We start from the raw sequence: 57,671 nt of genomic DNA, 5'->3' as shown, positions 1-57,671 counted from the left end.
GTTTACGTATTTTCAATGACTGAAATTTTAATTCCCTTCGCACTCAATAAAAATGGCGAGCAAGTGTCCGTCGACGAAGTTGAAAACGGACTTGGTTGTGAGTGCATCTGTATTTCTTGTAAATCAAGAATGGTTGCCAAAAATAACGGTTCTGAAAAGCAATCTCACTTTGCGCACTATCGGGCTGGGAAAGCTGATTTAAAATGCGACATTACCTTTGCAAATTCAGTGTTTTGGATGTCAGAAAGCATCATCACGACATCGCTCACAAACATAAAACTACTCACCCCAAATTTATTGTCTGAATACGATAATAAAACTGAAGTGACTTCCGCGGGAATTAGAGAGCTTGATGTTAAGACTGTCGATTTTTTTCCAAAAAACAACGGTTCATCTTGGACATTTGTTGTGGAAGTCATTGCCAATAATCTTCGTCGCCCACTAGCTATTACGCTTAGTTTTGATAAAGGCGATGGTTGTCATGGTGCAATTTCTTACAAAGGTAAATTTCTGTCGAACTTAGTCATTAATCTTTCAGAATTACATAAGATTTGGCGATTGAAAAAGGCTGGTTTTAGAGAATCATTGCATTATGAATTGTTTGAAAATCCAAATAACCGACGATGGGCATTCCATGAGCGCACAGCAAAAGTTCTGAAACAATTGGATGAACAGCGCTTATCTGGGATTAGCGCGATTAGACAAAACAGCCATTCTCAAAACACTATGTTTAGTGCAAAAGAACAAGCAAGTCTGGATCAGTTATACAGAGAATTAGAGCGAGAGCGATGAAGTGTCATTTTATAAAACATTTTTATCGCTGTCTTTGCTGTCTACAATGTGTCTACATGGCATTAATGTACTGGTGATAAGTCATTGATTTAATTTATTTATGTTTGTAATTGATAAATAATAAATTGTTAGGTATCTTCAGGAATATTTATGACAGTTGAAGAACAAATCGAGGATGACGAATACCGTTCTCCACAAGAAATAGCCAGGCGCGCAATCGTCCTTACAGCCCTCATAAAGGTAGTTTTTGGTGAGGACCAGAATCGCGTTTTTGACTGGTTAAAATCCGAAAATTTATGGGAAGAACTTTCACCTTATGAACTAGATTTCACAAAAAATACTAAAGATGAAAGAGCTTGCATAAACATATCCTGGCGATCTGAAGCTTTAGTTTCTTTGCTCTGGAGTATCAACAAAATAGTGGCACTGCCCGCTTTGAATGAACAAGTCGATTTCGTGCACATGTCAAAAGCAATACCCTGCTTTATGAAATCCACTTCCGATTTCATTCAGAAATGTCAATTAAGAAATGAATGTGAGATCGAGGATGAATATGAAAAAGTATTCGATGCGCACTGGAAGGTCAGGGATGCTCGTTTACATAAAAAAGCTAAACCAAAAGATATAGACTCTGGCATAGTTATGGAGAGGCACCATGGCTTTAATTATGTAATTGGCTATTGCGGGTTACCTTGGGATGAAATCACCACCGATACCTAACAAGCCAAAGCACTTTGTGCTGGCTAAAATGCGCCAGCATGGACTCGCTACACGTTGTTTCGCTCGCCCGTGTTTGGGACGTTAGCTTTACGGAGTAATTCGACCTGCATCGTATATGGAAACTAGAAAAAGGCAGCCCATTGCTTAGGGTGTTTGTGTGGCAAAATTTACCACAGAGGCAACTTAGAACATTGATTCACAGGTTTGCTACCAAAGAAGCTGCAAAGTTAAAGCAAGGCAGCCCTGAGTTTTATGTTTGGCGTGTGCGCAGACTCAAATCCGTTGCAGTTTTCGAGAAACGATTTGGCGGCGTACCGGCTATTTTCAAAATGCGTAAAATGACCGTTTTAAAGTCATATTACATAAATAACGGTGTTTACTTGTGGCCAACATCAACATTAATTACCACAAACTAAACAAAGCTAACAAACCGCGTCATTCGGGGCCTGCGGCCCCTGCGACGCTCACGAGTTCGGGGCGTTAATGTCGGCTCATCGTCAAAGCCCTTTTAACTTCCAGAACCTGCAGTAAAAAAAGCCCGTGCCATTTCAGCATCTTAATGCCCTTAGCAAACCAAACACCGGGAGCTGCGGAGTGAGCATTCAAGAGTGAGCGCGGGAGGCGCGAACGGGCGAACGCAGTAGTTGCCGGTGGTTGGTTACAATAGAAAATTGTGCAAAGCACAAAGCACAAAGCACAAAGCACAAAGCACAAAGCACAAAGCAGAATGCGGGTTACTGCCTCGATTTTTACTAGCACCAAAAACAAAAAAGATAAGCGCCTTGCGGCGCTTATCTTTTTTAAACTCACTTAAAAACAAAGCTGTTTAAAAGAGGGGCTGTTTAAAAGCAGCTTCTTTTTAAGAACGCTGCTAATTAAAAACGCAGCTATGCCAGCTTAAAACAACTGCTCAAGAATATCGTCGTCCACCCGGTTGGCCAGCGTTACCTGCAATTTAGGCGTGCGGGCCATTTCGCGTTTGATGGCAAAATCGGCTTCGTTATTGCGCGCCCAGCTGCGACGGGCGATGCCGTTGTTGACGTCAAAAAACAACATCGACTTTAAACGACGATCTGCCTCGCTTGAGCCGTCCAGCAACATGCCAAAACCGCCGTTCATCACCTCACCCCAGCCCACGCCGCCGCCGTTGTGGATCGACACCCAGGTGGCGCCGCGGAAGCTGTCGCCAATTACGTTGTGAATGGCCATATCGGCGGTAAAACGGCTGCCGTCATAAATGTTGGAGGTTTCACGGAACGGCGAGTCGGTGCCGCTGACATCGTGATGATCACGGCCTAATACCACTGGGCCAATGTCACCGCGTTTAATGGCTGCGTTAAAAGCAGCGGCAATTTCAGCACGGCCTTCTGCGTCGGCGTATAAAATCCGCGCTTGGGAACCGACCACCAGCTTGTTTTGTTTGGCATCCAGAATCCAGCTGATATTGTCTTGCATCTGCTGCTGAATTTCTTCCGGCGCTGCTAACATCAAACGCTTTAACACTTCAGCGGCAATAGCATCGGTTTTATCTAAATCTTCAGCTTTGCCGGACGCACAAACCCAGCGGAAAGGGCCAAAACCATAGTCAAAACACATAGGGCCTAAAATATCCTGCACATAAGACGGATATTTAAAGTCGATGCCGTTGGCGGCCATTACATCACCACCGGCGCGTGAGGCTTCCAGCAAAAACGCATTGCCGTAGTCAAAGAAATAAGTGCCTTTGGCCGTGTGTTTATTCACGATAGCGGCGTGGCGTTTTAAGGTGTCCTGCACCTTGGTTTTAAACAGCTCAGGCTCTTCACGGATTAACCTGTTGGCTTCGTCATAGGTAATACCCACAGGGTAATAACCGCCCGACCATGGGTTATGTAATGAGGTTTGGTCTGAACCTAAATGCACAAAAATATCTTCAGCGTCAAAGGCTTCCCATACATCCACCACGTTGCCGATATAAGCAATAGACACCACTTCGGCATTGGCCTGGGCTTGTTTTACCCGGCTAATTAAGGCTGGCATATTGTCAACAAGCTCATCCACCCAGCCTTGTTGATGGCGTTTAGTGGCGGCTTTTGGGTTTACTTCAGCACAGACGGTAATGCACTGCGCAATATTGCCGGCTTTTGGCTGAGCGCCGCTCATACCACCCAGGCCTGCCGTTAAGAAAATTTTGCCGTTTGGTGTGTCGCCTTTTTGCAGCACTTTACGAAAGGCATTCATCACTGTGATGGTGGTGCCATGCACTATGCCCTGCGGGCCAATGTACATAAAAGAGCCGGCTGTCATCTGGCCGTATTGGGTGACGCCGAGGGCATTAAACCGCTCCCAGTCATCAGGTTTGGAATAATTCGGGATCATCATACCGTTGGTGACGACCACTCTTGGCGCTTCCACGGAAGATGGGAATAAACCCATAGGATGGCCTGAGTACATATGCAAAGTCTGGTCTTCTGCCATCTCGCTTAAGTACTTCATGGTTAAGCGGTATTGCGCCCAGTTTTGGAATACTGCGCCATTGCCACCATAAGTAATCAGCTCTTCCGGATGCTGCGCCACTGCCGGGTCGAGGTTATTGTCAATCATCAACATAATGGCGGCAGCTTGCTGGCATTTGGCCGGATAATCGCTGATAGCACGGGCTTTAATTTCATAGTCCGGCTTAAAGCGGTACATATAAATACGGCCAAAGTCATTCAGTTCTTTGGCAAATTCCACTGCCAGTTCGCCATGCCAGGCTTTGGGGAAATAACGCAGCGCATTACGCACTGCCAGCTGTTTTTCCGCTTTGGTTAAAATGTCTTTGCGTTTAGGCGCGCGGTTGGCACCGGCCGGGTAGGCTTTGGCTGCTGGCAATTCTGCCGGAATACCTTGTTTAATCTGATCCTGAAAAGTCATCTGTTGCACTCCTTATTCATTCACCGCAAAGTCGACCTTCAAGGCCTGAGTTTTCACCAGTTTGATCATGGCGTCGATATCCGGTTTTAACAGCCGGTCTTCTTCCAGCTTGGCCACTTTGGCGCGGATAATGGCGTGGTTTTCTTCAATGAGATCTGAGCAGGTATTAGGGCGGCGGAATTCCAGCGCCTGGGCTGCGTACATCAGCTCAATAGCCAGGATTTTTTCCAGATTGCCTAAAATCTGATTCAGTTTACGACCGGAAATGCTGCCCATAGACACGTGATCTTCCTGACCCATAGAAGTAGGCACGCTGTCAGCAGATGGCGGGAAACATAAAGATTTGTTTTCTGTGACCAGTGCAGCTGTGGTGTATTGTGGGATCATCAAACCCGAATTTAACCCACCGGATTTGGTCAGCAACCGTGGCAAACCGTGTAAACCTTCCAGCATTAAATAACAACGACGGTCAGAGATATTGCCAAGTTCAGCAGCGGCAATGGAAGTGTAATCCAGCACCATGGCCAGCGGCTGACCGTGGAAACCACCACCGGACAGCGCTTCTTCGCTGCTAATCACAATAGGGTTGTCGGTGACTGAGTTCATTTCAATTTCAACCAGCTCTTTGAGGTGGTTAAAAGCGTTGCGTGACGCGCCATGTACCTGCGGAATACAACGTAAAGAATAAGGGTCCTGCACCCGGGCACAGCCGGTGTGAGAGGCCATATTTTGTGAGTTTTTAAATAAACGGCGCATGCGCGCTGCGACTTCGATATTGCCGGCAAAAGGGCGGATTTCGTGTAATTCAGGGCGAAACGGTGAGCCGCTGCCTTGCATACCTTCAATACTCATGGCACCTGCTACATCGGCTAAATTCAGCAGATATTGCATTTTGGTCAGTGCAGTAATGCCGTGTGACAAAATAAACTGGGTGCCGTTAATCAGGCCCAAACCTTCTTTGGCCTGTAATTCCAGCGGCTCTAAGCCATGTTGTTGTAAAGCTTCAATGGCAGCTACGCTGCTATTACCAGCCCAGAATTCACCTTCACCAATCAGTGGCAGGAATAAATGCGACAAAGGTGCTAAGTCGCCTGAAGCACCGACAGAACCTTGCTCCGGCACCACTGGGATCAGATCCAGTTCAACAAACTTCAGCATGCGCTCTATCACTTCCAGCCGCACACCAGAATAACCCTGGCTCAGTGCATGTACTTTGGTGATCAACATCAGTTTGGAAATCGCTTTGGCAATAGGCTCGCCTACACCAACTGCGTGGGTGATCAGCAGGTTTTTTTGCAACAACGCAGTTTCAGCCGGAGAAATCTGGGTGTCACATAAAGGGCCAAAACCGGTATTAATGCCATAAATGGCTTTGCTGGATGCTGCCATTACATCAACACGGCTGCGGCTTAGGTTAATTTTGGCGATAGCTTCGGCGCAAAGTTCTGCTTTGATGCTGCCTTCGGCAATGCCGTTGACTGTGGCTAAGTCCAGATGATCAATACCGTATTTAAATGTCATGGTTTATTCCTTAAATCTCTCGTGGTGCTGCGGCCTGAAAGGCGCTTGATACCCAAATGCTAGCTTGTGTCAGATGTTTTATAAATACATAATAATCGTATCTTATTCCGGTTTTATCGAACTAAAAGGGGCGGCAGATGCAGGTGCATGACGTTGATTTACGGTTATTGCGTATTTTTGTCACTATTGTGGAGTCCGGTGGTTTGTCGGCCGCCGAATCCAGGCTGAATATTGGCCGTTCTACCATCAGCACCCATTTATCTGATTTGGAAATCCGTTTAGGCGTAACCCTTTGTAAACGTGGCCGCAGTGGTTTTGAGCTGACCGACGCTGGCCGTATTACTTATCAGGCATCTTTAGAGTTGCTGCAACAATGTGAAACCTTTGCCAGCACAGTGGCAGGTTCTAAACACAATTTGTCGGGCCGGGTCACCATCGCCATTATTGATACTCTGGTCAGCGACCCCCGTTGTGGGGTGGCGCAGGCTATAGCGACGCTGAAAGATAAAAGTAATAACCTGCAGTTTGATATGCATGTCTGTGAAGCGCGGGAAGTAGAAACCTCAGTGGCCAATGGCCGCTCTTTAGTGGGCATAGGGGTCAGCCGGCATCATATCCGCGGCTTGGATTACGAACCGCTGCATCTGGAAACCAACTATTTGTATTGTGCCAAAGGCCATCCGCTTTTTGGTTGTGATGCCAAGCATATCAATAGCTTATTGGCGCAGGCGGAAGTGATTACCAGTAACTATATGCGGGATAAAGAAATCCGTAATGACGGCCTGAATTACCAGAACAGCGCCAGCGCTTATCATGACGAAGGTATTGCGCATTTAATTTTATCCGGCAAATTTATTGGTTATTTGCCAGAGCATTACGCCAGTTATTGGGTGGAAAAAGGCTTGTTTCAGGCCATTCGGCCGGACAAATTTAATTACCAAATTCCGGTGGTGTTGATCACCTCAAAAAGTAACGCCGCTTCACCATTGGCGCAGGCCACTATTAAAGCCATTAAAGATTGTCACAGGCGTTAAATCTGTTGCCAGACAAAAAAAACAAGGCGCTGCGGCGCCTTGTTTATCTTCGTAATCAGCTTTTCCACTCAAGTCATGTCGGGGAATCGCTTTGAGTGATTAGAAAAAGCTTTTCTTAAACTCAATACCGACCATACGAGGTTCGTTCACAAAACCGGTCAGGTTGGCAAAGTCGACTGCACCTTTGACATTATCTTCGTCGGTAATATTGCGGCCGTATAACGCCACTTCGTAGTTACCGTCGTAGTTCTGGTAGCCAATACGCAAGCCTGCTTCCATATTGTCGTCGGTTTTAAATTCAACAGCGTCATACAGGAACAGGTTGGTTTCACCCTGGAAAGCCACATCTGTGTAGAAGTAGATTTCGCCTGTGCTTACCGGAATATCATAACGGGCGTTTAACGTCAGGATAGTTTCAGGCGCTTGCGGGAATGGGTTGCCATTGACATAAGCCAGAGTTTTGCCAGGCACCTGAATGGTTTGATCCAGTGGCGTACACATGCCAGAACCACAGACACCTACTAATAAGTTCGGGTCTTTTAACTCAGTTTTGTTGTAGCTAAAACCACCACCTAAGGTCAGGTTGCTCAGTGCACGCCAGTCGGCGTCAATTTCAAAACCATAACCTGTGCCTTCTTCAGCATTCACCAGCGAGTTGCCGTTGTTGTTACCACCAATGGCCGACAGCTGCATTTCGTCGATGTTGTAATAGAACACAGCACCGTTTAAGCGCAGCGTGTTACCCAGTAAGTCTGACTTAGCACCAAGCTCAATAGAGTTGATGGTTTCAGATTCTGCTGTGGTTGGATCTTCTTCAAAAGCCACGTTACGGCCCTGAATGGACTGAGCGCGGAAACCGTTGGCAAAGCGGGCAAACAATGACGTCTGGTCGGTTAAACGGTAGTTGGTCGCCAGTTCCCAGCTGACCTGGCCATCGCTTAAGTCAATTGGGGCGTAGTTCTGAATTTGCGCTACACCAATCACCAAAGCAAAACCATTGACGTTTTGTTCGCCAACATCAAATGATTTTTTGTCGTGAGTGTAACGAATACCACCTGTCACATCCCAACGGTCGTTCAGGTTGTAAGTGCTTTGACCAAATACCGCCCAGCTTTGGTTGTCATGGTATACCGAAGTTTGACCAAAAAAACCGTCGATACTGGTCACGCCAAAAGATGAGTCGAAGTAAAAAGCACCCACCTGCCATTCCAGCGCTTCGCTGGTGTCGCTGGCTAAACGGAATTCCTGAGTGAATTGTTTTAAATCTTTGAGCTGATCTTCAGTCACTGCATTACCAACTGCAGAAGGACCCGGACCTGCTTCAGTACCACCGTCAATATCACCACGGCCATTACCGTCGGCTTGTTCGTGGGCGGTAATAGAAGTAAAGGTCATGTTGTTCAGGTCAAAATCCAGTTTTAATGAGGCACCTGAGTTGTCATATTTCTGGAAGTTGTTGCCGCCATCATAAGCCACGTTGTCGCGGTCATAATTGGCATTCAGCTCATTGCTGCCTTTGGTAAAAACGTTACGGCGGAAAATAGACGAAGTACCGTCCAGTTTACGACCGTGCACGTTTAATAAAGCGCTGACATCGCCTTTTTCGTATAAAAATTGCAGACGACCGGCAGTTTCATCAAAACCACCCATCACGTCTTTTTCATTGGTAAAAGTATTGTTGATATAGTGGTCGCGGTGTTGCGACAACACAGAGACCCGGGCTGACAATTCGTCGGTCAGGCCTGAGCCGACTGCGGCTTCGACATTACGGGTGCCGTAGTTACCTAACGAAAATTTGGTATAAGCATCAAAGTCCTGGCGTGGTTTGGCTGTGCTGAACTTTACAATACCAGCTGTAGTGTTGCGGCCGAATAACGTGCCTTGTGGGCCACGCACCACTTCCACCTGTTCAATATCAAACAGCGGGAAGCTTTTTAAAATAACGTTTTCTAATACCACGTCATCCATAATCACCGACACCGGCTGAGAAGCCGCCAGGTCAAAGTCGGTATTGCCTAAACCACGGATATAAAAACGCGGTGCAGCACGGCCGTTGGACGATTCGGCATATAAACCAGGTACTTTTACGCCCAGTGCCTGAATGTCATCACCGGCAGAAAAAATAGCGTCAAATTTTTCGCCCGATAAAGTGGCAACAGAAATAGGCACTTCCTGGGTACTTTGCACACGTTTTTGTGCTGTAACCATAATACGTTCAAGTTGCTGATCGTCCTGTTTGGCTTTGTCTTTTTCCTGGGCCAGAGCTGCAGGAGAAAGACCAACAGTGGCAGCGATTAAGGCGGCCTGGATCTGCACGGCTAACAGAGATTGTTTGCTTTTCATCAGTGGATACCCTTAGTTTGAGCCTGATTGGGGTGGAGCGTCTTTGCGCTTTCACGTTATGACCTGAGCGATAACAGTATGTTGGAGCAACTGCTTAGGTGTAGCAGTTTTCACGCTGCCCGCCAGCTCAGCTGTATTGGCGTGACCACAATTCAGCTGGATTTAACAGCGCTAATATACCATTGAATTGCTTTAACTGCTTGTTATTGACGGAGTTAGCTGCATTTGGCTGCAAATTAGGGATAAATGTCAGAAAAACGCTAACCGGAAGGAAGTTTGAGTTTAATCTGTTGTTGTGGTTGAAGTTGTTGTGCCAAAAACAGCGGTCAACCTGGCGTCAGGTTAACCGGTCAGCGGTTATTTTGGTTGCCAAAGCTCAAACCTGTTGCCCTCGGGGTCAAAGGCCCAGCCAAAATCGCCATAATCGCCGGATTCCCGCTGTTCATCCACCCGCACGCCTGCGGCTTGCAGCTGTGCCAGCATGGCGTTTAAATCGTCCACCCGGTAATTCAGCATCATTTGTTGTTCCGGCCGGCCAAAATAGTCACTGCTGGCGGCAAAAGTAGACCAGACAGTTTCGTCCTGGCTTTGGGCAATAAAACTGCCATAAGGACTGCCTGGAGACAGCGGCACGCCCAGATGCTGCTGATACCACAATGCCAGTGCCATGGGGTCTTGCGCTTTGAGGAAAACACCACCTATACCTGTCACTTTTTGCATTTTATTGCCTCTTTTAATGTTGATGCCGGGCTCAGTTGTAGCATGCTTAACCTGAAACCCCAAAGTGCGGAAGTTCAGCTTCTGACATTCCACAGATGTGAATTGCCACTTCCGGTGGTAAAAACTCGGCCAGCTATTTATCTGCCAAACAGAATGCAGTAACTTGTTTTACCGAAATTCTGTGATTTGCCGGAGATGTTGTAGTGAAAGGATTGTCGAGGGGTGTATTAGCGCTGTTATGTCTTGCATTTAACCTGCAAGCCACTGCTTGCCAACTCCGCTTTGCAGCTGAAACCGATTTTCCGCCCCATCTGATTAAAAACGATGAGCAGCACTGGCATGGGCAAACTGTGGAACTGCTACAGGCATTAGCGGTTAAAGTGGGCTGTAACATTGATTATCGCTCAAGTCCCTGGCTGCGTTCGTTGATGCAATTAAAAAGTGGTGAACTGGATGTGATCAGTCACCTGTACCTTAACGCTGAGCGTGAAAAAGATTATTATTTTATCGGCCCACATCATCTGGAAGCAATTTGGTTGATTGGCAAAGCAGCCGATTTTAAAGAGGTGACCACCTTAACCGATACCATAAACCTCAAGCCCGCCCCCCGTATTGCGGTATTAAACGGTGCTTATTATGGTGAGGATTTTGCGGCGGTTCAGCGCAAGCCGGGCTTTGCGGCGTTGTTGGTACCTATCAGCAGTATTCAGGATAAATTAGCCCTGCTGAATGCCGGCCGGGTAGACGCCATCCTGGAAGACCGCTCTGTGCTGCACTATTGGCAAAGCCATCAACAAAAAAGTGCCGGTTTATACCAGCCCATAGTACAGATCTACCAGGCACCGGTTTATTTTGGCTTTAGCAAAAAAAGCATCAGTGCAGCCCAGTTTGCCAAACTGCAACAAGCCTGGCTGGCTATGGAAAAAGACCAGACAGTGCGCAATATTCAGCAACGTTATCAACCACAACTGTAATGACAAATACACCGGCAGCCAGATTGGGTCCAACAGCTTGGGTTGCTACAAGCAGTACAGATAGGTCTTAGCCCTGGTTCTGAATCAGAGTTGCCGCACTGAGGGGGCAGCCTTGTATCATGCCGCAGCCCTTGTCACAGTGCTTATTGCGTTTGCAGATCCTGCAACGGACTTAGCAACTGACTGATACTGCTGACTTCAGTGTGATGCATAATCAAACGGCAGCCCAGTGTAATGGCTTGCTGCTGCGCCTGTTGTCTGGCAGTGGCGTTGGCAATTTGTTTAAATTCGGCGGCTGGAAAAGCGCCAATCACACGGCGAATAAGCTCTGCACCGGCAAAACCCACACTATAACGCAGCACCTGTAACACAAATTGTTGTTGATAAGCGCTGTTGCCCCAGAGCGGATCGCGGCAGTGCTGCTGGCATAAGGTGATAAAAATTTTCGAAAAATGTGACCAGCAGTTTTTAATCTGGTTGTGAAGGTAATTTTGTTGGTCGCGGGCACGGCCAACATCCTCTATCACCCCTGGCGCAGCGCAGTATTGCAACATCAGGCTGCCAAATAAAATACCTAAATCAAAACCTACAGGGCCATAACAGGCAAATTCGGCATCTATTACTTTGAGTTCGTCACCACAAACAAAAATACTGCTGCAGCCCAAATCGCCATGTTGTAACGCCTGCGGACTGCTGCGATAAGCGGCTCTTAAACTTGCCACCTGCGTATGCAGCTGTTCGTCCTGCCATAGCTGGCGGGCCATCTGTTGCAAATGGGGTTGATGCTGATTACGTTCGTGGTTGATATAAGGGTCGCTTAATAACAAATCTTCGATGATCTGCTGCGCTTCCGGGTTACTGAATTTATGCCTGGCTGCGGTTTTACCGGCAATATTGCTGGCAAAGTCGCTGCTGGAAAAGCTGTTGTGTGCCAGTAAAGTGGCCAGCTGTTCACCCAACTGCTGAAACTGCCGGCCACTGGCCAGAGTTTTACTCAACAGTTCATATTCGGCTAAATCTTCCAGCAACATCGCAGCCTGACTGGTGTCGTAATGCAACACTTCCACCACATGTGCAGGCGCAGCTTTGCCAAGCTGAATTAAGGCTTCGGCTTCAATACGCAGCCGGTCCAGGCTTAACGGCCATTGTTCACTTAAACCCCGCGCTACCGGCAACGCCTGTTTCACCACCAGACTGGTGCCAAACTGGTTTTTCACCCTAAACACCTGGTTCATATGGTTTTCACCAAAACTGACGCTGGTCAGTTTGCTGTGAACACCAAATAACTCGCTGTGATCATTGGCAAAAATGGCGGCATCTTCAGGGGTAAAACGGTGGTATTGCGACATAACTCTGACCTTAAAACTGAGATAAAACATCATCGCAAAGCCTGAGGTTCTCAGCAATGGCTTTATGCACGCCAGATGCTGAGTGAAAACAGACGGATAGTTGCCGGTTTTTTGCACCTTGAAGTTCAGGCGGGCCGGACTTTGTTATTTTGCGCTGAAAAGACGTTTTCTATGCTGCAAGCCAATAGCAGCAAGCGGTGAAATCGGTGACAATAACGGCGTTTTCAGCCAGCAGCGCGGAGTAAAAGATGTACGCCAGCAATTTTAACCTTGATTTATACCTTCAACGCATTGGCTACCAGCAGCCAGTGCGCCCGGATATCCAGACTGTCACAGCTTTGATGAAACAGCAGCTGCGTACAGTCGCTTTTGAAAACCTCGATGTGCAGGCGAAAAAAATAGTGTCCTTAGTGCCTGAAGATATCGTTGAAAAAATAGTAGGGGCTAGCGGCGAAGCTCGCCGTGGGGGTTATTGTTATGAAGTGAATGGCCTTTTTGCCATGGCCATCACAGCACTGGGGCTGGAGTATCAGTTTGTATTTTGCCGGCCAATGTTTTACCCGATGCGCCGGCCTAAAACCCATATGGCGTTATTGGTGAAAGTGGAAGGGCAACAGCTGCTGTGTGATTTAGGTTTTGGCAGTTATGGTTTGCGCGCGCCTATTGCACTGTGTGACATAAATTTGCCGCAGCCGCAGGATTTTGATTTGTTCCGCTTAATTAGCCCGGAGCCAGGCCAATATGTGTTGCAGGCACAATTGGAAAATAATTGGGTCAACCAATACGGTTTTGATTTATATGCCGCCGATTGGCTGGATTTTATGCCGGCGAATTTTTTAAATTCGACTCATCCCGACACTATTTTTGTGCAAAAACTGCTGGTGATTTTACAAACAGCACAAGGCCGCAAGATGTTGGTTGGCAATGAATTTAAACAAACAGTCCGTGGTGTTACCGAGGTTGAGTTGATAGCAGCCGACGCCGTTGCAGCTTTACTTGAGCGCGAATTTGGCCTGGTTGCCGGCTAATACCAGATTGCTGGTTAAAGCCAGATTGCCGGTATTAAGCTGAAGTAAGTCACTATCTGGTGTTTACTTCGGCCAAAACCGGAAAATAAACGCCGGATGGCATCGTCGCTTGAGTCATTTTTGTTTTATGCTGGCAAAAACAATGATTAATCAGTGCTTTTTATTTGGTTGTTGCTGAATAAAACGCTGACCATGCCGGGCCAACCGGCTTTTCCAGAAGGAACATCCAGTGTTAAAACCATCCCTGATTGCCCTGACACTTACCGCTGTGCTGGCCGGTTGCAGCAGCACTTCCAATAGCATGGCTGGCAGCAGCGCAACAGCAGCTGTTGCCAAAGACCCAGCCGCCCGTGCCCAGCAGCTGGCGCAACAAATGTTGATAGTGGACACCCATATCGACGTGCCTTACCGCTTACAGGAAAAATGGGAAGATGTCAGTGTGGCAGCGCCAGGTGGCGACTTTGATTACCCACGCGCCAAAGCCGGTGGTTTAAACGCACCTTTTATGTCGGTGTATATTCCGTCCAGTTATGAAAAATCCGGTGGTGGTTATTTGTTGGCCAACCAGCTGATTGACGGTATGGAAGCTTTGGTTGGCCGGGCGCCGGACAAATTTGCTATGGCTTATAAAGCGGACGATTTAGCCGAACATTTTAAAGCCGGCAAAATTTCACTGGCGCTGGGTATGGAAAACGGCACGCCGATAGACGGCAAACTGGAAAACTTACAGCATTTTTATCAGCGTGGTATTCGTTACATTACTTTGACCCATTCGGAAAGTAACCATATTTCCGACTCCAGCTACGACATGCGCCGCAAATGGAAAGGTTTAAGTCCTTTTGGTGAAAAAGTGGTGGCTGAGATGAACCGTCTCGGCATGATGATTGATATTTCGCATGTGTCGGATGACGCTTTTTATAAAGTGATTCAGCTGACTAAAGCGCCGGTCATCGCATCGCATTCGTCACTTCGCAGTTTTGTGCCTGGTTTTGAACGGAATATGGACGATGCCATGATTAAAGCCCTGGCAAAAAACGGCGGTGTGATTCAGATTAACTTTGGTTCTTCTTTTGTGGTGTCGCAGGCCAATCAGTGGGGTTTACAGTTCAGAGCTGCGCTGGCCGCTGCGCCTAAAGGCACAGATGAAAAAACTTTCCGTGCTGAGTATCTGAAACAACATCCATATCCTTTTGCCAATGTCGACACTGTGCTTGATCACATCGATTACGTCACCAAACTGGTGGGTGTGGATTATGTCGGTATAGGTTCAGATTTTGATGGTGTTGGTGATTCTCTGCCCGATGGTTTAAAAGATGTATCTATGTACCCGAACCTGATTGCAGGTTTAATTCGCCGGGGTTATAACGAAGCCGATATTGAAAAAATTCTGTCTGGTAATTTATTAAGAGTTTGGCGTCAGGTAGAAGCTCAGGCTGCTCTGCAACAAGCAGGCTGAGATTGGTTTTTTAAAAAAAGCGCCTGATCGGCCGATCAGGCGCTTTTTTTATTGTGCTTTTTATTGTGTTTTAGCACAAAGCTGCGCTGTCTGGCGGCTGCCCATTTGCACTACTGTTGTGGTATTGCCGGGCCATTATGCCGGGCTGTTGGCCGCTGCAATCACCTTGTCATGGCTGCAAATTGGCTGAGCTGCTTTTCTGCCACTAAGCTCTGTAACAGAAGGGTGGCAGCGGAGTGTTATATGATGATCAGGCAGCTGTTGTTGTTATTGTTGCTATGTAGTTTGCCACTGGCAGCGGATAACATCAGATTAATGACCAAAAGCTGGCCTGGTTTTACCAATGAAGATGGCAGTGGTGGTTATTTTGAATTAGTACAGCTGGCGCTTTCGCCCAAACCCGGTGAACTGCAGCTGGAGTTCAGCAATTTTAACCGCGCTCTGGTGCTGGTGGAAAAACAACAAGCCGATTTGGTGTTGGCCGTCACCAAAGAAGATGGCAATAAATTGTTGTTGTCGGCTGAACCTATCGACTTTGATACCATTACCGCTGTTTACAGCCAACGCCTGCAGTTACAAGGCCCTTTGCAGCTGTCTGCTTTATCCGAGCTGCGGCTGGCCTGGGACCTGGCCTACAACTATGGTGCAGTGTTAGGGCTGAGCACCGAAGGTTTTGAAGTGCATTCTGTGCAGCAAGGCCTTGAACTGGTTGCCAAAGGTCGGATTGATGTGTATCTGGCGGAGCAGGCCGATCTGCTCGAGGGCGGAGGGCCGCTGTTAAAAAGTCATAAACTGCTGCAGCAAGAAATATTGCAGGTGCCTGTTTATGTAGGGTTTTCCCGCTCAGTGCGCGGTACTATGCTAAAAAAACGCTGGGATAAAGGTATAGCAGCTTTAAAACAATCCGGCGCTTTACAGCAGTTGTATCTGCGTTACCCTGGTATGCGTCATACCGGGCCCTGACCATTTTGTTTTTATTGTGAGTTATCCGGAGTCATAGTTGTTATTAGCCATAGACCATGTTGCCATTATTTGCAGCGACTACCAAAAATCCAAAACCTTTTATAGTCAGACGCTTGGGCTTAAAATTCTGGCCGAACATTACCGCGCCGAACGGCAGTCCTGGAAGCTGGATCTGGCTTTAGCTGATGGCAGTCAGCTGGAGTTGTTTTCTTTTCCCGATGCCCCGGCAAGACCCAGCAAACCTGAAGCGCAGGGGCTTCGGCACTTAAGTTTTGTGGTGGCTGATGTGGCGCAAAGCAAAAGCTGGCTGGAAGCCAAAGGTGTTGAGGTGGAGCCTATTCGTATTGACCCTTACACCGGTAAACAATTTACCTTTTTTGCCGATCCGGATGGGCAGCCGCTGGAGATTTATCAGCGTCGTTAAGTGTGCCGGATTTTGTGTTTATCGGGCAATCAAACCATGTAGCGGGCGCTTTGCTGACGGCAATGTTAAAGCCCTGTGTTGTTAAGGCGCAGAGGTCTGCGTTTGGTTGTGGCGGCCAGCCAGCTGTTGTGAGGAGCTGGTTAACGGCAAAGCAGCCTGTGCTTTATACTGAAAAGCCTGAAAATCATACCCCAGCAGTTCAGCCACTGTGCTTGCTACCTGATGTTGCCACCAGGGGGTTGCCGTGCTTTTGACACCTTGTGGTGTTATGGCCGGACCCAGGGCTGCCAACCAGATTTCGTCTGAACCCTCTACAGCAGCAGAAGCTGTCAGTTTTTGCAGATAACCGGCCATAGCCCGCACGCTGCCATGATGTGACCAGCTGTCGGCGTGACGGCCGCGGCCGTGATCTGTGGTAATTAATAACGTGGTTTGGTTGCGGTAAAAGGGGTCGTCTTGCAGTTGTTGCCAAAGCTCGGCAATAAACTGGTCGGTACGCTGAGCCGCCCATAAATACTGGTCGTATTGGCGGTCGTGGGCAAAGTCGTCGGTTTCACCAAAAGCCACGTACAGCAGTGTTGGTTTTTTTCGTTTCAGGTATTCCAGCGAAAACTGCTGGGTAAACACATCCAACCGCACTGAAGGCCAGGGGCTGGGTGTCTGGCGTTGTAGTTTGTTCAGAAGGTGCAGCTCTGGGGTCAGTTCGCCGCTGGCACTGGCAAAACCGGCATTCACCGGCAGCTGGCTGCGCGGTACGTTCAGAATATAAGGCAACATATCCCAGGAGCCAAAAGCCGCTACTTTACCTTGTAAATCAGCTTGTTGATTTAGCCATTCCAACACTGTGACATTGGGGTTATAACGTTTGCTGTTGTTGTTGATGCCTGGATCTGCCACACCACTGAGCATTTCGTTATAACCAGGGTAAGACACTCTGGCTTTATTACTGACATTCATCAAGGATCCCTGATGGCGGTCGCCCACCAATAAACCTTGTTTTTTAATCACCTGATGAAAAAACGGCATCAGCTTTTCGGCTTTGTGACCTTTAAGCAAAGGTGCAAGCAGTTTGGGGTCGCGCACATAACGGCTGTCATTGGCCAGTTGTGCGTCGGCGCCATAAAACAATTCCTGCCAGCGCAAACCATCAATACTGACCAGTACTACTTTGGGGCTGAAGTGCTCTGGTTCTGCCGCCGCCATCAACTGGGGGCTGAACAAAGACAACAGGCAGCCGGAAGCATATAAAAGTCGTTGGCATAACAACGATGGTCGCAATACCAGTTGTGATACAAAGGCTTGCCGCACTTGGCTAAGCCGCCATTTTGCTGCTCGGGTGAAAGGCGCCAGGCAGAACAGGTTCATCAGTTATCCCCGCTAGATGCAAAATTTCACCAGCGTAGTGTTGCTGTGGGGCATGACAATTTGGTGCGATTTTTATAACCAAATGATGAACTTTAAGAAAAGTTGGCAGGGCAAAGGCGGGAAAATTTGGGTTAAGGTGCTGTTTTTGGCAGCCAGCGATTTCAGCTTTCAGCACACATTTAAGCACTGTTTCGCCACTTTAGCTTTATTGCTCCTTACCAATGACCAACTGATAAGACTCGCCATACAAAGATTGATAATCGATGACAATTTTCATTCTGCTGAACATCGCCACTCGTTCAGACTCGGTTTTAAAACAAGCTTTTCTAAAGGTGCTATAGACCATCTGCCGATCTGCAACTTTATAAAAGCGACCGATGTTGCCGCGTATATAACAATCAGGGTCTTCTCCTAATGCCAGCAGGAAATCTTCCCGGCTGGCATAAGATGTACCATCCACAAAATACTGTAAGCCTTTGACCTGAGCAGGGCCCATCCCATTGTTGTTGATAAACAGCTCCCAGCTCCCATCATCCTTGCTGTTTATCTCAGTTTCCAGATAAGGTCTTAACGACAACCTGTTGTGCTCTTGCATACTATTGCCCTGCCAGATGGACGTCGCCAGTGCACAAAGTGCCACCAACATGGAACACAAAGCAGTGTGTTTTTCCCAGTTGATGATTCTGATAGGTTTGATCATCAACTATTACTCATTACGTAATGCTTTAATGGGATCGGTCAGTAATACCCGGCGTAACGGAATAAAACTGCACAACAATGCGGCCACTGCTAATAATGCCGACAAGCCGCACACCAATCCCCAATTTGCCAGAAACATCAACTGCGGCATGGTGCGGCTAATTCCGGCAAGAAAGAAAAAACAACAAAAACCCAGCAGTAATGCTGCGCCTATTGGTTGTGCCAATTGAACGAGGTTAGCGTGCAGCAATTGCCTCAGGCTGGCACCCATCGCCATTTCTACCCCAAGTTGATAACGACGCGCCTGCACCAGGTAGCTCACTATCCCGGCAATACCGGCTAATACTGTTAATAAACTCATCAACGCCAATGTGGCCGATAACGCAGCGGCGAGCCGGTGTGCCAACGAAAAACGCGCAAAAGCAGTCTCTACTCTGGTGAGCTCTAATAACCCAAGCCGCGGATCTTGTTGCTGTAGCAGTTCTGCAATCAAGCTATCCTGCAACACTGCATCTGGGCTCAGTTTCAGCAGATAGCTATAGTCATTGCTGCCGCTGTTATCCGCTGGATAAAAAACCTCATCCACTTCAAAACCTGGATCTCCCGGGAAGTTGGTATTGCCGACGACCCCGATGATCTGACGCTGGGTACTGTCACCATTCAGCGCAATGCTTTGTCCTGTGGCAGCTTTACCACTCAAACGAGCAATACGATCGGCCAAACGCTGGTTGACGATGACCGGATAATGCTCCAAACCAACTTGTTCAGGTTGAAAATCCTGCCCGCTGACTTCCAGGCCGTAAAACTGAAAATAACCTGGCAATGTGCCGATCTGTCGTGCCGTCGAGATGACCTCACCCTGGGCATTATTAATTGCATCCTGCTTCCGGACTCTGGGAGCTCTTGGTTCCGACACAGCTGTAACGGCGCGGACCTGAGGTATATCGGCCAGACTTTGTAAAATGGCCTTGTGGTTATTCTGCCGCTGCTCGCGACTTTCCAAATCGGCGTAGTTGACAGTCAGCGACCAGAGATCCGTACTATTGATACCCGTAGAGCGGTTTGCTTCGGTCCATGCAATCACAAACACATGAGCTGTTGCCAACAGCACCAACAAGGATAAAAATAACTGCACCCCAATCAAACTATGCGCAACCCCCTGTCGTAATTGTTTGCCGGCACCTTTACCGCTGCTTTGCAAACCCGACATCAGCTGTTGTTCCCTTACACCACTCAACTCAATCCAGCTAAATAGCGTCGCTATCGCCAGCAACACAACCAGCGTGAGCAACAGCATCAAACCATCGATACGCAGCGCACTCATGCGTGGCAACTGAGCAGAGGCAACCTGTGCAATAGTGCTGAATCCCAGCCAGGTCAGCGTCAACGCCAGTAAACCGGCGCCAAACAACAGCATCACATTGTGTTGAAACACTTGAAAAAACATTTGTTTTTTGCTGGCGCCAAAGGCATAACACACCGCCAGTGGTTGCAAGCGTTTGACCGCTCGTGCCAACTGCATACTTGATAAATTCACCAACGCAATTAGGGTGAGCAGTGAGACTCCAGCCAGCAACATCAGTACCAACCGGCCCGAATCGCCGCGGATCTGCTGATGTAGCGGCACGACCTTGCCATAATACTCAAACATGTGCTGTAAATCGGGATGGCGCTGCGCCGAGGCTTGTTTCAGAATTTGGTAGGCTTCAGCGCTGACTTCCTGTTGCGTGACTCCCGGTTTTAAGCGGCCTAAGGCGTAAAAACCTGCGGAGTAACCATCAAAACCACGGATATCAACGTATTCATCCATATCCAGTGGCAACCAGATCGCCTGGTGTGCGTCTTGAAAGTCGGGTAGCTCCAGCGGCTTTTTTAACACCCCAATTACGGTAAACTGGCGTTGATTCAGTTGAATACTGTGGCCAATAATATCCTGTCTGCTCTGATAATGTTGCTCCCAGACTGCCTGACTTAACACCACTGACGGTTGTTTGTTGCCAGCCTGCTCCTGCTCGTTAAATAACCGGCCTAACAAAGGCTCAACACCCATCACTGCAAAAATATCGTGGGCACCGAACAGCACAGGTACTTTTGGTCGCGCCGGCAAATCCAGCAGCTTATATTCTGTTTGAAAATTAAAATAAATGGCCATCTGTTCAATAAGTTGGCTTTTTTGTTGAAAATCAAACAAGGTTTGTAAGTTACTGGCTTGATGTATAGCCCCCTGGTAATTGAGTTCACCGCCAATAAAATACAGCTCCCGATCATTTTTATAGGGGAGGGGGGCAAAAAAAGTAATATTAACCAGGCTGAGCACACTGAACAGCAGCGTCAGCGTAAACACCAGGCTGAGTACAACAGTGACGTAGTATTGCCGTGCCTGATGAAATTGACGCCAGATCATTTGCCAATTCATGCCACCTGCTCCTGTACCTCAAGATGCGGAGCGACAGCGTTAACGACCTTGCCATCAAGCAGATTTATTTGCCGGTGCGCCATAGTGGCATAACGAGGGTCGTGGGTGACCAGAATAATAGTGGTACCCTGGGCATGTAGTTCAGCCAGCAACGCCATCACCGCATCACCATTTTTTGAATCCAGGTTACCGGTCGGTTCATCCACCAGCATAATGCCGGAATCTGCCGCTAATGCCCGCGCTATGGAAATACGTTGCTGCTGACCACCGGATAGCTGGTTGGGGAACAAGGCGGCCCGATCGGCCAGACCTACTTTCTCCAGACATTCCAACGCCCTGGCCTGACGTTGCTTCACGCTGTCACCACGGTATTTCAGGGGTAAGGCGACATTGTCGAGCACTGTATATTCATCAATCAGATTAAACGCCTGAAATACAAAACCTATTCGCCGGCTGCGCATCTGTGCACGTTGCTCGGCATTCATGTCGGACACCAGCAAACCGTCAATAAAATATTCTCCACTATCCGCAGTGTCCAACAAGCCTAAAATGTTTAATAACGTCGATTTACCGCAGCCGGAAGGACCACAGATGGCGACATATTCACCTTCCTGCACACTGAAACTGACGCCATCCAGCACCACTTGTGGCTGGTCACCAGACTGAAAGACTTTTTTAAGTTGTTTTACTTTGAGTACATCGGTTTTCATGACCTGTTCCTTATTGAGTCAGTTTGAGTTGTGACACACTGCTATCAAACTGCAAGTCGCTGACAACAATACGATCGCCAGGCACCAGACCTGACACTATTTCAATTTGTTGACCAGAGGCCTTACCAAATTGCACCGGTACGCGGCTGGCAATCTGATTCGCATCCAGTTTAAACAGCTCTACCAGCGCATCTTCAGCCACGCCGGCTGGACGGTCGACAAAGCTCACCTGACCCCGGCTTTGACCATGGATCCGCGCATCGACCATTTGCATCGGGCGGATATCACTGCTTAATTGCTCAGGTAACAGAATATCGACTTGCACTGCACCATCAGTCACGACAGGGTCAATACGCACCACTTGCCCTGTCACAATGCCGTGGCGTGTATCCACTTCGGCGCTGGCACCTGACTGCAACAATCGCACTTGCATTTGTGGCACTTTCACCTCGGCCACTAACGGCGACAGGCTGCCAACTAAAGCCAGCTCATCGCCAACATTCACACTTTGGCCCAGGTTAACCGGTAAACGTTGCAACACACCCTTCATACCGGCACGAACCACCAATTGTTGTAACTGGGAAGTGGCGTTGTTCAGTTCGGTTTCGGCTTGCTGAATATCTTCCTGCTGGATCAACAGGTGTTGCTGATGCACTTGCTCCAGCGTGGCCAGTTTTTGTTTTTCCAACTGATAACGTTCCGCCAACTGTATTGCTTTGGCACGGCTACGCTTGGCCTCCATTCCTGAGATAATGCCGGCCGCGGCAAGCGGAGCTTCGGCTTCGACCTGCAAAGCCGCCAATTCTGAGTCTGATTTTAATTCAGCGAGGTGTGAGCTTTGCTCTAAAATTTCGCGTTGTTGCTCCAGCACCAACCGACGGCTGTTACTGCGTTTATTGTGCAGGTTCGCCAATGCTTGTTGTGCAGCAACTTCAAGTGCAGGGTTCTTCAGTGTCAGCAGGATAGTGTCGGGCTCAACAACGGCGCCTGGCCGCAATTTTATTTCATCCACTGTAGCCACATTGCTGGCCGTCAGCAGCCTTTGGTTGCGCGATTGCAAACTGCCATAACCGGTCACTCTTTGGACAAAGTCGCCGCTTTGCACTGTGGCCACACTGACACTGGCTTCACTGACGTAATGTAAACCTCCGGCAAAGCCTATACTCCAGCCGCTGACCAGTAACAGGACCGACAGCCCGCCAACTGTGCTATACACCAGAGTGCTAACTTTATTTTTCATGGTTGCAATTTCCTATTTTCAAGCACTTTGCGCAATGGGCGCTGCCGCCGTTAACCCGGCTAAATCAATCACCCGATCTGCAGCCTCAATCGTTTCTTTGCGGTGGGCAACACTGATCCTGGTCATGTTTTTTTGCTTCAGGTATTGATTCACGCGTTGTTCGCTTAAGCTGTCCAGGTGACTGGTGGCTTCATCCAAAAACAGTATCTTCGGCTGAGTGTAAAAGGCCCGCGCCAGCAAAATTCGTTGCTTTTGCCCGCCGGACAACGCACTCCCCAGATCGCCTACCTGGGTGTATAAACCCATTGGCATTGCCTGGATTTCATCCCAAATAGCGGCACCTTTCAGCGCCTCCTTTACCAATTCCAGATTTGGTGATGGCTCGAAAAATGTAATGTTTTCAAGTAGCGAGCCATTTAATAGTTGATCATTCTGCATCACGGTAGCGCTGAAGCGCCGAAATTGGCGAAAGCCTAAGGTCTTGAGTGGCATACCATCCAGCAACAAATCACCTTGTTGTGGTTGTATTAACCCTGTCATAATTTTCAGTAATGAAGACTTGCCTAAACCGGAACGGCCCACAATAGCCACCGACTCTCCGGCCTTGATGCTAAAACTCAGCCCCTGATACAGCCATGGCGTACTGTCACTGTATCTAAAGTGCAAATTCCGCACTTCTAATGCGCCTGCCACTTGCCCGGTTTGCACAGTCATTCTGCCCTGATCTTGTTCAGGTTCTTGCATGACAATATCGGACATCCGCCGCAGGTAAGTGCCGGCAATACGAAAGCGGAAAATATTGTCAATCAAGGATTGTGCGCTATCCGCAAATTGTTGCCGATAGGCGAGATAAGCCAAAAACATGCCCAGGCTCAAGGCACCGTCAATAATAAACTGCGCCCCAATCAGCACTATGACCAGATACTCGATCCTGCCTAGAGCATTCTGTGTCACATCACTGGCAATGGTAATTTTTTCCCGCTGGATACTGGCGTTTAAAGTGTCGGCATAAAAATTCATCCAACTGGATAAGCGGCTGTTTTCTTTAGCAAAACTTTTTATTGGCATGATTGCCCGAATCGTTTCAATAAAATGACTATTTTCCCGGGCGTGTTTGCTTAATTGCTGTTCTAAATGGCTATTTTCTTTGTTAGTCAGGAAAAAACGAATGATATACAGAGTCAGCAAAAAGCCAACAGAAACAAGTGCTAACTCCTTGTTGTAATGAAACATAATCATTAACGTCGACACACTTAACAAGCCATCGACTACTGCAGTAATAAATCCACGGCTAATCAGACGTTGTACTTCATTAAAAGCTTCAAATCTGGATTTGATATCGCCAACATGCCGACTTTCAAAAAAACTCAAAGGCAAATGCAGCAGATGCCGCTGAATGTTGGCTTTTATCTGAAAGCTCAGATTTTTATCCAGATACATGATGGCGGCAGAGCGGATTATCTGTGCCATGACCGATAGCACCAGTACCAATGAAAAGCCGATAAATACCGACCATAGCAGACTGGCCTGGCCAGAGCTGATCCCCTGATCAATCACCACCCGGATGTAATAGGGTGAAACAAGAAACAGCCCCTGCAGCAGCAGCGCTATGATAAAAATCTTAGTTAAAGACGACCATAATCCGTCAACTTTACCGATAAACTGACGCAGCGGTACCCGGATACGTTCATCTTTGCGCTCGAAGTTGCCTGAGGGGACCAGCTCGATCACAATGCCGGTGAAGGATTCTGAGACCTGATTCCAGTCCAGATTCAGACGCCCTTTGGCCGGATCATGAATAGTAATACCTCGGCTGGTGACTTTTGCCAGGGTGACGAAGTGGTTAAAATTCCAGTGCAAAATGGCTGGTTTTTTCACCTTCGCCAGTTGGCCTAAATCTAGTTTAAGCACACGGGCAGACAAGCCTAATTCATCAGAAATCTGCACTATTTGTTTTACTGTCACGCCATGCAAACCAGTAGGGTACTTCTGTCGCATCGCCAGCATATTGGTTTTAAAACCGTGATAACAAGCGACCATCGCAATACAGGTAATGCCGCATTCTGCGATTTCGCTTTGCAGATAAACAGGCAGTTGTTTGCTACTGAATTGAATGTAGTCAGAAATGTTCATTTACTGCCCTCACGAAGCAAAGCAAAAAAGTTGTTGCGCTTTACGCTCAACTCCAATCGAACTGCCGCTGAGGGGTGCAATACCGCAACATCATAAGCAGGCTCTAACTGAATACCGATGTTCATGATGCCTTGTTGAAATGGTCCAACGACCGAGTGCACCTTGCCTTTTGCCTGATGATGACCAGCTTTCAGTTTTACCAGCTGCCCCGGTTTTAATTGCTCGGACTTTGCCCCAGATAAGGTAAAGAAAAATAAGTGTTCGTTATTCATTCGCAGAATTTTGGCGAAGGCTTGAAAAGCCTGCGCTGTTGTTCCTGCATTAAGCATGGAAAAATAAACGCCTGTTTCGTTGCTGCTGATGAGATCAGTTTGCTCAACGCGACTGGCCACATCAAATGAACGGACCTGAGTAATGACCTGCTCGCGGTTGATACGGCTGCCATCCGGATGTAAATGCCGCTCCACCACAATAGGCACTGGCGATACGATGGGAAAATAGTTGGATTCATGCGCTGCAAGGTTGAATCGTTCTGTACTGACAAAGGGGTAAATAACCGCCAGAAACAACATAAAACAAACGGCAATGATCATGACCAGCAGCGCTTTATCCAACAATAACGGCTGCTGAATCACCGAATCTCCAAACTCCTGTGATTTGTATTGCTGGCGTAGCGCTTCTTTACGAAAGAGCTTCAGATATGACATCTCAGACTGTCCTATTCGAAAAATAAGGTGTTTATAATCAGCGACGTCTAATCCTCTGTCACCCTGTCAAATACGTCAGTATGCGAAGTCTGGTTAACGCTGTGGTGCTGTGACCGCATCGTCTTCCAGTTGGATGTAAATCTCGTCAGGATTGAGAAAACCACCGACAATTTTGTCCAGCTCATCCAGGGCTGTAACTTCGATAAAACCTTCCAGAGTTGTATTTGCCGCTAACGGTTGGTCCGGACATAAAAAGTCATTCATGATGCACCTCGATACTTAATCATTGGGTTGTGCTAAAGGGTGTTACGAAGCGCCTGATACGACAATCATCAGGCTATGCTTTTTTTATAACTAATTAATAACCATCGAAAATCACAGTATATTCATGCAGTTATGAATGAGTTGTTGTCTGTTGGTGCTACCCGTTTTTTGCATACTGTTGCTAAGATGAAAGTTAACTGTACGCTCGGTGATAGTGAGAATCCGGCTAATTTCCCAGGACGTTTTGCCTTGCGCAGCCCAGTAAATACACTCTATTTCACGCGGGGTTAACTGAGAGTCGCGCACATTGTTGCTACCGCTCAGGCGTCGATAAGTGTCATACAGATACATAGCGATCACTTGCCAAAACCAGCCGAGCTTTTCAGCGAGTTTTGGTTCAATGATTGATGGTGAAAACCCCAAAATGAGACATCCATAATCCGGACGTGACGTCACCACAGGAACCAGCAAGCTGGCCTGTGGTAAAGTCGCTTTGATCAATTCACCGGAGTCAGACCAGGACGGTTTACAACAATGCAGGTTTAGCTGTTTTAATGCTGCCGGAGTAAGGTGTTGTTTAACATGCTCAGGCGCTGTGCCCATAAAGACAGTGCTGCTGCTATGTACAACAAAGCAGCACCATTCTATATGAGACAATTCAGTGAACTGAACGACATAAGCTTCCAGCTGGGGCAGTGTTGTCATCTGGTTCAATTCGGCCACTGTTTGCTCAAAGAGAGTCATACGGCCTCCCGTATTTAATCTTCGATGTCACAAGTGCTAAGAACCTGACAAATAGAAAATGGAGTTTCTGGTTCTTTGTCGGATGGTTCTCTGTCTGAATCTACTTCAACTGCAAATGCTGCAGATAAGAGGACGAATATCGCAAGTAAGATTTTTTTCATGGTAATGCTCCTTTATGTGTCGGGAAAATATTGACCCCAAACAGGAGCTGAGAAAATAACGAAGGGCTCAATTTACTGTGGTTAATTTGTTACTTTTTAGTAATGAACACAGATAAATCAACTTCATGCAGATTTGTGGTACGTGACCCCAGGCTATAAACCAGTATCTGGTTGCCATCTTCATTGATCGCAAATCGAGGCCACATTTTTTCAAATAGAAAATTGGTTTTCTTTAACTCGCCACTTATTAAATCCAACTGGTTTAACCAGGTTGATGCCAGATCAAAATCACTCCAGATCAACTGTTGCCCCTTCACATACCAACGGCTGATAAAATCGGTGTTGATACTGTAGCCAAGAGGTTTGATTTGACGGAATTGCTGATCCAGCAGATATAAGCCCCCCTGATCCATAGCGCCGACAAACCCAACTGCGGTTTCCCGTACAGAGCGGTATCCTTTGACCAAGGGGCGGCTACTTTTTGTCGCTCGTTCAAATTGATGCAGTTCCCACTGCCCGGCAATTAACTGACCAAAATAAACTTTGTTGCCATCCAGCGAAAACGTCGCGTGGTTATCCAGATAACTCTGTGAGGACGAAATCAGCTCAAGTGAATTATTTTTCAGATTAAGAACCAATAGTTGCTGCCCTACATGCAACAGCAATGCATTTTGTTTTGGATGATGGTCCAACAATTCAAACTGTTGATCAGTGCTATACAAGACCTCTTTGCGAATACCGGTGTGGTCGAATTTCACTAACATCCGGTTATTTTGTGTTTGTACTACGCCAAAATATCCCTGTTCGCCGTCTGCATAATTGATCATCCTTACACCCGGTGGAACATTCACCAATCGCTTCAAGGCGACTTCAGGAGTAAGGAATAACTCGCGAAATACCGGTTCTGACAGGTATTCATTTTGTAGCAGCAATAGTTGCTGCTTCACTGCGGTAATAGAAAAATCAGCGATTTTTCCTTCGCCATGTTCCATGAGCAGCCGTTGATTATTTAAGCCGAATTCAACCAACACCAATCCGCGCTTATCCAGAGCCAGCAGTGATTCTTCACCGAACCAGTCTAATTTGCCGATCCGGCCCACAGTGTTCCCGGAGTAACGGATACGCTTTGACTGAACGTCCTGAATTTCCAACCTGAACTCAACGCCATTGACCAGTACAGCATTGGCGAGCCACTGCCCCGAAGGTGAGTAAACGGATTGATATATATGCTCTATTGCACTACTTCGCGCTTGCAACAGCTTTAATTCTTTTGACCCTGTCTGCCACTGATATAACTTCAGAGTGCCTTGCACTTTGTCAGCGGCATTAATTAACCAGTCGCCTTTGTTCGTACCGGGGCTCAAATGAGAAATAATGGGAAAATTTGCCACAGTCTGTTCCCGCACCAGCTGCATGCTTTTGTCCAATTGCAAATGATAGATGGAGGAATCACCCACGCGCTGATCAACAACAAGCAGTGATTGATCATCATCAAACACCAGCATCGAAGGTTGCTGGCTAGCCACTGGCAGAATACGGATGTCACGGGTCCGCCGGTTCATGACATAAATTTGCCAGGGTTCACTCTGGTTTTGCCGGCCGATAAAGGCCAGATGAGAACCATCCGGAGATACCGTCAGGCCGCGCTTTTCTCCGGCCGGCATGGGGATCAATTGGCCTGACAATGGCGACTCTTCAAACAAAGGGGTTTGTTGTTGCCACAACAATACCAACCAGAGCATGGCTGCACTCACAAACAACAGCAGAACCAAAGCGAACAGCCGAACGGGTCTATGGAGATGAATTTCTGGCTGCTCAGGCGCTGCAGTGTAACCCCCCGACACATGCAGAAGGTCGACATCAGTTCCGGGGGGGGCAATACTTTCTGCTGCTGCAATGGGAAAATCAGCAACGTCACAAATCAGTTTGTAACCGCGTTTCGACAGAGATTTGATGTATTTCGGTTCGGCGATATCACTATCACCCAGCAGCGTGCGAAGCTTTTTAATAGTTCCTCTCACCGCGGTATCGCTGACGACACGACCAGGCCAAACTTGATCATGCAATTCCTGCAGGCTGCTGTAGCGATCCCGGTGGCTATACAAATACGCCAGCAGCTCTAGTACCTTGGGTTCAGCTCCTAATTCAATATCCCCCGAAAACAGCAAGTTACTGCTGGTATCGAGAATAAAATCACCCAAGATAACTTTAGACATACACCAAAAATGCCACAAAAATTTAATGGCATTATTACCTGTCAATTACGACAGGGCAAGCGATAAAACCGGGCTATCTGAAGAGTTTGTTTCCACAACAGTACAGTCGTGGTTAATTGATTTGGGCACACTCCCTTAACCAGGTTGATTGCTCCATCAGCATCTGCTCGATGGTTTCCCGATAACGATACACATGGCGTTCTTTGCTTAATAACAATAGTTTTGCATGCAGCTGATTTGCCTGAAGTGCCTGAAACATCATTTCAGATTGCAAAGGCGAAGTGCCTGGATTTTCATCCGCCATGCCATGGATCAGTAACACCGGTGTTTTAATTTTATCGGCATAAAAGAATGGAGACAGGCGTTGATATAAATCAGGCGCCTGCCATAAAGTACGTTTTTCGCCTTGAAAACCCAGCGGCGTCAACGTTCGATTGTAAGCGCCACTGCGTGCTATGGCGCAGCGAAAATCCGTGCGCTCGGTCAACAAACTTAACGCACTGAATGCACCGTAAGAGTGGCCCATCAATACCAGGCGGCTGGTATCAATACGGCCAGTATTTTTTAACGCGGTAATTAACGCCGAGATATTTTGCTGCTGTTGCTGCATAAAGGTGTCATTCGGCTCTTGCCCATCCTGATGGATGATCGGTGCATTACTGGCATCAACAACAGCAAAACCATCATAAAGTGCAACCAGAGGACCCAGTGGGTCAATTGGAACAAATGTTTCTTGCTGTGATGGTTTAGGTTGTTGCTGATGATGACGATATTCGCGTGGATAAAGCCAAATGACTGCAGGTAACAGGTCATTGCCATTGTGCTGTGGCAGGTATAACTGACTATACAACTGCACGCCGTCATTACGCTGAAATTCGAGTAGAACAGGCTTTGGCGTCGCCGCAACAGCGTCGGAGTGCCAATCATAAATCAGCTGGTTTGCTGCATTTTTTTTGTTGAGCCATAAGGACGGAGCGCGTTGAGCTGACTCTGTTGAGACGATTAACCATTCGCTATCATCTTGTATACGCAGATAAACCGGCGTCTGGCTTTGTTGCTGATGCTCGGGTTTAAATATGCTGACCTGATCCTTGGGATCTATCCCTTGCCGGATAAGATAAGCGCCATCTCCCCAACGATGCAGTCCTTTTGCGAGGAAATAAACCTCCTGGGATTTTTTACTCACTAACTGACTTCGTCCATCGGGAAGGGCCTGGGTCACCAACTCGCCGGGAAACTCTGCCTGATTTGTATAGTCGTATTGTGTTAACAGTGTCGGAGCCTGATGAATTGTATTAAGCAGCAGGCTCCAGTGTCTCAGTTGTTTTAACCCGGCGTGAAAATCTGTGTAAATGAGTCGTCCATACCCGGACAGATACAATTGATGCAAACGCCATTGCGATTTGAAGAGTTCTTTGGGTAATTCGGTAAACGGTGCCGCTAAGGACATGACTGCATCCCGATACTGAGCTTCCACCTTATGTCCGCGTGGCTCTATACTCTGTGCCCAAATTAAAGTAGCGGGCACATCAGGCCGCCACTGCACCAAACGTGAACCTCGTGCAGCTGCGTCAGCCTCTCTGGCTCGTTGTTGATCAGTCTGGAGCTTTGGCAATAACGCCCTTACTTTTCCGCTGGCAATTTCGACAATCTGATACTCGCGCGCCAGGCGGTTCAACATGACTCCCGGTTGTACTTCATCAGCGAAATGCTGTACCAGCAAATAGCGCCCATCAGGTGAAACACTGATCGACTCTAATAACAGCGCTGCCGTTAACGGATGTTTTTCACCATTCTGACGCAACAGCACCGCTTGTTGGCGCAGCAAACCGGCAAAACTCAAGCGTGCGAATTCGGAATCAAGTGTATGACGATAAACCCTGGTCTGAACGGACTGCTTTTTGGTAACTTGCATTGTGGCAGCGTGCATTGTTGAGGCATCAACCGGCTGCATGGCACTGTGGCGGATCACCACACTTTGACTATCTGGCAACCAGACAAGCGCAGGCGAGTCTAACTGCCCTGAAACGGCAACTTCAGACCAGAATTCCGGTTGCTGCGCAGAAACGTGAAAACGCCAGACATCCAAAGCTTTTGCACTCACGCCAATGATTGCGAAGCTTTTGGAGTCAGGCGCCCAAAACACATCATGGATCTTGCGATCCGGCAACGACAGCTCTGTACTTTGCCCGGTGTTTAACTGAATAAATGTGAGTTTGTCAGCCGATAGACTGCCAGACTCCAGCGGACGATCACTATCAAATTCACGTCCCAAAAGTTCAACACGCGCTTCACTACCTTTTGCATGGATGGAGGGGTAATCATTTTTACTTGCCAGAACCAGCCATTTTTGGTCGGGTGATAACCGCATTAACCCTGGACCGACATTTTTCATCAACTGCTGGTAGCTGTACTGAGCCTGCTGTTCTGGTTTATATGCTGAAGTCCCGGCGAAAACCAGACCACCAGTTACTCCGGCAATAAAGAGCATACTGCGGCTGATACAAATTGACCAATTACGCCACCTGAATGACATTGATCTCTCCGACTGTCACATTTTTCTTTTCGGGATGGGCATTCAAGTAACTTAAAGGACAACCCAGACGCCATTTATCAAGTGTGTCAAAGCCACTAATCCAGCTGCCAATTTTTTGATGTTGAAGACTTAAAGTGCCGTCTTCATTGATTCTGCCCACTTTATTAATATCATCTTTTAAAGCAACAGTGCATTTGTTCAGGCTTCCATCTGCCCGGACAGCCAAAGAGTTGGGTTTGGATGCGTAGCAAATATAATTTGGTTTATCGCTGGTATCACCGTAATAGCGGGCATTTAATTCAGTCACAAAGTTGGCAGCACTTTTTTTACTTATTAACTGCTGCACTTTGTTCTGATCACCACCAAGGTTCGAGATTGCTTTAAAAAATAATGAAAAACGTGGATCACTTGCCAGGTGTTGCTCATAGAGTTTTAGAAAACGCTCTATTGCTTCTTGATTCAGATCGGTTACATGAATGCGTAATATAATGTGGAACTCTAAATCGGTTGCCGCTGCATCCATTAATCGTTGCCAGATACGGGTAAAACTACCCCGGCCATTTTTTGTAATCCTGGTCTGATTATGTACTTCCTCATCACCGTCAATAGAAATCTGAAAGCGGGTTTGATTCAGTGAAACCAGACGGGCGAGTGTGCCGGTGTCGAGCAGAAAACCATTGGTGGTAACGTCACCAATCATTTTGCAATCGTATTGCTGACATAATTCATAAGCGTGCTCAGCTATCTCAAAAAGAATCTGTTTTGCGACCAACGGCTCGCCACCAAACCAAGACAGGCTAAGACATTTTAGTTTTTGCACTTTGTGTGTTAATAACTGCTTTATGGCGTCAACTAACCACCTCGGCATATTCCCAACTTCAAAGTCTTCGTAACAGTAAACGCACCGAAAATTACATTCTTCGGTAGGGAAAAGAATCAAGTTAAAAATATCATTCCTTAAAGAATACATGACATCTTTTCTATCAAAACCTTGAACCATGCTCATTTCAAACCTCAGTTGTTACTTATTCATCAGATGATTAATCAAGCCGTAAAGATCATCGTCCAGATTTTTAGAGTCTAAAGACGAAAGGTTAACTCTATATTTTCCTTTAACAATTAATGTAGGAAGAGACACGATGGTTTTATTGCCAACGAGATTTAAGTTTCTTTCTTTTAATTTAAGAAATAAATCAGAAATTTCTTTTTCCTGTAACGCAGCTTCCGAAACTAATGAGTTCAAGCCAGAATCAATTAATAGTTTATTTAAAGATTCTTCTGAAGATAAATCTTTTTTGTCAACATGAAAGGCGTTAAAAACAACTTCATCAAGTTGATCAACACTATTGTCTTTTATGGCAAGTAAACGAATCTTTGCAAGATAGCTATTGATTGGTGCGGCTTCACTGGATACATGGCTAATGTAAGTTTTCTCAATAACTACACGATCTGATAGCCGCCCTTGTAGCCGAGTTAATACTGATTGAAAACGGAAACAATGAACGCAGAAGTATGAAAACACCTCTTCTATTGAATCTGAATTTACTCCAGTTTCGGTGGCTATGTAGTGCTTTCCTTCAATATATCTCTCTTCAGCACTCATTTCAGCTGAATATAGCGTCAGAAAAAATAATATGAATATTTTTTTAATCATAATTATCACCAGAATTTTCTCAGCAAGTTAATTTTGAAGTTAACTTGCTGAGAATTAATAATTATTACTTTTCTTTACAGCCGCAGTTAGAGTTAGAGCAGTTAAATAAACACTCTTCATCTACTTCTTCTGGATTGCTTCCGCCGGAAATTTCTTCCAGGAACTCATCATTTAACGTTACATTGCCATTTTCATCTAACAACACTTTATTGTCTTCGCTCATAAATCACCTTCATTAAGTTGGTTGTGTACTATTGCAATTATAAAATGCAATATCAGCATAACCAGAGCGGCTGATGTTTAAACCTGTAAAATAGAACAGGTGCCATAACCAGAGAAGATGAGGTACTACAGTACAGATAACTGCAGGTCGGTTATTCAATGGCATATTTATGTCATGTGGGAATAAATGAGCGGTGATGCTCTGAGAGAATTCAATCAGAAAAATAAATGCAATTATCGAAGCCTGCCCATCAAGATTATTTTGGGTAAAGTTCGATGGATAAACTATATGCCGGCAAAAGTTATACCAGCAAAGCCTGATCCGGTGAGCCACTGAAGAAAGGCATCAGGCGGATGACGAAGGTGCGCAAAAATATGCAAGCGAAGGCCATATCGTTGTGGGGCAACAGGTTGTGCTTAAGGCGCTTTTTTTGAAACCATCAATGCCAGTTGAAAAAACAACACACAGATAGAGCACTGCAGACAGCGCTGTGTGCATGGTTTTATGCTGAACATGACTGATTAGCTATCCAATTAAAAGGCAACAAGCCACAACTGAAACATCACTTAGGCGGAGTTTAATGCCATGACTGTCAGGCTTTGTTAAACCGGTGTCAGGTTAACTGAATGATGAACTTTGTGTACCCTGGGCAAGGCTTGGTAAAACTGTGGTAAGGTGCTGTTTTTTACAGCCAGAGATTTCCAGATGTCCAGCGAATTCAGCTTTCAGCAAGCTTTTGAGCAGCTGAGTACCGCGCTTGCCAGTGTGGTGTTTTATTCATTTAATGTGCAGGGTGTTGCTATTCCGGTCACAGTGTTGTGGCTGATGTGTGGTGCCATTGTTTTCACTTTTTACCTTGGGTTTATCAATATCCGTGGTTTTCGCCATGCGTTGAGGGTAGTGCGGGGGGATTTTGCCGACAAAAACGACAAAGGCGAAATTAGCCAGTTTCAGGCTTTGTCAGCGGCTTTATCCGGCACTGTGGGCACCGGCAATATTGCCGGTGTGGCTGTGGCTATCACCCTGGGTGGACCAGGCGCGACTTTCTGGATGATAGTGGCAGGTTTTCTCGGCATGACCACCAAATTTGTTGAATGTACACTGGCGGTAAAATACCGGCAGATTTTGCCGGACGGCACAGTGGCCGGTGGTCCTATGTATTACATCAAAGCGGCTTTGGAAAAATACAACTTACCCAGACTGGGCAAATTTCTGGCCGGTTTTTTTGCGGTGGCCTGTGTGTTCGGCTCAGCCGGTTTTGTGCATGTCAATCAGGGTTTTGTGCAGGTAAAAACAGTGACGGGTTTTGATAATGCCTGGCTCTTTGGTTTTATTTATGCTGCTTTGGTGGCGCTGGTGATTGTCGGTGGCATTAAAAGTATAGGCCGGGTGACCAGCAAACTGGTGCCGCTGATGTGTGGTATTTATCTGGCGGCAGCGCTGGTGATTATTGGCCTGCACTGGCAGGACATTCCGGCAGCACTCTGGACCATCCTTAAAGGTGCTTTTGCCCCTGAAGCTGCTTATGGTGGGGTGATTGGCGTGCTTATTCAGGGCTTTCGCCGGGCTGCCTATTCCAATGAAGCCGGTATTGGTTCATCTCCTATTGCCCATGCGGCCGCCCGCACCAATGACCCTGTTTCTGAAGGTTTTGTTGGTTTGTTAGAGCCTTTTATCGACACTGTGGTGATTTGTACTATTTCCGCTTTGGTGATTATTTTAACCGGCGCTTATCTGCAAACCGGGCTGGATGGTGTGCAACTGACTTCTTCGGCTTTTGCTTCGGTGTTTGATTGGTTCCCGCTGGTGCTGATGGTAGCTTTGTTGCTTTTTGGTTACTCCACTGTGGTGAGCTGGGCTTATTATGGCCAAAAAGGCTGGGGCTATTTGTTTGGTGAACACAAATACAGTATCCGCAGTTATAAGGTGCTGATTTGTGCCGTTGTTGCCATGGGGGCAGTACCTAACGTATTGGCTGTGTTCGATTTTATCGACTCGATGATTTTCCTGATGGCGGTGCCGAATATTCTGGCTTTGTATTTGTTATTGCCGGAAGTGAAACAGGATTTGCAGACTTATTTGCGTAAAATCAATGCCAAACAACAACTCAGCGCATCACAGATATAATTTTGCGCTGCGCTCGACAAAGTTCGCTGCTGCAACAACACTGAAATAATAAAATGGAGGTGATTGTGAGCAAGATGGGATTTTTGTGGCAACGGTATGGACGCTGGGGCTGGTTGTTGCTGTTATTGGTGCTGGCCGATCTGGCTTTGCTGCTGGTGAGTCAGACACAACAAGCTGAAACTGGTTTTGGTCTTTTGGCTTATCTGCTTTTTGACCTGATGCTGGTACTGCCGCTCTGGTTGTTATTGGGGCAACTTGAACGCAGCAAACAGCAGCTGCAGGAGATGGCCACTTTAACAACCCAACTGGATGCGTTAATGCAGCAGGCGCATCTGCCCTTGTCGCAAAGCGACAGCTTGAGTGCCAAACTGACTTTATTACAACAAAATCAACAAGCTCAGGTGCGGCGTGAACAGGAAATCCGTCATTTGGTGCGGGTGCAGGGCCTGATCGATCACGATCTGGCTATCGGTAACCGCATTTATTTTGAAAGTAAACTGCAACATTATCTGAATGACCCACAAGAGCCAGCTTCAGGCGCGTTATTTTTAATTCAGGTCAGTCATCCGGAAATGTATCTGGAAGTTCCGCTACAGGTGCAGCGGCTGGCCGGTTGTGCTGAGTTGTTAACCCAATTGTCTGCCCATATGCCACAAACAGTGCTGGCGCGTATTGCCGATAATGATCTGGCGGTATTGTTGCCGGGTCTGGCACAAAAAGATGCCGAAATTATGGGTGACCGTATGGCGTCCATCTTAAGCCGCTCCAGTTATTTTGCCGATTATCTGGATTTTGATGTTTTGCATATAGGTTATGTCATTTACCAACAAGGGCAGGGCAGTTATCAGTTGATGGCCGAAGCCGATATGGCGTTAAAAACAGCGCAGTTACAAGGGCCTAATGCCGCTTATGGTTTTTACCCAAGCCATAAACCAAAAATTAAAGGTTCGGTTTGGTGGCGCACTGAACTGACCAACGCTTTAAAAGAACAAAGGTTGATTTTAACTTTTCAGCCGGTGTTTTCCTGGGAACAACATGACGTGATTCAGCATGAAGTGCTGGTACGGTTGCAAAGCAGTGAAGGCGATAAACTGAATGCGGCGGTATTTTTGCCGATGGCGGCCAATTGTGGTTTAACCCAGGCCATTGACCAATATGTGTTACTTAAAGCGGCAAAACTCTGTCAGCTGGAAAATTTTGGTGCCAACAGGTGTAGTGTCAATCTGGCGGTGGAAACTTTGCTCAGTAACGAATGGCGGTTATGGCTGAGTGAGATGTTAGCGCAGGGGCAGGTGAATGCCCGGCAGTTTGCTTTTGAAGTGGACGAATACCATCTGCAAAAAAATTACCGCAAATTAAAACCTGTGTTAAGCCAGCTACAGCAGCAGGGTTTTGCTTTGATCATCGACCATGTGGGTTTATCAATAGATCCTTGTCCTTATCTGGACGATTTACAGGTGGAAGCCATTAAACTGCATCCTTCCGTGGTGCGGCATCTGGATCAGCAGCTGGAACAGCAGCTGTTTGTGCGGGGTTTAATCAGCTGCCATACCAATAAGGGTGTGCGGGTCATTGCCACTGGTGTCGAAACCTTAAAAGAATGGCAGGTACTGCAAAAACTCGGTGTCAGTGGTGCTCAGGGTTATTATTTCAGTCAGCCACTTGCCCGTATTATTCCGCAAGACCAGCCCCACTAAAATGCTGATATAACACTAAAATAACAATGCCGGCCCGACGCCGGCATTGTTATTTGTGGCTTATAGCGGTTTTAACAGCTGCAGCTGAGCTTCTGTGATCAAAGCACGATGATGTAAACCGGACAGCCCCTGTAAACCGCCGGTATGAAAAAACGCAATATTGCTACCAGCGGCAAAGTCACCCTGTTGCGCCCATAACATTAAACTTTGCAGTGCTTTGCCGCTGTAGACAGGTTCAGTATAAATTTGTTGCTGCCGGGCCAGTTGCAGGCAAAACTGCAAAGTATCCTGATTAAATTTGCCATAAGGACGCCCGCTCTGTTCATGACGCAGTTGCCAGTTATTGCTGGCTTTAGCGGGCAATAACTGCCGCACTCTGTCCGGCAGCGATTTATCTTTGACCACCGAAATCCCCAGCACAGAAGTACCGGGATGTGCTGTCGCCACACCGGCCAGAGTGCCGCCACTGGCGCAGGCCATTGCCATCAGGCTGGCCGGGCCCGCCGGAGTTTGTTGCAGCTGCAGTTCGGCAAGGCCGGGCAAAGCCAAAGGGCTGCTGCCGCCTTCAGGCACCAGCAGATAATCCGGATACTGCCGGCTCAGTTCAGTCAGAAACTCTTCCTGCTGTTTTTGCCGGTATTGCTCAGGGCTTACAAACAGCAGCTGCATGCCCAGTTCACGGCAACGTTGTAAGGTTGGATTGTGCAGATCCGGTTGATGGCTGCGCACAACACCAACAGTTGCAAAACCAAAATAGTGCCCTGCCGCTGCCAAAGCCAACAGATGATTAGAAAAGGCACCACCAAAACTGAGAATTCCGGTTTTGTTATGTTGTTGTATTTGCTGGATGTGATACTTTAGTTTTAACCATTTATTCCCGGCGATGTCAGGCACCCGACAACGCAGTGTGGCAATCCAAAGCTGGACTTGCCGCGCCGCCAGTTGGTTGTCAACAAGGAGCTGCCACTGCAGCTGATAAAACGGATCGGACATTTCAGCACCCCGGGGAACCACAAGCAGCAGATTATACATAGTCTCAGGGCTGAATAATGTTTGAAAAGTTAGCCGGCATGATCAATTGGGGTCAATCCCTTGCAAAACCAGCGGCGCATCTTGCGGCCGTCTATTTACATAGTGATTATCTGAAACTGGTGTTGTTACAAAGCACAGGGTTAAAGGTGATTAAAGTGGAAACTCTGTTGCCTGGCGACCACGGTTCAGTGCAGGACATGCTGTTGCAGCTGTGTGCTGAGTTGCCAGCCAGCACCGATCTCTGTCTGGTGCTGAGTAGCGACCGCTATCAGCTGGTGCAACTGGATAAACCTGCAGTAAAACAGGAAGAAATGTTACAGGCGCTGCCCTGGCTGGTGCGTGAGCTGACGTCAGTGCCGGTAGAAGATATGTTGCTGGATTATCTGGATTTACCCGAACACACCAGCGCTCAGGGCGCCCGCATTAACGTTGTGGTCAGTTCTAAAAGCAGCCTGCTGGAGTTATGTCGTGCTTTACAACGAAAAAACATCCGCCTGAAGAATATTCAGCCTGAAGAGTGGTTGCCGCGCAATTTAGTGCCGGTACAAAGCAGCGCCGTGATGCTGCTGGTGCATCAGCCAGGTCAGGAACTAAGCCTGCAAATTGTGAAGCAGGGCATGTTGTATTTTTCCCGTAAACTGCGTGGTTTTACCCGTATCGACCAATATGAAATGGCAGAGCTGCGCCAGGGCATGTTGGATAACTTATTGCTTGAAGTGCAGCGTTCTTTGGACTATTTCGAAGGCCAGCTACGACAGGCGCCGGTAAAAGAAATTTTGTTCCAGATAGCCACACCGGAATTACCCGCCATAGTGCGTTATTTTGCTGACAATGGTTTTGTGCAGGTCAGGGCCCTTGACCTGAGCCACTGGATGCCAGGCTTTAGTCAGGCCGAACAACAGGATTATTGGTTAACCATGGCGGGGGCTGTCGAATTGTTACAAGCCGGGGAGCAGGCCAATGAAGCTCAGGGTTAATTTATATCAGGCTGTGTTGCAGCCGCGTCACGACAAAATGACTTTGCCGCAGCTGCGTCGCGCCACAGCTTTGGTGCTGCTGTTATTGTTGGCCAGCAGCGGCGTTGTGTACCAGCAATTGTCGGCCGCTGAACAACAGCAGCAATTGGTGTTACAACAACAAAAAAACAAATTAAAAGAGCTGGAACTGTATCAGCAGGCACTGGCGGCACGTCAACCTTCAATGCAGTTGCAGCAACAGTCTGATCTGTTGCAACAAAGCATTACGCAAAAGCAACAATTGCTCAGTTATCTGCAGCAGGAAAGTAATAAAGCCCCGCCGCAATATGCCGGGGTGATGCAGCATCTGCACAACATAGATCCCAAAGGACTGTGGCTGACCGGTTTTTCGCTTGGCACCATAGAACAATTTGATGGCATAACCAGTGATGGTGTTTTATTGCCGGTTTGGTTACAAGCGCTGGGCAAAGCACCTGGTTTGCAGGGACTAGAGTTTAGCCTGGTGAAACTGCAACCGCTGGCCGAAGGGCGTTACCGGCAGTTTTCGGTGTTGGCCAGCAGCAAAGCTGCAGAAAACCTCAGCGGTTTGCTCCAAACACCGGCCGCAGTGCCAGCCGCAGTGCCGGCTGCCCCGGCCGCTTTGTCTCCCGCGGCAGAAGCTGCACAGGAACTAAAAAATAACGGCAGCAGCGGAGGTCAGCCATGAGTCTGATGCAGCAGTGGGAAGAGCGGTTTTTACAGTTTCAGTTACGTGAACGTTATCTGATAAGCGGCGCTGTGATTATTTTATTGCTCTGGTGTGGTTTGTTGTATCTGGTGCAGCCGTTGTGGGCTGAAACACAAAAGCTTGAACAACAAAATCAGCGTACTACAAAGCAGTTAGTGGTGTTGCAACAACAGATAGATGAAGTGCAGCAGGCTTTGAAACAGGATCCGGATGAACAACTGCAACTGAACATTAATGCCCTGACAGCCAGGGAAACTCAGTTATTGCAACAAATCCGCAGTATGACGGGCCGTTATATCAGCGCCAGTCAAATGGTGCAGTTGCTGCAGGATGTGTTGGCCAGCCAGCCTGGTGTCAGCTTGTTGGCCATGGAAAACCTGCCAGCCAAAGCTGTGACTTTGCCCGGACTTGCCAGCGAGAAGCCACTGTTATACCGCCATGGCACCAAACTGGTGTTTCAGGGCACTTATGCTGCATTGCAGCAGTTGTTGGGTCATCTGGAGCAATTGCCCTGGCAGCTGCACTGGGCGCAACTGAACTACAAAGTCAGTCAGTTTCCCAAAGCTGAATTACAGCTTGAACTTGAAACGGTAAGTGAACATGACAGCTATTTACAGATTTAATCTGACGTTTTGCTTGCTGTTATGCAGCAGCATGGCTTTTGCCGACCCGACCGCACCTGAAGCAGAGCTGCAAACTGAAGCCACTGCTGCTGTTGCACCACAAGCTTTGCCAAAACTCAGCCTGATCCGCAGCCAGGGCCGCAGTTTTCAGGCCTTGATTGACGGTGTGCTGGTGAAAACAGGTGACAAAGTCGGGGCTTATCAGGTGCAGAGTATCAGCGCCAGCCAGGTCATATTGCAGCAGGGCGACAAACGTCTGCAGCTGAATTTATTTAACAGAACAACAAAGTAGTGAACCCTATGCGAACACAACTAAGTTTATTAGCCAGCCTGGTGTTAGTCAGCGCCTGTCAGAGTTTTGAAGCGCCAAAAGCGGCCAGCAATACCAGTGCAGAACTGACCAAATTACAACAACCTGCCAAAACTCCTCCTTTGCAGGTACCCTCAGCAGTGACAGATGAACTGATGACACCTATGGCGCCGCCGGTGGCCGCCAATTTGTTGTTGCCACGTATTAATGTGTCGGCGCTGAATGTGGCTATGCCCGACTTTTTTGCGTCTCTGGTGGCCGACACCGAACAAAGCATAGTGGTGCACCCCGCGGTGCAAGGCCAAATCAGTCTGCAGCTAAAACAGGTCACTTTGCCTGAAGTGATGCAGGTGGTGCAGCAGATGTACGGTTTTGATATCCGCCAGCAAGGCAATGTCTGGCAGGTGTATCCGGCCGGGCTACGTACAGAAACCATAGCGGTGAATTATCTGCTGATGCAACGCATGGGTATGTCGTCTATTGCGGTGAATTCAGGTGGTGTGTCACAGGACAGTCAGAGCAACAGAAATGGCAATAACCGCAATAATCAAAACGGCCAGAACAACCAGAATAATCAAAACAATGATCAGAACAACGGCCAACAGAATAATCAGCAGCAATTTAACGGCAGCATGATTCAAAGCGGCAGCAAAACTGATTTCTGGAAAGATCTGGAAAAAGCAGTCACCGGTATTTTAGGCGGCGGTGAACAACGTACAGTTGTGGTGTCACCTCAGGCCGGTTTAGTGACAGTCAGGGGCATGCCGGACGAAATTGCCGCAGTACGGGCTTTTTTAACCCAGTCGGAACAACATCTGCAGCGTCAGGTGATTCTGGAAGCCAAAATTATTGAAGTGACCTTAAGTGATGATTATCAACAAGGTATCAACTGGCAAAATGCGTTGACCAATATTGATTCCACCAGCATCCGCATTAACAATGCCGCCGGTAACTTTGGTAACCCTATTAACACTGCTATTGGCGGTCTCACCAGCATTTCGTTTCAGAATGCCGATTTTAGTGGTGTGATTAGCCTGCTGGAAACCCAGGGTGATGCGCAGGTGTTATCAAGCCCGCGTGTTACCGCCATTAACAACCAAAAAGCAGTGATTAAAGTGGGTCAGGACGAATATTTTGTCACTGAAATTTCCAGTAATACCACAACTGCCGCCAATGGCGTGCAAAACACCACACCTACGGTGATTTTGCAGCCGTTTTTCTCCGGCATCGCGCTGGACGTTACCCCACAAATTGACCAGAACGGCCAGGTGATTTTGCATGTGCATCCTTCGGTCACTGAAACCGCTGAACAAACCAAAACAGTGCAGCTGAGCGACGACAAAATAGTGTTGCCGCTGGCGCAAAGTAACATCCGCGAGTCGGACACTATTATCAAAGCCAGCAATGGTGAAATTGTGGTGATTGGCGGTTTGATGCAAACAGTGATCACCGACACTGAAAGTGGCGTGCCGGGTTTGATGTCGATACCTGTGGTTGGTTCTTTATTTAAATCCATGAGCAAAACCGAAAAGAAAAAAGAGCTGGTGATTTTGCTGAAACCAACAGTGGTGCAGGCTGGCGTCTGGCAACAACAAATTCAGCAGTCCGGTAGTCAGGTGCAGGACTGGGCAGAGCAGCGGTAATTTTTGATGATGTACCTTGCGCATTACGGCATGTCAGAGGCACCTTTTGGCCTGACGCCTAACACGGCTTTTTATGTGGATTTGCCTATCCACCAACAAGCCATGGCGGTGCTGACAGTGGCATTGGCGCAAGGTGAAGGTTTTATTAAAGTCACAGGCGAAGTAGGTACAGGCAAAACTCTGTTGTGCCGCAAGTTATTACATGAAGCGCCGGAGCATTTTGCTTTGGCTTATCTGCCTGATCCTCATTTGTCGCCGCTTGAACTGCGTTGGGCTCTGGCGCTGGAACTGGGGTTAAAACATTCCGGCAATATTGACCCTCAGCAGCTGGGGCAATTGTTGCAACGCCAGTTGCTGCTGTTGGCGCAACAACAAAAACAAGTGGTGTTATTAATTGACGAAGCTCAGGCTTTGCCGGATGAAACTTTAGAAACTTTGCGGCTGCTGACAAATCTCGAAACCGAACAACGCAAGTTATTGCAAGTGGTGCTGTTTGGTCAGCCGGAGCTGAATCAGCGGCTGGCTTTGTATCAGTTCCGTCAGCTGCGCCAGCGCATCAGCTTTTCTTATGATTTGTCGGTGTTAAACCGCGCCCAGGTGGCTTGTTATGTGCGTGCCCGTTTGCAGCTGGCTGGTGTTACTACCCCCATTTTTAGTCAGCCAGCTTTGTGGTTGTTGCATTTTTACAGCAGGGGCATACCAAGGCTGATTAATATTCTGGCGCATAAAGCTTTGATGTTGGGTTTTGGTAAAGCAACACAACGGCTGGGTTATTATCAGATAGTACAGGCAGCACGTGACACCGATGATGTACAGGCTGTTGTGCGCTGGTGGCCCTGGTCCGGGGTGTTAGGTTCTGCAGTGTTGGCAGCATTATGGTATTGGTTGCCCGGAGGCTGGTGGTGAGTGTCATCAATCAGATGTTAAAAGACCTTGATAAACAACAGGGTAAAAAAGGTCCTGCTGTTGTCAGCCAAAGGCCCAGTTTCCCGCGCCCTGCACCTGGTAACAGCCGGAAATTTTTGTTGATTGGGTTGGCGTTAGCCGCTGTTGGGCTCTGGTTTGGTATCAAAGCCCCAATCAGCTTGCCGGCCTTGTTCAGCAGCGCCAACACAGAACCGGCAATTGCTGCTGTAGCAACCACAGCACCCACCCAGACAACTCAGACCACGGCGCCGCAAGCTGCAAAACCAGAAGCTGTAGTGCTGCCGGTCACAACCCAGAGTGTAACGAACACTCAGAATGCAGCGGATCCCCGGAGTGTAACGGGCCCTCAGACTGCAACAAGCACTCAGGGGACTGCAGAAACGACCACAGCAGTGGCGCCGCAGCCTTTGGCGCAACAGCAATATCAGACGGACCCGGACAATACGGCGGCAGTTGAGCCGCAGCAGCCAGCTCCTGAGCAGGTCAGCCTCACAACTGCAGAAAACACCACAGCAGCTACAACACAAATAAACGCAACAGCCTCAGCAACAGTCTGGCAAGCAGAAACAACAGCAGGCAGCAACAGTTATCCGTCAGCACAACCGGCTGAATTTGCAGACGAAAGCACAGCGGCGCAGCAGTCCGGGCCTTCATCTATGCAGGTGGAACAGGTGGCTTTTGATATTACAACGCAGCTGCAACGCCTGAAAGCACAGGCGACAGCAGCACTTGGCAATGGCCATTATCAGGACTTACAACAAAAGGCGCAGCAGTATATTCAGCTGGCACCGGATGATGTACAGGGTTATGAGTGGCTTTCAGAAAGTTATCGCCAGTTGCAGCAGTGGCAGGCTTTGCAGCAGCTGTTACAACTTTGCCAGCAGCTGGATCTGGGCTCAGATTTGTTGTTATTACAACAAGGCCGGTTAGCCAGTCAGCTGAAAAACTGGCCACAAGCCGAACAAGCGCTGCTGCAGATAAGTCCGGGTTTTGAAACTCTGGAAGTGTTGCAGCTCAAAGCCAATGTGTTGCAGCAACAACAAAAACTGCAGCAAGCTTTGTTGGCATGGCAGCAGCTCACCAGTTTACAACCAGGTTTTGGCCGTGGCTGGTTGGGGCAGGCGTTGGTACTTGATCAACAAGGCCAAAAACAGCAGGCTAAACAGGCATATCAGCAGGCTTTAACCGCAGGCGGGCTGTCAGCCGCTACAGTGCAATTTATTCAACAACGCTTAGTCCAGGCAGAGTGATCCAATGCAAAGACCCCGTTTAAAAATGCGACTTGGTGATTTGTTGGTGCATGAAGGCATCATCACTGAACAACAACTGAGTCGGGCTCTGGCCGAACAAAAAACCACGGGCCGCAAACTTGGCGCCAGCCTGATTGATTTGGCTTTTTTAACTGAAGATCAGTTATTACAGTTTTTGGCGCAGCAGCTGAATGTATCCTTTTTGGATATCAGCCAGCGCCGTATTGACCCTAAAGCTGCGCAGTTATTGCCGGAAGTGCATGCCCGTCGTTTAAGAGCGCTGGTGCTGGAAGACAGAGGTGAGTCGGTGTTACTCGGCATGAGCGACCCGGCCGACTTATCTATTCTGGACCAGATAGCGCCGCTGCTTGAACCCAAAATGATCGACATTGCCGTGGTGCGGGAAAGTCAGCTGATTGAAGCTTTTAACAACCTGTACCGGCGTACCAAAGAAATTGAAAGCATCGCGCATCAGCTGCAGGAAGAATACGAAGACACAGATGCCATTGATTTTTCTGCATTAAGCAGCGACAACGACAAAGACAACACCATAGTGCGTTTGTTGCAGTCGTTGTTTGAAGACGCGGTGCAGGTTAGGGCGTCCGATATTCATATTGAACCCGATGAGCATGTATTGCGCATTCGCCAGCGGGTGGATGGTGTGCTGCAGGAAAGCATTTTAAAAGAAACCGGCATCGCCTCTGCGTTAGTGCTCAGGTTAAAACTGATGGCCGCTTTGGATATTTCGGAAAAACGCTTGCCACAGGATGGTCGTTTTCAAATTAAAGTCAAAGGCCATACCATTGATGTGCGGATGTCGACCATGCCGGTGCAGTATGGCGAGTCTGTGGTGATGCGTTTGCTGGACCAGTCGGCCGGCTTATTGTCGCTGGACGAAACCGGCATGCCGGATCATTTATTAAAAAAATTACGCCGTATTATCCAAAGCCCACACGGTATGGTGCTGGTGACAGGGCCGACCGGTTCGGGCAAAACCACCACTTTGTATGGGGTGCTCAGTGAGCTGAACCAGGCCGGTGTAAAAATAATCACAGTGGAAGACCCGGTGGAATACCGTTTACCCCGGATTAATCAGGTACAGATTAACCATAAAATCGGCCTCGATTTTGCCAGTGTGCTCAGAACCAGCTTACGGCAAGACCCCGACATTCTGATGGTCGGTGAAATGCGTGACCAGGAAACGGCCGAAATGGGCTTAAGGGGTGCTTTAACCGGTCACTTAGTGCTTTCGACTTTACACACCAACGATGCTGTCACCAGTACTTTGCGGCTGATTGATATGGGCGCTGCACCTTATCTGGTGGCCAGTGCTTTGCGGGCTATTCTGGCGCAGCGTTTAGTGCGGCGTATTTGCCCCCATTGTAAACATCCTTATCAGCCCGATGAGCTGGAACAAACCTGGTTAAAACACTTTAAAGCCCGTGATGAGATGAAATTCTGGCAAGGCCGCGGTTGTCAGTCCTGTAATTACAGTGGATATAAAGGCCGTTTGGGGGTGTTTGAACTGCTGGTGATTAACAAACCTCTGGCCGATGCCTTGCGCCGCAATGACGCTGAAGATTTTGCCCATATTGCTTATCAGAACAGTGACTTTAAAACTCTGGGTAATATGGCGCTGGATTATGCACAACAAGGTGTCACTACCCTGGAAGAAGTGATTAAAGTATCGGAATATGTCGAGCTTGATGATTTAAAGGCGGATGAAGGGGCAAGCTTCTGATGGCCAATTTCCGTTATGCCGCCCGCGACAATCAGGGCCAGCCACAAAATGGCGTGCTGGAAGCCACCAGTGAAATGGCGGCGGCGGATTTACTCAGCAGACGTGGTTTAATACCGCTGAAAATTGAATTGCTGCCGGAGCCCGGCGCGTCCATCTGGCAGTTAAAATTGGGTGGACCTCAGGTTGGTTTAACTGAGCTGATTGTATTTTCGCGCCAGATGTATTCACTGATGAAAGCCGGTATTCCTATTATCCGCGCTATCCGTGGGTTGGCTGAAAGTACGGCCTCTAAGTCTTTACGTGTGGTGTTGTCCGATTTAGCCGACCAGCTGGAAAAAGGCCGTAATTTGTCGGTGGCGCTGGCCAGTCACCCCAAAGTATTTAACCGGCTGATTGTCAGTATTGTGCATGTGGGTGAAAACACCGGCCGGCTGGATGATGCTTTTTTGCAGTTATCCGATTATTTTGAGCAGGAACAGGAAACCCGCAAACAAATTACTCAGGCCACCCGTTACCCGATTTTTGTATTAACCGCCATTGTGATTGCCATGGTGATCCTGAATATTTTTGTGATCCCGCAGTTTGCCAGTATGTTTGCCAAGTTTAATGCCGAGTTGCCCTGGGCCACTCAGGTGTTACTGGCCACCTCCAATTTTTTTATCAACTATTGGCACTGGCTGTTATTGGCCACGCTGGCGCTTAGTTATGCGTTGTACCGTTATTTACAAACGCCTGATGGTAGCTATCGCTGGAGCAAGTTAAAACTCAGGTTGCCTATCATGGGTGACATTATTAACAGAGCGACCCTTGGCCGTTATGCCCGCAGTTTTTCGTTGATGTTAAGGGCTGGTGTGCCGCTGACCTCAGCACTGAGCCTGGTGGCTGATGCTGTGGACAACGATTATATGGGCGAAAAAATCCGCGAAATGCGGCGTAACATAGAACGTGGCGAAAGTCTGGTGCGGGTATCAGGCCAGAGCAATTTATTCACCCCGCTGGTGATGCAAATGTTGGCGGTGGGGGAAGAAACAGGGCAAGTCGACGATATGCTGCAGGAAGTAGCGCTGTTTTATGAAAGGGAAGTGGCGTTTGATTTAAAAAGCCTGACAGCCAAAATCGAACCTATCCTGATAGTGATAGTGGCGGTAATGGTGTTGATCCTGGCACTGGGTATCTTTACCCCTATGTGGGACATGCTTAGTGCTTATAAAAAGAGCAGTTAAAACAGCACTTGGCAATAAAGCCAAAAGCTGTCATTAATTACTGATAGTACACACAATAACTTAACTTCTATTTTCTGGAGCAGACAACATGAAATCCATGTCGGGCCGGCAACAAGGTTTTACCTTAATTGAATTAGTGATCGTGATTATTATTCTGGGTTTATTGGCAGCAACTGCCTTACCCCGTTTTTTAAATGTGACAGAGCAGGCAGAAAATGTCTCTGTTGAAGGTACAGCTGGTGGTTTTGCTTCTGCAGTAGGTTTAGTTCGTGCTGCCTGGGAAGTGGCTGGTCGTCCTGCCGGCGTTGCCGGTGTGGTCAACGTTGATTACGACGGTATTCCGGTTTCAGTTGCTACTGCCAATGGTTTCCCGGCTGGTGGTGTCACAGCAGCCAACCTGACAGCAGCTGCTTGTCAGACGGTATTAAGTTCAATTTTCCAGCAGGCGCCAAGTTCAAGCACTACGGCCGCCACTGCTGAAGAATTAGCAGAAGTGAGCTTTTATGTGCGTCTGGCCACCACGCCAAACCGTTGTGTCTATCATCAGACAGCTGGTTTAACTGCAGCACCAACAGATGAAGCCAGCAGCAATGGTTTTACCTATAATCCGGTAAGCGGCCAGGTGAGTTCATTTTTAAATAAACCTTAATCCGTCGTTGTAGTAGTGCTGTTGCACAATGATTGTGTTGACAGCGTATAAACAAAGCATAGAGAGTCGTTATGAAAAAAAATCAGGGTTTTACCTTAGTTGAGCTGGTGATTGTGATTGTGATTTTGGGCATTTTAGCCATCACTGCCGCACCTAAATTTTTAAATTTATCCGGTGATGCCAAAGCCTCAACTTTAAGCGCACTAAAAGGTTCGCTGGAATCGGCTAATGCCATGGTGTACAGCAAAGCGCTGCTGCAAAGCAAAGAAAAAGACGCGACTGCGCTGCTGAGCAACCCAGCGGTCAACGTAGTTTATGGTTACACTCAGGCAACAGTAGCTGATGTGAATCTGGTACTGGAGTTGGACAGCAACGAATGGACAGTGATTGACGATGGCAGTACGCCATCAGCAGCGCCAGGTGACACAGTGGTGATTACCCCGGCAGCGCTGGAGTACGAAACTGACTTAGCCAAAGCCTGTCAGTTGTTATATGTACAAGCAGCCAGCCTGGGTGCCCAACCAACCATTACCCTGCAAACTAACGGCTGTTAATTTAGCCTGCAGGTCAGGATGTTGCTGATGAACGCAAAAACAACCGGCTTTACTCTGGTGGAACTGGTGGTGGTTTTGCTGATCGGCGGCATTCTGGCCGTTACTGCGTTACCGAAATTTTTTACTGTAGATACCGAAGAAGTGCTGGCACAACGTGACCAGCTACTGAGCTTAAGCCAGCAAATTCAGCTGCAAAGTATGCAAGATACCGCGAGCCTCAGCACTTTGTGCCCGACGCTGGTGGTTACCCCGACTGCCGCAGCTATCGCCACGTCCGATCCTTGTTTAGCATCCGCCGGTTTTGCCTTTGATGCCAACAAGCCACAACAAATTGATTTAAGTCAGGCTGCTGTTACCGTCAGCACTGGTGTATTGCCGTTGTTATTAAGATTTGACAGCTGGGGCCGCCCGCTTGGCAGCTGCGCCAATGGTTGTCGGATTGATCTGGAAAAACAAGGCCAACAGGCCAGCCTTTGTATTGCAGCCAGTGGGTATCAAAGCTCATGTTAAAGCTGATGTTAAGACCCGGGTTAAAGCGGCACAGCGGTTTTACGCTGATAGAACTGATTGTTGGTATGGTGGTGCTGGCTATTGCCATTTTAATGATCAGCCAGATCATGGGGCCTATGCTGGTGCGTAGCACCGAACCCTGGCATCAGGTGCGGGCTGCTGAGCTTGGCCATAGTCTGATGAACGAAATAATGGCGTTAAGTTTTGATGAAAACTCCAGCCGCGGCACCAACTTATTACGCTGTAATGAAACAGGCGCCAGCGCCTGTATTGCCACATTACCCGCTTGCCCTGCTACCGGTTTATCGGCGGCAACTGAAGAAGCCAGCCGTGACCTTTATGACGATGTCGACGATTTTCATTGCCTGAATGTTGATGGTGCCAGTCTGGTCAATGTGCTGAACCAGAGTCTGGCCGCGCATTATAAAAACTATCAGGTGTCGGTGCTGGTTAGTTATGCCGGCACTGAAGTTGGCCTTGCCAATACAGCGGCCAAAAAAATCAGCCTGACGGTGACCACACCTGGTGGTGATCTTATTGCCTTTGCCGGTTATAAAGGAAATTGGTAATGCACAGCCAGCCACTGCAAAGCCGCCACATCAGCCGCAGTTTTGGGGTGACGCTGGTTGAACTCATCGTCGTGATGCTGCTTTTGAGTATTCTGGCTGTGGGTGTCACCACTTATGTCCGCCTCGGTGCCGGTATGTATATGGATGCCAACGCAGTACAACAAGTGTTGCAACAAAGCCGTTTTGCGCTGGAGCGGGTGGTGCGTGAAGTGCGTGGCGCTGTGCCAGGCAGCGTGCGGGTGGCGGCCACTGCCGATAACTCAGTGAGTTGTGTTGAATTTGCGCCTTTGGCACAAAGTGGTATTTACCGTGACTTGCCGCTGTATCCGGACCGGCGTAACTGGATAGGTGTCACCAGCCTGAACACTGGCTGGACGGCGCAGCCAGGTCAGCGCCTGACGGTGTACCCAACAGATGCCAGTCATATTTATGCGTTAAATCAGGGCCGCAGTGCCGATGTGGCCACAGTGCAAAATGCGCCGGACGATGCCGACGGTAAAGCCCATACCAGCAGAATCAGTCTGGCTGATATAGGCGCACAGCCTGCCAGTTTTGTCACTGAATCGCCGCAGCGGCGGTTTTATCTGGCGGCGCAGCCGGTCAGTATTTGCCGGGTTGGCGCTGAGCTTCGCCGGTACAGCAATTATGGTTTTTTAGTGGCGCAGCCATTACCGCCACTGGTGAATAGTGATTTATTGGCTGTGGGGCTGAACAATAGCAGCAGCGAAGCCGTATTTAGTTATTCTGGTGCCACTTTAAACCGCGGCGCTATGCTGCATTTATTCTGGCGTTTTAGCCCTGTGGCTTCGCAGGGGCAGGATTTATTTTTTAACCATGAGGTGCATATTCCGAATGTACCCTGATGCTTTTATTAAAAGCTTTAAACAACGCGGCAGTGCGCTGGTGATGGCACTTTTTGTGATTTTGCTGATGTCGGCACTATTGTTATTTTTAGGCCGGCAGCTTATCAGCAGCAGTGTTGCTGTCAGTTACGAAGTGCAGGGCAATCGTGCATTTAATGCGGCTCAATCTGGCTTGCAAACTGGCTTAGTACGGCTGTTTCCAATTATTGGCAGTGCCAGCTGCACCGCCAACAGCACTGTTACTTTTAATACGCCGGGTCTTGACGGTTGCAGCGCCACTTTAAGTTGCGAGCAGCTGGAAAACCCGGATAACAGCGGCAGGCCTTTATATGCACTACAAAGTACAGGACTTTGTACGGCAGGTGATATCAGTACCAGCCGGGTGGTTCGGATGGAGGCTTATTAATGCGTAGTCTGCTGTTGTTGCTGTTGTTGTGCTGCGCTTTAAGTGTTGTGGCCGAAGAATGTGACGATATCTGGCCAAGGGCTGTTACTGAATACAGTGCTGTGCCTGCTGCGGTCAGTTATTCACCGCCAAGTCCAACCAACATCAATAGTTTTTCCGGCAGCTTTGGCCCCGGTGATTACCGCAGTGGCAGCCGGGTGATCCCAAACAATACGGTGCTGACCACCACAGGCGCCACTACCCGTATTTTTGTCAATGGCAACCTGCAACTGAATAACAGTGTGTTGTTAAATGCTTATGGTCCACCGGAAAACCTGTTGATTGTGGTGACAGGCAATCTGACGGTATTTAATAACTCAGTGATCCGCGGTTTTGTACTGGTGGGTGGAACAGTATTTTTTAGCAACAACGCCAGTATTAATGGTGGTTTAACCGCCAAAGGGGATATCAGCGGCTGGAATAACTCAAACGCCACTTATAACCCGTCGGCCTTAACCCGTTTACAGGGTGGCGTGGTATGTAATGGCGCTGCGGCCAGTCAGATTGATCATTTTGAATTTGCCTATTCTGGTCAGGCGCTCACCTGTAAAAACGAAACTTTTACCATTAAAGCCTGTGCCAATGCCTCTTGCAGCCAGTTAATTACCAGCACTGTTGCGGCAACTTTGCAGCCGGCCTCAGGTTGGGTCAGTGGCACTGGTTTGTCGGGCAATGTGCTGAATTTTAGCGGCGGCACCGCCACCGCCACTTTGCAACAAACCACGGCTGCTACCGTGACCGTTGGAGTCAGTAGCTCAACACCGGCGAAAAAAGCCGGCAGTGTCACTTTGTGTGATAACGGCAGTTCTTTGTCTGCCGCCAACTGTAATGTGACTTTTGCCGATGCCGGTTTAGTGTTTGAGGTGCCGGATAAGCTGGCGGGAAAACCGGAAAATGGCATTAAGGTGAAAGCAGTAAAAACTGCTGACAACACTCAGCAATGTGTGCCCGCTTTCGCCAATGTCAGCCGCACTGTGCGTTTTTGGTCGACTTATGTTGACCCCATTGCACCTGTTGCTAATCCGGTGCCGCTGATGACAGTCAATAATCAGACGCTCAACACCAGCTTTGCTACGGGTCGGAATCTACTGCTTAATTTTGACAACAATGGTGAGGCCACTATTGCCGTAAATTACAGCGATGCCGGCAAGCTCCAATTAAACGCCCGTTATACAGGTTCTGTGGCTACTGCTGACAATAATCTGGTGCTGAATGGTGACGATTCATTTGTCAGTTCACCAGCCGGGCTGTGTTTGCAGCTGCAGACGCCGCTTGCTTGTGCTGTGGCAGATGAAACTTGTACTGTGATGGCCAAAGCAGGTGAAAATTTTAACGTAAATATCAGCGCACACAGCTGGCAAAAAGATGACGACGATAACTTTTGTGATAACGGTATTACACCTTCTTTTGAATTGGAGAATATTCCGCTGCAGCACAAGGTGTTGGCACCCGCAGTGACGGCAGGTGGTGTTGATGGCAATTTAGCACCCACCAGCTACAACCATCAGGCGGCGGCCGATGCCATTACCACAGTGGCAGTGAATATTGATGAAGTGGGGGTGTTTGAGCTTGGCAGTAACGAAAGCGCTACTCCGGGTTATCTGGGCGCCAATATTCAGCTAAAAAGCTCGATAGCCAATGCGCAGGCCGCGCTTGGGCGGCTGGTGCCGGCCAGTTTTGAGCTTATCAGCAGCAGTGTCAGTCCGGCCTGTGGCAACTTCAGTTATATGAACCAGTATGCAAAATTAAATTTTGAGCTGGAAGCCCATAATCTGGCCGGTGTGGTGACCACCAATTACCGGGATAGTTTTGCCAAAGCCAAGGCTACTTTAGTGGCAGAAAATAATAATGATGGTGTGGACCGCGGCAGCAGGATTATCGTTGGTGACCCGCCTCTGCCTGAGTTGTTGAGTTGGGATGCAGGTAAAGCCAGTCAGCTGGCCGTGCCTTTCACTTTTGCCAGATTGGCGGTGCCTGCCGCCACTCCCAGCACAGCACTGCCGGATGGACCCTTTAAGGATCTGAAATTAGCTTTGTTACTCGACGACCAGGACGGTGCTGTGACCAAACTGAATGATTTGGATTTAAATGCCAGCACCACAACGGATTGTGATGCAACAGCCGATTGCAGTGCCAAAGTGTTACATAACCTTGATCTGGAATGGCGTTATGGCCGGTTACAGCTAATGAACGCGCTGGGTTCGGAGCAACATGATCTGCCGGTGCAACTCAAAGCCGAATATTTTAACGGCAGTTTATTTGTGCACAATGACCAGGACTCCTGCAGTGTGGTGGAACCTGCCCGTTTAATCATCGACAGCACAGGCCGGCCTGCGATCACTGCGTCAGGCAACGATGCCACTTTGCAGCAAGGCTTAAGCAACGCTTTTGATTTGTTATTACAGGCACCCGGGGTTGAAAGCCGTTATCCGTTGCAGTATCAACTGAGTGATGCGCCCTGGTTGCAGTACGACTGGAACCCAGCCAACGGCCCGACGTTGGAAAACCCACAGGCTGAAGCTGTATTTGGTAGTTTTCGCGGCAACAACAGACAAATTTTCTGGCGGGAAAATTAACCTTTATTCAGCCCACCAGCGTTAACTTTTTTTAAAGAAGCAACCAAAGTCAGATTGCGCAGTCCAATCAGCAGCCTTTGCTGTCATATGCTTTGGCATGAAGCTTGGTTTAATTTTGTAAATGTGTAAGATAGAGCTATTTTCTTGGCGCATTGTTACTTAAAATATGCGCACTTTTTGTCTTGTCGGGACCACAGGGGTATCTTCAGCCCTCCCGACTGTTGTTGGCGCCCCACTAAGTAGGATTAATTCTTTTCATGTTAAAAAAATTACGCGGTTTATTTTCCAACGACCTGTCAATTGACCTGGGCACAGCCAACACCCTTATTTATGTCAAAGATCAAGGCATAGTACTGAACGAACCTTCAGTGGTTGCTATTCGTCAGGAGCGGGCCGGTGGCCCTAAAACAGTGGCCGCTGTGGGTCATGCCGCTAAACGCATGTTAGGCCGTACCCCAGGCAATATTAAAGCTATCCGCCCGATGAAAGACGGTGTAATTGCCGACTTCTATGTCACAGAAAAAATGCTGCAGCATTTTATTAAACAAGCACATAGCAATAGTTTCCTGCGTCCAAGCCCAAGAGTGCTGGTGTGTGTGCCTTGTGGTTCTACCCAGGTAGAACGCCGCGCTATCCGTGAATCAGCTCAGGGCGCCGGAGCCCGTGAAGTCTATTTAATTGACGAGCCAATGGCCGCTGCAATTGGTGCTGGTTTACCAGTATCAGAAGCTACAGGTTCTATGGTGGTGGACATTGGTGGTGGTACTACTGAAGTGGCCATTATTTCGTTAAACGGTGTGGTGTATTCATCTTCAGTGCGTATTGGTGGTGACAAGTTTGATGACGCCATCATCAACTATATCCGTCGTAACTACGGCATTCTGATTGGTGAAGCCACAGCAGAGCGTATTAAAACCGAAATTGGTTCAGCTTACCCAAGTGATGAAATTCTGGAAATTGAAGTGCGCGGCCGTAATCTGGCCGAAGGTGTGCCACGTAGTTTCACTATGACCAGCAATGAAATTTTAGAAGCACTACAAGAACCATTGGCAGGTATAGTTTCTGCCGTAATGGTGGCGCTGGAGCAGTCTCCGCCGGAGCTGGCCTCTGATATTTCTGAACGTGGCATGGTGCTGACCGGTGGTGGTGCGCTGCTGCGTGATTTAGACCGTCTGCTGATGGAAGAAACTGGTATTCCGGTGGTTGTTGCTGAAGATCCACTGACCTGTGTGGCCCGTGGTGGTGGTAAAGCACTGGAAATGATCGACATGCACGGCGGCGATGTGTTCAGTTACGACTAACTGAACCTTCTGCTCAGGGTTAGCCATGAAACCTCTACTTGATCGTGGCCCTTCATTGCCATTGCGGTTGTTTTTTGCCCTGCTGGCAAGTGTTGGGCTTATTACCCTTGATCATTACACCAATAGCTCAGTACAACTGCGGGGATACCTGACGGCGACCGTCAGCCCGTTGTTTTATCTGGCAAATCTGCCGCAAGACATGGTATTTGGTGCGTCCGAACAATTTATGTCACAACAAAAACTGCTGGAAGAAAACCGCACTTTAAAAGACACCTTGTTGTTGCAAAACGGTCAGTTGCAGCGTTTTCAGTTTTTGCAGCAGGAAAATGACAAATTGCGGGCGCTGCTTGGCGCCAGCCCGGTGACTGAAGGTAAAAGGCTGATTGCTGAAGTGCTGGCGGTGTACAGCCATCCCTTTAGTCATCAAATTGTGCTGAATAAAGGTTCACGCGACGGGGTGATAGTGGGCCAACCTTTGATCGACGATTTAGGGGTGTTAGGCCAGGTAGTCAGTGTGGGCCCCAGCAGCAGCAGAGCTTTATTAATTGCTGACAACACCCATGCCATGTCAGCGCGGGTGGAAAGAACAGGGCAAAGTGTGGTGGCTGAAGGGATAGGTCAATCCGATTCATTGCGGTTAATTCATTTGCCACACAGTACTGATATCAGTGAAGGTGATCGTTTGTTAACCTCAGGTCTGGATGGCGTCTTTCCTGAAGGTTATCCGGTGGCCAAAGTAGTGCGGGTGCATCGTGATGCCCGTCAGCCGTTTTTGCAGGTCACTGCCGAACCTTATGCCAAACTGGACCGTATTCGTTATGCCTTGTTGGTGTGGCCCCATCAGGGCATCAGCAGCGCAGATCCACAAATTGTTGAAGAGCTGAAACAAGCCGAACAAGGGCAGGACTGATGCAAAACTCCTGGCGTTTTTTAATTATTCATCTGACCTTGTTGCTGGCGTTATTGCTGAACGTAATGCCTTTGCCCGCTGCGGTGAAATTATTCCGGCCAGACTGGCCTTTATTGGTGCTCTGTTATTGGGTGCTGGCGCTGCCAAACAGAACCAGTATTGGCACTGCTTTTGTGCTGGGTTTTCTGGTCGATGTGATGGTCGGCACTGTGCTGGGTGTCAACGCTTTTGGTTATTCGTTGATATGTTTTATAGTGGCGGCTAACCATTTAAAAATCCGTAACTTTTCGGTGTTACAACAAAGCCTGTTATTTGGTTTGTTGTTGGCGCTGTATCATCTGGTGGTGTTCTGGTTTAGCCATTTCCTGACCGGTGTTTATTTTCGGGCAGCCTATTTATGGCCGGTCGCTACCGGCATGATAGTCTGGCCTTATCTTTTCTGGTTCTTACGCCGTACCAGGCGTCAATTTAAAATTCAGTGATATGCCTAAAATAGCCCTAGCTTCAGCCTCACCCCGTCGCCGTGAACTTTTGTCCCAGCTTGGGGTGGAGTTTGAACTGGTGCGGGGGGATATCGACGAAACCCAATTGCCCGGTGAAGCCGCCACCAACTATGTCCTGCGACTGGCCAGGCAAAAAGCCGCTGCCGGCCTTGCCGCCCAACAAACGACTGAGCCTTTGCCGACCCTTGGAGCTGATACCATAGTGGTAGTGGACGGTGCAGTGCTTGGCAAACCTGCCGATCAAGCCGACTTTTTCCGTATGATGCAGTTGTTGTCAAACCGTCAGCATCAGGTGTACACAGCTATTGCGCTGGCAACGCCAGACCAGATTTGGTCAGACACCATCAAAACCGAGGTCTGGTTTAGCGAATTGTCTGAGCAACAAATGCTGGATTATTGGCACAGTGGTGAACCAACCGACAAAGCCGGTGGTTATGGTATTCAGGGTCTGGCTGGTTGTTTTATTCCGAAAATAAACGGCAGTTATTTTGCCGTGGTTGGCTTACCTTTATATGAAACCGCCCAACTGCTGAATAAGCTGCAGGATAAGCAATGAGCGCAGAACTGTTATTAAACGTCACCCCCAGCGAAACCAGGGTGGCGCTGATTGAAAATGGCGTATTACAGGAAGTGCATATTGAACGTCAGGCCAAACATGGTTTGGTGGGCAACATTTATATCGGCAAAATCAGCCGGGTGCTGCCGGGTATGCAAGCGGCTTTTGTGGATATAGGTCTGGATAAAGCCGCTTTTTTACATGCCTCCGACATAGTGCAACGTGACGCCAGCGATATTGAAGTGAAAGTAAGCACTGTCAAAGACATCCGTTTATTGGTGCATGAAGGCCAATATCTGCTGGTGCAGGTGGTCAAAGACCCTTTGGGCACCAAAGGGGCCAGGCTGACAACAGACATCACTTTACCCTCACGTTATCTGGTATTTATGCCGGGTTCGCCTCATGTCGGTGTGTCGCAACGTATTGAAAGTGAACAGGAACGTCAGCGCTTAAAAGACATTGTCAGCAGTTGCCTGGATGATGACAACGGTGGTTTTATTGTCCGTACCGCTGCCGACGGTGCTTGTGAAGTTGAGTTGGTACAGGACGCCCGTTTTTTAAAAAAACTCTGGAGTAAAATTCAGAAGCGCAAACAAAAACATCGTAAAGAAGCCATGTTGTATGAAGATTTAACCTTGGCTTTTCGCATTCTGCGGGATTTTGTTGGCAGC

General features: G+C 48.1%; 52 protein-coding genes (1 of these 52 running past the window's edge). 31 read left to right on the top strand and 21 right to left on the bottom strand.

The window, feature by feature from the left end; genetic code table 11:
- Nucleotides 1–792, top strand: the 3' portion of a protein-coding gene (locus tag RCH83_RS07680; RefSeq protein WP_306520666.1) for a hypothetical protein. The gene continues 24 nt to the left of window position 1, outside the view; 792 of the gene's 816 nt are visible here — the last part of the coding sequence; its start codon lies off the left edge, out of view; it ends in the stop codon at nt 790–792.
- Between the two features lie 150 nt (nt 793–942).
- The gene (locus RCH83_RS07675; RefSeq protein ID WP_306520664.1) at nt 943–1,512 is read left to right on the top strand and encodes a DUF4272 domain-containing protein; all 570 of its coding nucleotides are present in this window, start codon (nt 943–945) and stop codon (nt 1,510–1,512) included.
- An 897-nt stretch (nt 1,513–2,409) separates the two neighbouring features.
- On the opposite strand, the gene RCH83_RS07670 is transcribed toward RCH83_RS07675, so the two are convergent.
- Both RCH83_RS07670 and hutH read right to left on the bottom strand, forming a co-directional pair.
- Nucleotides 2,410–4,407, bottom strand: coding sequence for a urocanate hydratase (locus RCH83_RS07670; protein ID WP_306520662.1), 1,998 nt, complete (start codon nt 4,405–4,407; stop codon nt 2,410–2,412).
- 12 nt (nt 4,408–4,419) lie between these two features.
- On the bottom strand, nt 4,420–5,928 hold the full coding sequence (gene hutH, locus RCH83_RS07665) for a histidine ammonia-lyase (RefSeq protein WP_306520660.1): 1,509 nt from the start codon (nt 5,926–5,928) through the stop codon (nt 4,420–4,422).
- A gap of 137 nt (nt 5,929–6,065) precedes the next feature.
- Here hutH and RCH83_RS07660 point away from each other — a divergent pair, with 137 nt between their 5' ends.
- A complete protein-coding gene (locus RCH83_RS07660) occupies nt 6,066–6,962 on the top strand; it encodes a LysR family transcriptional regulator (protein WP_306520658.1) in 897 nt (298 codons plus the stop codon).
- Nucleotides 6,963–7,061: 99 nt separating this feature from the next.
- Here RCH83_RS07660 and RCH83_RS07655 read toward each other — a convergent pair whose 3' ends face one another.
- Both RCH83_RS07655 and RCH83_RS07650 read right to left on the bottom strand, forming a co-directional pair.
- Nucleotides 7,062–9,305 carry a TonB-dependent receptor gene (locus RCH83_RS07655; RefSeq protein ID WP_306520656.1) on the bottom strand — a complete coding sequence of 748 codons (2,244 nt, stop codon included), beginning with the start codon at nt 9,303–9,305 and terminating at the stop codon, nt 7,062–7,064.
- A 357-nt stretch (nt 9,306–9,662) separates the two neighbouring features.
- Complete coding sequence (locus RCH83_RS07650) at nt 9,663–10,025, bottom strand: VOC family protein (protein ID WP_306520654.1); 363 nt, start codon at nt 10,023–10,025, stop codon at nt 9,663–9,665.
- Nucleotides 10,026–10,228: 203 nt separating this feature from the next.
- On the opposite strand from RCH83_RS07650, the gene RCH83_RS07645 reads away from it, so the two are divergent.
- Nucleotides 10,229–10,999: an ABC transporter substrate-binding protein gene (locus RCH83_RS07645; protein WP_306520652.1), complete on the top strand. Its 771-nt coding sequence runs from the start codon at nt 10,229–10,231 to the stop codon at nt 10,997–10,999.
- A gap of 143 nt (nt 11,000–11,142) precedes the next feature.
- Here the strand turns inward: RCH83_RS07645 and mtnK are convergent, their stop codons facing one another.
- Complete coding sequence (gene mtnK, locus RCH83_RS07640; RefSeq protein ID WP_306520650.1) at nt 11,143–12,348, bottom strand: S-methyl-5-thioribose kinase; 1,206 nt, start codon at nt 12,346–12,348, stop codon at nt 11,143–11,145.
- Nucleotides 12,349–12,596: 248 nt separating this feature from the next.
- Here mtnK and RCH83_RS07635 point away from each other — a divergent pair, with 248 nt between their 5' ends.
- From RCH83_RS07635 to RCH83_RS07620, 4 genes are all read left to right on the top strand, one after another.
- Nucleotides 12,597–13,376 (top strand): arylamine N-acetyltransferase, encoded by a 780-nt coding sequence (locus RCH83_RS07635; protein WP_306520648.1) that lies wholly within the window; start codon nt 12,597–12,599, stop codon nt 13,374–13,376.
- Nucleotides 13,377–13,605: 229 nt separating this feature from the next.
- A complete protein-coding gene (locus RCH83_RS07630; RefSeq protein WP_306520646.1) occupies nt 13,606–14,832 on the top strand; it encodes a dipeptidase in 1,227 nt (408 codons plus the stop codon).
- Between the two features lie 243 nt (nt 14,833–15,075).
- Nucleotides 15,076–15,795 carry an ABC transporter substrate-binding protein gene (locus RCH83_RS07625; protein WP_306520644.1) on the top strand — a complete coding sequence of 240 codons (720 nt, stop codon included), beginning with the start codon at nt 15,076–15,078 and terminating at the stop codon, nt 15,793–15,795.
- 37 nt (nt 15,796–15,832) lie between these two features.
- Complete coding sequence (locus RCH83_RS07620; RefSeq protein ID WP_306520642.1) at nt 15,833–16,219, top strand: VOC family protein; 387 nt, start codon at nt 15,833–15,835, stop codon at nt 16,217–16,219.
- Between the two features lie 81 nt (nt 16,220–16,300).
- Here RCH83_RS07620 and RCH83_RS07615 read toward each other — a convergent pair whose 3' ends face one another.
- The 15 genes from RCH83_RS07615 to RCH83_RS07545 all read right to left on the bottom strand — a co-directional run bounded on the left by RCH83_RS07615 (nt 16,301) and on the right by RCH83_RS07545 (nt 33,287).
- On the bottom strand, nt 16,301–17,446 hold the full coding sequence (locus RCH83_RS07615; protein ID WP_306520640.1) for an alkaline phosphatase family protein: 1,146 nt from the start codon (nt 17,444–17,446) through the stop codon (nt 16,301–16,303).
- Nucleotides 17,447–17,789: 343 nt separating this feature from the next.
- Entirely contained in the window at nt 17,790–18,284 is a 495-nt protein-coding gene (locus RCH83_RS07610; RefSeq protein ID WP_306520638.1) for a hypothetical protein, read from the bottom strand.
- A 6-nt stretch (nt 18,285–18,290) separates the two neighbouring features.
- Nucleotides 18,291–20,699 carry an ABC transporter permease gene (locus RCH83_RS07605; protein WP_306520636.1) on the bottom strand — a complete coding sequence of 803 codons (2,409 nt, stop codon included), beginning with the start codon at nt 20,697–20,699 and terminating at the stop codon, nt 18,291–18,293.
- A complete protein-coding gene (locus RCH83_RS07600) occupies nt 20,696–21,409 on the bottom strand; it encodes an ABC transporter ATP-binding protein (RefSeq protein ID WP_306520634.1) in 714 nt (237 codons plus the stop codon). The genes RCH83_RS07605 and RCH83_RS07600 overlap by 4 nt, the downstream gene beginning before the upstream one ends.
- Before the next feature lie 10 nt (nt 21,410–21,419).
- Complete coding sequence (locus RCH83_RS07595; protein WP_306520632.1) at nt 21,420–22,649, bottom strand: efflux RND transporter periplasmic adaptor subunit; 1,230 nt, start codon at nt 22,647–22,649, stop codon at nt 21,420–21,422.
- Between the two features lie 18 nt (nt 22,650–22,667).
- Entirely contained in the window at nt 22,668–24,782 is a 2,115-nt protein-coding gene (locus RCH83_RS07590) for a peptidase domain-containing ABC transporter (RefSeq protein WP_306520631.1), read from the bottom strand.
- Complete coding sequence (locus RCH83_RS07585; protein ID WP_306520629.1) at nt 24,779–25,396, bottom strand: hypothetical protein; 618 nt, start codon at nt 25,394–25,396, stop codon at nt 24,779–24,781. The genes RCH83_RS07590 and RCH83_RS07585 overlap by 4 nt, the downstream gene beginning before the upstream one ends.
- Before the next feature lie 186 nt (nt 25,397–25,582).
- Nucleotides 25,583–25,753 (bottom strand): hypothetical protein, encoded by a 171-nt coding sequence (locus tag RCH83_RS07580; RefSeq protein ID WP_306520627.1) that lies wholly within the window; start codon nt 25,751–25,753, stop codon nt 25,583–25,585.
- A gap of 111 nt (nt 25,754–25,864) precedes the next feature.
- A complete protein-coding gene (locus RCH83_RS07575) occupies nt 25,865–26,356 on the bottom strand; it encodes a helix-turn-helix transcriptional regulator (RefSeq protein ID WP_306520625.1) in 492 nt (163 codons plus the stop codon).
- A gap of 155 nt (nt 26,357–26,511) precedes the next feature.
- Nucleotides 26,512–26,658, bottom strand: coding sequence for a hypothetical protein (locus tag RCH83_RS07570; RefSeq protein WP_306520623.1), 147 nt, complete (start codon nt 26,656–26,658; stop codon nt 26,512–26,514).
- A gap of 89 nt (nt 26,659–26,747) precedes the next feature.
- On the bottom strand, nt 26,748–28,874 hold the full coding sequence (locus RCH83_RS07565) for a winged helix-turn-helix domain-containing protein (protein ID WP_306520621.1): 2,127 nt from the start codon (nt 28,872–28,874) through the stop codon (nt 26,748–26,750).
- A 112-nt stretch (nt 28,875–28,986) separates the two neighbouring features.
- Nucleotides 28,987–31,365, bottom strand: a complete 2,379-nt coding sequence (locus RCH83_RS07560; protein WP_306520619.1) for a S9 family peptidase — start codon at nt 31,363–31,365, stop codon at nt 28,987–28,989.
- Between the two features lie 25 nt (nt 31,366–31,390).
- Nucleotides 31,391–32,416: a radical SAM protein gene (locus RCH83_RS07555; protein ID WP_306520616.1), complete on the bottom strand. Its 1,026-nt coding sequence runs from the start codon at nt 32,414–32,416 to the stop codon at nt 31,391–31,393.
- Between the two features lie 15 nt (nt 32,417–32,431).
- The gene (locus RCH83_RS07550) at nt 32,432–33,064 is read right to left on the bottom strand and encodes a hypothetical protein (protein ID WP_306520614.1); all 633 of its coding nucleotides are present in this window, start codon (nt 33,062–33,064) and stop codon (nt 32,432–32,434) included.
- 64 nt (nt 33,065–33,128) lie between these two features.
- Complete coding sequence (locus tag RCH83_RS07545) at nt 33,129–33,287, bottom strand: hypothetical protein (RefSeq protein WP_306520612.1); 159 nt, start codon at nt 33,285–33,287, stop codon at nt 33,129–33,131.
- Nucleotides 33,288–33,992: 705 nt separating this feature from the next.
- On the opposite strand from RCH83_RS07545, the gene RCH83_RS07540 reads away from it, so the two are divergent.
- Nucleotides 33,993–35,414 carry a sodium:alanine symporter family protein gene (locus tag RCH83_RS07540; protein ID WP_306520610.1) on the top strand — a complete coding sequence of 474 codons (1,422 nt, stop codon included), beginning with the start codon at nt 33,993–33,995 and terminating at the stop codon, nt 35,412–35,414.
- Nucleotides 35,415–35,488: 74 nt separating this feature from the next.
- On the top strand, nt 35,489–37,111 hold the full coding sequence (locus RCH83_RS07535) for an EAL domain-containing protein (protein WP_306520678.1): 1,623 nt from the start codon (nt 35,489–35,491) through the stop codon (nt 37,109–37,111).
- A 60-nt stretch (nt 37,112–37,171) separates the two neighbouring features.
- Here RCH83_RS07535 and RCH83_RS07530 read toward each other — a convergent pair whose 3' ends face one another.
- Nucleotides 37,172–38,104: a 1-aminocyclopropane-1-carboxylate deaminase/D-cysteine desulfhydrase gene (locus RCH83_RS07530; protein ID WP_306520608.1), complete on the bottom strand. Its 933-nt coding sequence runs from the start codon at nt 38,102–38,104 to the stop codon at nt 37,172–37,174.
- 56 nt (nt 38,105–38,160) lie between these two features.
- Here RCH83_RS07530 and RCH83_RS07525 point away from each other — a divergent pair, with 56 nt between their 5' ends.
- From RCH83_RS07525 to RCH83_RS07425, 21 genes are all read left to right on the top strand, one after another.
- Nucleotides 38,161–39,120, top strand: a complete 960-nt coding sequence (locus tag RCH83_RS07525) for a hypothetical protein (protein ID WP_306520606.1) — start codon at nt 38,161–38,163, stop codon at nt 39,118–39,120.
- Nucleotides 39,104–39,826, top strand: a complete 723-nt coding sequence (locus RCH83_RS07520) for a hypothetical protein (protein WP_306520604.1) — start codon at nt 39,104–39,106, stop codon at nt 39,824–39,826. Before RCH83_RS07525 ends, RCH83_RS07520 begins: the two co-directional genes overlap by 17 nt.
- Nucleotides 39,823–40,470: a type II secretion system protein GspM gene (gene gspM, locus RCH83_RS07515; RefSeq protein ID WP_306520602.1), complete on the top strand. Its 648-nt coding sequence runs from the start codon at nt 39,823–39,825 to the stop codon at nt 40,468–40,470. The genes RCH83_RS07520 and gspM overlap by 4 nt, the downstream gene beginning before the upstream one ends.
- Complete coding sequence (locus RCH83_RS07510; protein ID WP_306520600.1) at nt 40,448–40,762, top strand: hypothetical protein; 315 nt, start codon at nt 40,448–40,450, stop codon at nt 40,760–40,762. Before gspM ends, RCH83_RS07510 begins: the two co-directional genes overlap by 23 nt.
- A gap of 8 nt (nt 40,763–40,770) precedes the next feature.
- Nucleotides 40,771–42,423, top strand: a complete 1,653-nt coding sequence (gene mshL / locus RCH83_RS07505) for a pilus (MSHA type) biogenesis protein MshL (RefSeq protein WP_306520598.1) — start codon at nt 40,771–40,773, stop codon at nt 42,421–42,423.
- A gap of 6 nt (nt 42,424–42,429) precedes the next feature.
- The gene (locus tag RCH83_RS07500) at nt 42,430–43,329 is read left to right on the top strand and encodes an ExeA family protein (protein WP_306520596.1); all 900 of its coding nucleotides are present in this window, start codon (nt 42,430–42,432) and stop codon (nt 43,327–43,329) included.
- Nucleotides 43,326–44,600 carry a hypothetical protein gene (locus tag RCH83_RS07495; RefSeq protein ID WP_306520594.1) on the top strand — a complete coding sequence of 425 codons (1,275 nt, stop codon included), beginning with the start codon at nt 43,326–43,328 and terminating at the stop codon, nt 44,598–44,600. Before RCH83_RS07500 ends, RCH83_RS07495 begins: the two co-directional genes overlap by 4 nt.
- Nucleotides 44,601–44,604: 4 nt before the next feature.
- Nucleotides 44,605–46,341 carry a GspE/PulE family protein gene (locus tag RCH83_RS07490; RefSeq protein WP_306520592.1) on the top strand — a complete coding sequence of 579 codons (1,737 nt, stop codon included), beginning with the start codon at nt 44,605–44,607 and terminating at the stop codon, nt 46,339–46,341.
- The gene (locus RCH83_RS07485) at nt 46,341–47,564 is read left to right on the top strand and encodes a type II secretion system F family protein (protein WP_306520590.1); all 1,224 of its coding nucleotides are present in this window, start codon (nt 46,341–46,343) and stop codon (nt 47,562–47,564) included. The genes RCH83_RS07490 and RCH83_RS07485 overlap by 1 nt, the downstream gene beginning before the upstream one ends.
- An 88-nt stretch (nt 47,565–47,652) precedes the next feature.
- Nucleotides 47,653–48,213, top strand: a complete 561-nt coding sequence (locus RCH83_RS07480; RefSeq protein ID WP_306520588.1) for a prepilin-type N-terminal cleavage/methylation domain-containing protein — start codon at nt 47,653–47,655, stop codon at nt 48,211–48,213.
- 71 nt (nt 48,214–48,284) lie between these two features.
- Nucleotides 48,285–48,767, top strand: a complete 483-nt coding sequence (locus tag RCH83_RS07475) for a type II secretion system protein (protein ID WP_306520586.1) — start codon at nt 48,285–48,287, stop codon at nt 48,765–48,767.
- Nucleotides 48,768–48,794: 27 nt separating this feature from the next.
- Nucleotides 48,795–49,277, top strand: coding sequence for a prepilin-type N-terminal cleavage/methylation domain-containing protein (locus RCH83_RS07470; RefSeq protein WP_306520584.1), 483 nt, complete (start codon nt 48,795–48,797; stop codon nt 49,275–49,277).
- Nucleotides 49,271–49,846 (top strand): prepilin-type N-terminal cleavage/methylation domain-containing protein, encoded by a 576-nt coding sequence (locus RCH83_RS07465; RefSeq protein ID WP_306520582.1) that lies wholly within the window; start codon nt 49,271–49,273, stop codon nt 49,844–49,846. Before RCH83_RS07470 ends, RCH83_RS07465 begins: the two co-directional genes overlap by 7 nt.
- Nucleotides 49,846–50,709, top strand: coding sequence for a type II secretion system protein (locus tag RCH83_RS07460; RefSeq protein ID WP_306520580.1), 864 nt, complete (start codon nt 49,846–49,848; stop codon nt 50,707–50,709). The genes RCH83_RS07465 and RCH83_RS07460 overlap by 1 nt, the downstream gene beginning before the upstream one ends.
- Nucleotides 50,699–51,115 (top strand): type II secretory pathway component, encoded by a 417-nt coding sequence (locus RCH83_RS07455; protein ID WP_306520578.1) that lies wholly within the window; start codon nt 50,699–50,701, stop codon nt 51,113–51,115. Before RCH83_RS07460 ends, RCH83_RS07455 begins: the two co-directional genes overlap by 11 nt.
- Entirely contained in the window at nt 51,115–53,730 is a 2,616-nt protein-coding gene (locus RCH83_RS07450; protein WP_306520576.1) for a DUF6701 domain-containing protein, read from the top strand. The genes RCH83_RS07455 and RCH83_RS07450 overlap by 1 nt, the downstream gene beginning before the upstream one ends.
- Nucleotides 53,731–53,987: 257 nt before the next feature.
- Nucleotides 53,988–55,031, top strand: coding sequence for a rod shape-determining protein (locus tag RCH83_RS07445; protein ID WP_260655439.1), 1,044 nt, complete (start codon nt 53,988–53,990; stop codon nt 55,029–55,031).
- A 25-nt stretch (nt 55,032–55,056) separates the two neighbouring features.
- Nucleotides 55,057–55,941, top strand: coding sequence for a rod shape-determining protein MreC (gene mreC / locus RCH83_RS07440; RefSeq protein ID WP_306520574.1), 885 nt, complete (start codon nt 55,057–55,059; stop codon nt 55,939–55,941).
- Nucleotides 55,941–56,423, top strand: coding sequence for a rod shape-determining protein MreD (gene mreD, locus RCH83_RS07435; protein WP_306520572.1), 483 nt, complete (start codon nt 55,941–55,943; stop codon nt 56,421–56,423). The genes mreC and mreD overlap by 1 nt, the downstream gene beginning before the upstream one ends.
- A 1-nt stretch (nt 56,424) precedes the next feature.
- Nucleotides 56,425–57,000, top strand: a complete 576-nt coding sequence (locus RCH83_RS07430; RefSeq protein WP_306520570.1) for a nucleoside triphosphate pyrophosphatase — start codon at nt 56,425–56,427, stop codon at nt 56,998–57,000.
- The coding region (locus RCH83_RS07425) for a ribonuclease E/G (protein WP_306520568.1) at nt 56,997–57,671 on the top strand (675 nt) is incomplete at its 3' end. The genes RCH83_RS07430 and RCH83_RS07425, both read left to right, overlap by 4 nt.

Origin of the sequence: Rheinheimera sp., assembly GCF_030824435.1 — a bacterium.
Lineage (GTDB): Bacteria > Pseudomonadota > Gammaproteobacteria > Enterobacterales > Alteromonadaceae > Pararheinheimera.
The sequence above is the reverse complement of the archived record's forward strand: the minus strand, read 5'-3'. Positions and strand labels throughout refer to the sequence as shown.

Excerpts from the sequence above, each read along its gene's own strand:
- RCH83_RS07675 (WP_306520664.1), top strand. The coding sequence starts at position 943 with ATGACAGTTGAAGAACAAATCGAGGATGACGAATACCGTTCTCCACAA.
- RCH83_RS07670 (WP_306520662.1), bottom strand. The coding sequence starts at position 4,407 with ATGACTTTTCAGGATCAGATTAAACAAGGTATTCCGGCAGAATTGCCA.
- hutH (WP_306520660.1), bottom strand. The coding sequence starts at position 5,928 with ATGACATTTAAATACGGTATTGATCATCTGGACTTAGCCACAGTCAAC.
- RCH83_RS07660 (WP_306520658.1), top strand. The coding sequence starts at position 6,066 with ATGCAGGTGCATGACGTTGATTTACGGTTATTGCGTATTTTTGTCACT.
- RCH83_RS07655 (WP_306520656.1), bottom strand. The coding sequence starts at position 9,305 with ATGAAAAGCAAACAATCTCTGTTAGCCGTGCAGATCCAGGCCGCCTTA.
- RCH83_RS07650 (WP_306520654.1), bottom strand. The coding sequence starts at position 10,025 with ATGCAAAAAGTGACAGGTATAGGTGGTGTTTTCCTCAAAGCGCAAGAC.
- mtnK (WP_306520650.1), bottom strand. The coding sequence starts at position 12,348 with ATGTCGCAATACCACCGTTTTACCCCTGAAGATGCCGCCATTTTTGCC.
- RCH83_RS07635 (WP_306520648.1), top strand. The coding sequence starts at position 12,597 with ATGTACGCCAGCAATTTTAACCTTGATTTATACCTTCAACGCATTGGC.
- RCH83_RS07625 (WP_306520644.1), top strand. The coding sequence starts at position 15,076 with ATGATGATCAGGCAGCTGTTGTTGTTATTGTTGCTATGTAGTTTGCCA.
- RCH83_RS07610 (WP_306520638.1), bottom strand. The coding sequence starts at position 18,284 with ATGATCAAACCTATCAGAATCATCAACTGGGAAAAACACACTGCTTTG.
- RCH83_RS07605 (WP_306520636.1), bottom strand. The coding sequence starts at position 20,699 with ATGAATTGGCAAATGATCTGGCGTCAATTTCATCAGGCACGGCAATAC.
- RCH83_RS07600 (WP_306520634.1), bottom strand. The coding sequence starts at position 21,409 with ATGAAAACCGATGTACTCAAAGTAAAACAACTTAAAAAAGTCTTTCAG.
- RCH83_RS07595 (WP_306520632.1), bottom strand. The coding sequence starts at position 22,649 with ATGAAAAATAAAGTTAGCACTCTGGTGTATAGCACAGTTGGCGGGCTG.
- RCH83_RS07590 (WP_306520631.1), bottom strand. The coding sequence starts at position 24,782 with ATGAACATTTCTGACTACATTCAATTCAGTAGCAAACAACTGCCTGTT.
- RCH83_RS07580 (WP_306520627.1), bottom strand. The coding sequence starts at position 25,753 with ATGAATGACTTTTTATGTCCGGACCAACCGTTAGCGGCAAATACAACT.
- RCH83_RS07575 (WP_306520625.1), bottom strand. The coding sequence starts at position 26,356 with ATGGGCACAGCGCCTGAGCATGTTAAACAACACCTTACTCCGGCAGCA.
- RCH83_RS07570 (WP_306520623.1), bottom strand. The coding sequence starts at position 26,658 with ATGAAAAAAATCTTACTTGCGATATTCGTCCTCTTATCTGCAGCATTT.
- RCH83_RS07565 (WP_306520621.1), bottom strand. The coding sequence starts at position 28,874 with ATGTCTAAAGTTATCTTGGGTGATTTTATTCTCGATACCAGCAGTAAC.
- RCH83_RS07560 (WP_306520619.1), bottom strand. The coding sequence starts at position 31,365 with ATGCTCTTTATTGCCGGAGTAACTGGTGGTCTGGTTTTCGCCGGGACT.
- RCH83_RS07555 (WP_306520616.1), bottom strand. The coding sequence starts at position 32,416 with ATGAGCATGGTTCAAGGTTTTGATAGAAAAGATGTCATGTATTCTTTA.
- RCH83_RS07550 (WP_306520614.1), bottom strand. The coding sequence starts at position 33,064 with ATGATTAAAAAAATATTCATATTATTTTTTCTGACGCTATATTCAGCT.
- RCH83_RS07545 (WP_306520612.1), bottom strand. The coding sequence starts at position 33,287 with ATGAGCGAAGACAATAAAGTGTTGTTAGATGAAAATGGCAATGTAACG.
- RCH83_RS07540 (WP_306520610.1), top strand. The coding sequence starts at position 33,993 with ATGTCCAGCGAATTCAGCTTTCAGCAAGCTTTTGAGCAGCTGAGTACC.
- RCH83_RS07535 (WP_306520678.1), top strand. The coding sequence starts at position 35,489 with ATGGGATTTTTGTGGCAACGGTATGGACGCTGGGGCTGGTTGTTGCTG.
- RCH83_RS07530 (WP_306520608.1), bottom strand. The coding sequence starts at position 38,104 with ATGTCCGATCCGTTTTATCAGCTGCAGTGGCAGCTCCTTGTTGACAAC.
- RCH83_RS07525 (WP_306520606.1), top strand. The coding sequence starts at position 38,161 with ATGTTTGAAAAGTTAGCCGGCATGATCAATTGGGGTCAATCCCTTGCA.
- RCH83_RS07520 (WP_306520604.1), top strand. The coding sequence starts at position 39,104 with ATGAAGCTCAGGGTTAATTTATATCAGGCTGTGTTGCAGCCGCGTCAC.
- gspM (WP_306520602.1), top strand. The coding sequence starts at position 39,823 with ATGAGTCTGATGCAGCAGTGGGAAGAGCGGTTTTTACAGTTTCAGTTA.
- RCH83_RS07510 (WP_306520600.1), top strand. The coding sequence starts at position 40,448 with ATGACAGCTATTTACAGATTTAATCTGACGTTTTGCTTGCTGTTATGC.
- mshL (WP_306520598.1), top strand. The coding sequence starts at position 40,771 with ATGCGAACACAACTAAGTTTATTAGCCAGCCTGGTGTTAGTCAGCGCC.
- RCH83_RS07500 (WP_306520596.1), top strand. The coding sequence starts at position 42,430 with ATGATGTACCTTGCGCATTACGGCATGTCAGAGGCACCTTTTGGCCTG.
- RCH83_RS07490 (WP_306520592.1), top strand. The coding sequence starts at position 44,605 with ATGCAAAGACCCCGTTTAAAAATGCGACTTGGTGATTTGTTGGTGCAT.
- RCH83_RS07485 (WP_306520590.1), top strand. The coding sequence starts at position 46,341 with ATGGCCAATTTCCGTTATGCCGCCCGCGACAATCAGGGCCAGCCACAA.
- RCH83_RS07480 (WP_306520588.1), top strand. The coding sequence starts at position 47,653 with ATGAAATCCATGTCGGGCCGGCAACAAGGTTTTACCTTAATTGAATTA.
- RCH83_RS07475 (WP_306520586.1), top strand. The coding sequence starts at position 48,285 with ATGAAAAAAAATCAGGGTTTTACCTTAGTTGAGCTGGTGATTGTGATT.
- RCH83_RS07470 (WP_306520584.1), top strand. The coding sequence starts at position 48,795 with ATGAACGCAAAAACAACCGGCTTTACTCTGGTGGAACTGGTGGTGGTT.
- RCH83_RS07465 (WP_306520582.1), top strand. The coding sequence starts at position 49,271 with ATGTTAAAGCTGATGTTAAGACCCGGGTTAAAGCGGCACAGCGGTTTT.
- RCH83_RS07460 (WP_306520580.1), top strand. The coding sequence starts at position 49,846 with ATGCACAGCCAGCCACTGCAAAGCCGCCACATCAGCCGCAGTTTTGGG.
- RCH83_RS07455 (WP_306520578.1), top strand. The coding sequence starts at position 50,699 with ATGTACCCTGATGCTTTTATTAAAAGCTTTAAACAACGCGGCAGTGCG.
- RCH83_RS07450 (WP_306520576.1), top strand. The coding sequence starts at position 51,115 with ATGCGTAGTCTGCTGTTGTTGCTGTTGTTGTGCTGCGCTTTAAGTGTT.
- RCH83_RS07445 (WP_260655439.1), top strand. The coding sequence starts at position 53,988 with ATGTTAAAAAAATTACGCGGTTTATTTTCCAACGACCTGTCAATTGAC.
- mreC (WP_306520574.1), top strand. The coding sequence starts at position 55,057 with ATGAAACCTCTACTTGATCGTGGCCCTTCATTGCCATTGCGGTTGTTT.
- mreD (WP_306520572.1), top strand. The coding sequence starts at position 55,941 with ATGCAAAACTCCTGGCGTTTTTTAATTATTCATCTGACCTTGTTGCTG.
- RCH83_RS07430 (WP_306520570.1), top strand. The coding sequence starts at position 56,425 with ATGCCTAAAATAGCCCTAGCTTCAGCCTCACCCCGTCGCCGTGAACTT.